This is a genomic window from Bacillus sp. (in: firmicutes), assembly GCA_017656295.1.
Taxonomy (GTDB): Bacteria; Bacillota; Bacilli; order Bacillales; family JACDOC01; genus JACDOC01.
Map to the genome: position 1 here is coordinate 1 of JACDOC010000006.1, position 57,671 is coordinate 57,671.

At 38.4% G+C, this 57,671-nt stretch carries 52 protein-coding genes (1 of these 52 running past the window's edge); 42 read left to right on the top strand and 10 right to left on the bottom strand.

All coding sequences use genetic code 11. The annotated features are described in order from the left end of the window. Positions 1 to 288: 288 nt before the first annotated feature. Positions 289 to 768: a GAF domain-containing protein gene (locus H0Z31_07075; GenBank protein MBO8177198.1), complete on the bottom strand. Its 480-nt coding sequence runs from the start codon at positions 766 to 768 to the stop codon at positions 289 to 291. A gap of 168 nt (positions 769 to 936) precedes the next feature. Here H0Z31_07075 and refZ point away from each other — a divergent pair, with 168 nt between their 5' ends. After that, the gene (gene refZ / locus H0Z31_07080) at positions 937 to 1,590 is read left to right on the top strand and encodes a forespore capture DNA-binding protein RefZ (GenBank protein MBO8177199.1); all 654 of its coding nucleotides are present in this window, start codon (positions 937 to 939) and stop codon (positions 1,588 to 1,590) included. On the opposite strand, the gene hisJ is transcribed toward refZ, so the two are convergent. Then, positions 1,577 to 2,386, bottom strand: coding sequence for a histidinol-phosphatase HisJ (gene hisJ / locus H0Z31_07085; GenBank protein ID MBO8177200.1), 810 nt, complete (start codon positions 2,384 to 2,386; stop codon positions 1,577 to 1,579). The genes refZ and hisJ overlap by 14 nt on opposite strands. Positions 2,387 to 2,555: 169 nt before the next feature. Here hisJ and ezrA point away from each other — a divergent pair, with 169 nt between their 5' ends. Next, positions 2,556 to 4,268, top strand: coding sequence for a septation ring formation regulator EzrA (ezrA, locus tag H0Z31_07090; GenBank protein ID MBO8177201.1), 1,713 nt, complete (start codon positions 2,556 to 2,558; stop codon positions 4,266 to 4,268). A gap of 117 nt (positions 4,269 to 4,385) precedes the next feature. On the opposite strand, the gene brnQ is transcribed toward ezrA, so the two are convergent. Continuing rightward, the gene (gene brnQ, locus H0Z31_07095; protein ID MBO8177202.1) at positions 4,386 to 5,723 is read right to left on the bottom strand and encodes a branched-chain amino acid transport system II carrier protein; all 1,338 of its coding nucleotides are present in this window, start codon (positions 5,721 to 5,723) and stop codon (positions 4,386 to 4,388) included. Positions 5,724 to 6,093: 370 nt separating this feature from the next. Here brnQ and H0Z31_07100 point away from each other — a divergent pair, with 370 nt between their 5' ends. The 6 genes from H0Z31_07100 to rarD all read left to right on the top strand — a co-directional run bounded on the left by H0Z31_07100 (position 6,094) and on the right by rarD (position 13,603). Further along, positions 6,094 to 7,245 (top strand): cysteine desulfurase, encoded by a 1,152-nt coding sequence (locus H0Z31_07100; GenBank protein MBO8177203.1) that lies wholly within the window; start codon positions 6,094 to 6,096, stop codon positions 7,243 to 7,245. Next, the gene (thiI, locus tag H0Z31_07105; GenBank protein ID MBO8177204.1) at positions 7,242 to 8,450 is read left to right on the top strand and encodes a tRNA 4-thiouridine(8) synthase ThiI; all 1,209 of its coding nucleotides are present in this window, start codon (positions 7,242 to 7,244) and stop codon (positions 8,448 to 8,450) included. The genes H0Z31_07100 and thiI overlap by 4 nt, the downstream gene beginning before the upstream one ends. A 91-nt stretch (positions 8,451 to 8,541) precedes the next feature. Then, positions 8,542 to 8,742, top strand: coding sequence for an alpha/beta-type small acid-soluble spore protein (locus tag H0Z31_07110; protein MBO8177205.1), 201 nt, complete (start codon positions 8,542 to 8,544; stop codon positions 8,740 to 8,742). 221 nt (positions 8,743 to 8,963) lie between these two features. Then, a complete protein-coding gene (locus H0Z31_07115) occupies positions 8,964 to 10,547 on the top strand; it encodes an acyl--CoA ligase (GenBank protein MBO8177206.1) in 1,584 nt (527 codons plus the stop codon). A gap of 457 nt (positions 10,548 to 11,004) precedes the next feature. After that, on the top strand, positions 11,005 to 12,600 hold the full coding sequence (locus H0Z31_07120) for an amidohydrolase (protein MBO8177207.1): 1,596 nt from the start codon (positions 11,005 to 11,007) through the stop codon (positions 12,598 to 12,600). A 73-nt stretch (positions 12,601 to 12,673) separates the two neighbouring features. Continuing rightward, a complete protein-coding gene (gene rarD / locus H0Z31_07125; GenBank protein ID MBO8177208.1) occupies positions 12,674 to 13,603 on the top strand; it encodes an EamA family transporter RarD in 930 nt (309 codons plus the stop codon). Positions 13,604 to 13,641: 38 nt separating this feature from the next. Here the strand turns inward: rarD and H0Z31_07130 are convergent, their stop codons facing one another. Further along, positions 13,642 to 14,436 (bottom strand): NAD kinase, encoded by a 795-nt coding sequence (locus tag H0Z31_07130; GenBank protein MBO8177209.1) that lies wholly within the window; start codon positions 14,434 to 14,436, stop codon positions 13,642 to 13,644. A 150-nt stretch (positions 14,437 to 14,586) separates the two neighbouring features. On the opposite strand from H0Z31_07130, the gene sppA reads away from it, so the two are divergent. From sppA to H0Z31_07170, 8 genes are all read left to right on the top strand, one after another. After that, positions 14,587 to 15,600 (top strand): signal peptide peptidase SppA, encoded by a 1,014-nt coding sequence (gene sppA / locus H0Z31_07135; protein ID MBO8177210.1) that lies wholly within the window; start codon positions 14,587 to 14,589, stop codon positions 15,598 to 15,600. A gap of 57 nt (positions 15,601 to 15,657) precedes the next feature. Next, positions 15,658 to 16,170: an RDD family protein gene (locus H0Z31_07140; GenBank protein ID MBO8177211.1), complete on the top strand. Its 513-nt coding sequence runs from the start codon at positions 15,658 to 15,660 to the stop codon at positions 16,168 to 16,170. A gap of 46 nt (positions 16,171 to 16,216) precedes the next feature. After that, positions 16,217 to 16,900, top strand: a complete 684-nt coding sequence (locus H0Z31_07145; GenBank protein ID MBO8177212.1) for a DUF2953 domain-containing protein — start codon at positions 16,217 to 16,219, stop codon at positions 16,898 to 16,900. A gap of 33 nt (positions 16,901 to 16,933) precedes the next feature. After that, positions 16,934 to 17,389, top strand: coding sequence for a GerW family sporulation protein (gene ytfJ, locus H0Z31_07150; protein ID MBO8177213.1), 456 nt, complete (start codon positions 16,934 to 16,936; stop codon positions 17,387 to 17,389). Positions 17,390 to 17,493: 104 nt separating this feature from the next. Continuing rightward, the gene (gene tpx, locus H0Z31_07155) at positions 17,494 to 17,994 is read left to right on the top strand and encodes a thiol peroxidase (protein ID MBO8177214.1); all 501 of its coding nucleotides are present in this window, start codon (positions 17,494 to 17,496) and stop codon (positions 17,992 to 17,994) included. A gap of 107 nt (positions 17,995 to 18,101) precedes the next feature. Next, positions 18,102 to 19,091 (top strand): class I SAM-dependent methyltransferase, encoded by a 990-nt coding sequence (locus tag H0Z31_07160; GenBank protein ID MBO8177215.1) that lies wholly within the window; start codon positions 18,102 to 18,104, stop codon positions 19,089 to 19,091. A gap of 194 nt (positions 19,092 to 19,285) precedes the next feature. After that, positions 19,286 to 20,476, top strand: a complete 1,191-nt coding sequence (locus H0Z31_07165; GenBank protein MBO8177216.1) for an acetate kinase — start codon at positions 19,286 to 19,288, stop codon at positions 20,474 to 20,476. A gap of 165 nt (positions 20,477 to 20,641) precedes the next feature. Continuing rightward, complete coding sequence (locus H0Z31_07170) at positions 20,642 to 21,475, top strand: EcsC family protein (protein MBO8177217.1); 834 nt, start codon at positions 20,642 to 20,644, stop codon at positions 21,473 to 21,475. Positions 21,476 to 21,514: 39 nt separating this feature from the next. On the opposite strand, the gene H0Z31_07175 is transcribed toward H0Z31_07170, so the two are convergent. Beyond that, positions 21,515 to 21,832 carry a hypothetical protein gene (locus tag H0Z31_07175; GenBank protein MBO8177218.1) on the bottom strand — a complete coding sequence of 106 codons (318 nt, stop codon included), beginning with the start codon at positions 21,830 to 21,832 and terminating at the stop codon, positions 21,515 to 21,517. A gap of 199 nt (positions 21,833 to 22,031) precedes the next feature. Between H0Z31_07175 and H0Z31_07180 the strand changes: the two genes are divergently transcribed. The 4 genes from H0Z31_07180 (at position 22,032) to ald (ending at position 26,324) form a co-directional block, all read left to right on the top strand. After that, the gene (locus tag H0Z31_07180; protein ID MBO8177219.1) at positions 22,032 to 23,237 is read left to right on the top strand and encodes an argininosuccinate synthase; all 1,206 of its coding nucleotides are present in this window, start codon (positions 22,032 to 22,034) and stop codon (positions 23,235 to 23,237) included. Beyond that, the gene (gene argH, locus H0Z31_07185) at positions 23,234 to 24,616 is read left to right on the top strand and encodes an argininosuccinate lyase (protein MBO8177220.1); all 1,383 of its coding nucleotides are present in this window, start codon (positions 23,234 to 23,236) and stop codon (positions 24,614 to 24,616) included. Before H0Z31_07180 ends, argH begins: the two co-directional genes overlap by 4 nt. 274 nt (positions 24,617 to 24,890) lie before the next feature. After that, on the top strand, positions 24,891 to 25,043 hold the full coding sequence (locus tag H0Z31_07190) for a hypothetical protein (GenBank protein MBO8177221.1): 153 nt from the start codon (positions 24,891 to 24,893) through the stop codon (positions 25,041 to 25,043). A 159-nt stretch (positions 25,044 to 25,202) separates the two neighbouring features. After that, positions 25,203 to 26,324: an alanine dehydrogenase gene (ald, locus tag H0Z31_07195; GenBank protein ID MBO8177222.1), complete on the top strand. Its 1,122-nt coding sequence runs from the start codon at positions 25,203 to 25,205 to the stop codon at positions 26,322 to 26,324. 65 nt (positions 26,325 to 26,389) lie between these two features. On the opposite strand, the gene H0Z31_07200 is transcribed toward ald, so the two are convergent. After that, complete coding sequence (locus H0Z31_07200) at positions 26,390 to 27,487, bottom strand: aminopeptidase P family protein (GenBank protein ID MBO8177223.1); 1,098 nt, start codon at positions 27,485 to 27,487, stop codon at positions 26,390 to 26,392. Between the two features lie 188 nt (positions 27,488 to 27,675). Here H0Z31_07200 and H0Z31_07205 point away from each other — a divergent pair, with 188 nt between their 5' ends. The 3 genes from H0Z31_07205 to H0Z31_07215 all read left to right on the top strand — a co-directional run bounded on the left by H0Z31_07205 (position 27,676) and on the right by H0Z31_07215 (position 30,116). Beyond that, the gene (locus H0Z31_07205; GenBank protein MBO8177224.1) at positions 27,676 to 28,359 is read left to right on the top strand and encodes a metal-dependent hydrolase; all 684 of its coding nucleotides are present in this window, start codon (positions 27,676 to 27,678) and stop codon (positions 28,357 to 28,359) included. Between the two features lie 129 nt (positions 28,360 to 28,488). Continuing rightward, positions 28,489 to 28,737 carry a hypothetical protein gene (locus H0Z31_07210; protein MBO8177225.1) on the top strand — a complete coding sequence of 83 codons (249 nt, stop codon included), beginning with the start codon at positions 28,489 to 28,491 and terminating at the stop codon, positions 28,735 to 28,737. A 65-nt stretch (positions 28,738 to 28,802) separates the two neighbouring features. After that, positions 28,803 to 30,116, top strand: a complete 1,314-nt coding sequence (locus H0Z31_07215) for a CBS domain-containing protein (protein ID MBO8177226.1) — start codon at positions 28,803 to 28,805, stop codon at positions 30,114 to 30,116. 41 nt (positions 30,117 to 30,157) lie between these two features. Here H0Z31_07215 and H0Z31_07220 read toward each other — a convergent pair whose 3' ends face one another. Then, a complete protein-coding gene (locus H0Z31_07220; protein ID MBO8177227.1) occupies positions 30,158 to 30,451 on the bottom strand; it encodes a YtpI family protein in 294 nt (97 codons plus the stop codon). Between the two features lie 96 nt (positions 30,452 to 30,547). Here H0Z31_07220 and H0Z31_07225 point away from each other — a divergent pair, with 96 nt between their 5' ends. Further along, a complete protein-coding gene (locus H0Z31_07225; protein ID MBO8177228.1) occupies positions 30,548 to 31,489 on the top strand; it encodes a bifunctional oligoribonuclease/PAP phosphatase NrnA in 942 nt (313 codons plus the stop codon). 41 nt (positions 31,490 to 31,530) lie between these two features. Here the strand turns inward: H0Z31_07225 and H0Z31_07230 are convergent, their stop codons facing one another. Next, complete coding sequence (locus H0Z31_07230; GenBank protein ID MBO8177229.1) at positions 31,531 to 32,037, bottom strand: sporulation protein; 507 nt, start codon at positions 32,035 to 32,037, stop codon at positions 31,531 to 31,533. After that, complete coding sequence (locus H0Z31_07235; protein ID MBO8177230.1) at positions 32,034 to 32,378, bottom strand: YtrH family sporulation protein; 345 nt, start codon at positions 32,376 to 32,378, stop codon at positions 32,034 to 32,036. The genes H0Z31_07230 and H0Z31_07235 overlap by 4 nt, the downstream gene beginning before the upstream one ends. A gap of 140 nt (positions 32,379 to 32,518) precedes the next feature. On the opposite strand from H0Z31_07235, the gene dnaE reads away from it, so the two are divergent. The 8 genes from dnaE to fxsA all read left to right on the top strand — a co-directional run bounded on the left by dnaE (position 32,519) and on the right by fxsA (position 43,757). Next, a complete protein-coding gene (gene dnaE, locus H0Z31_07240) occupies positions 32,519 to 35,866 on the top strand; it encodes a DNA polymerase III subunit alpha (GenBank protein ID MBO8177231.1) in 3,348 nt (1,115 codons plus the stop codon). 182 nt (positions 35,867 to 36,048) lie between these two features. Beyond that, positions 36,049 to 37,287 carry an NAD-dependent malic enzyme gene (locus tag H0Z31_07245; protein MBO8177232.1) on the top strand — a complete coding sequence of 413 codons (1,239 nt, stop codon included), beginning with the start codon at positions 36,049 to 36,051 and terminating at the stop codon, positions 37,285 to 37,287. A 5-nt stretch (positions 37,288 to 37,292) separates the two neighbouring features. Next, a complete protein-coding gene (locus H0Z31_07250) occupies positions 37,293 to 37,913 on the top strand; it encodes a FadR family transcriptional regulator (protein MBO8177233.1) in 621 nt (206 codons plus the stop codon). Positions 37,914 to 38,014: 101 nt separating this feature from the next. Further along, positions 38,015 to 38,884, top strand: coding sequence for an acetyl-CoA carboxylase carboxyltransferase subunit beta (locus tag H0Z31_07255; GenBank protein ID MBO8177234.1), 870 nt, complete (start codon positions 38,015 to 38,017; stop codon positions 38,882 to 38,884). After that, positions 38,878 to 39,858 carry an acetyl-CoA carboxylase carboxyl transferase subunit alpha gene (accA, locus tag H0Z31_07260; protein MBO8177235.1) on the top strand — a complete coding sequence of 327 codons (981 nt, stop codon included), beginning with the start codon at positions 38,878 to 38,880 and terminating at the stop codon, positions 39,856 to 39,858. Before H0Z31_07255 ends, accA begins: the two co-directional genes overlap by 7 nt. Positions 39,859 to 40,205: 347 nt before the next feature. Beyond that, entirely contained in the window at positions 40,206 to 41,165 is a 960-nt protein-coding gene (pfkA, locus tag H0Z31_07265) for a 6-phosphofructokinase (GenBank protein ID MBO8177236.1), read from the top strand. 29 nt (positions 41,166 to 41,194) lie between these two features. Beyond that, positions 41,195 to 42,955, top strand: coding sequence for a pyruvate kinase (pyk, locus tag H0Z31_07270; GenBank protein ID MBO8177237.1), 1,761 nt, complete (start codon positions 41,195 to 41,197; stop codon positions 42,953 to 42,955). A gap of 415 nt (positions 42,956 to 43,370) precedes the next feature. After that, a complete protein-coding gene (gene fxsA / locus H0Z31_07275; protein ID MBO8177238.1) occupies positions 43,371 to 43,757 on the top strand; it encodes a membrane protein FxsA in 387 nt (128 codons plus the stop codon). Positions 43,758 to 43,801: 44 nt separating this feature from the next. On the opposite strand, the gene ytvI is transcribed toward fxsA, so the two are convergent. Beyond that, complete coding sequence (ytvI, locus tag H0Z31_07280) at positions 43,802 to 44,920, bottom strand: sporulation integral membrane protein YtvI (GenBank protein MBO8177239.1); 1,119 nt, start codon at positions 44,918 to 44,920, stop codon at positions 43,802 to 43,804. A gap of 402 nt (positions 44,921 to 45,322) precedes the next feature. On the opposite strand from ytvI, the gene citZ reads away from it, so the two are divergent. The 10 genes from citZ to mutM form a co-directional block, all read left to right on the top strand. Next, entirely contained in the window at positions 45,323 to 46,441 is a 1,119-nt protein-coding gene (gene citZ, locus H0Z31_07285; GenBank protein MBO8177240.1) for a citrate synthase, read from the top strand. Positions 46,442 to 46,544: 103 nt separating this feature from the next. Beyond that, positions 46,545 to 47,816, top strand: coding sequence for an NADP-dependent isocitrate dehydrogenase (gene icd / locus H0Z31_07290; GenBank protein ID MBO8177241.1), 1,272 nt, complete (start codon positions 46,545 to 46,547; stop codon positions 47,814 to 47,816). A gap of 72 nt (positions 47,817 to 47,888) precedes the next feature. Continuing rightward, positions 47,889 to 48,827: a malate dehydrogenase gene (gene mdh, locus H0Z31_07295; protein ID MBO8177242.1), complete on the top strand. Its 939-nt coding sequence runs from the start codon at positions 47,889 to 47,891 to the stop codon at positions 48,825 to 48,827. A 200-nt stretch (positions 48,828 to 49,027) separates the two neighbouring features. Continuing rightward, on the top strand, positions 49,028 to 49,504 hold the full coding sequence (locus tag H0Z31_07300) for a MaoC family dehydratase N-terminal domain-containing protein (protein MBO8177243.1): 477 nt from the start codon (positions 49,028 to 49,030) through the stop codon (positions 49,502 to 49,504). Positions 49,505 to 49,701: 197 nt separating this feature from the next. Further along, positions 49,702 to 50,415: a response regulator transcription factor gene (locus tag H0Z31_07305; protein MBO8177244.1), complete on the top strand. Its 714-nt coding sequence runs from the start codon at positions 49,702 to 49,704 to the stop codon at positions 50,413 to 50,415. Then, on the top strand, positions 50,412 to 52,172 hold the full coding sequence (locus H0Z31_07310; protein MBO8177245.1) for a PAS domain-containing protein: 1,761 nt from the start codon (positions 50,412 to 50,414) through the stop codon (positions 52,170 to 52,172). The genes H0Z31_07305 and H0Z31_07310 overlap by 4 nt, the downstream gene beginning before the upstream one ends. Before the next feature lie 207 nt (positions 52,173 to 52,379). After that, positions 52,380 to 53,339, top strand: a complete 960-nt coding sequence (gene hflK, locus H0Z31_07315) for an FtsH protease activity modulator HflK (GenBank protein MBO8177246.1) — start codon at positions 52,380 to 52,382, stop codon at positions 53,337 to 53,339. Next, the gene (locus tag H0Z31_07320; protein ID MBO8177247.1) at positions 53,332 to 54,267 is read left to right on the top strand and encodes a protease modulator HflC; all 936 of its coding nucleotides are present in this window, start codon (positions 53,332 to 53,334) and stop codon (positions 54,265 to 54,267) included. The genes hflK and H0Z31_07320 overlap by 8 nt, the downstream gene beginning before the upstream one ends. A 156-nt stretch (positions 54,268 to 54,423) precedes the next feature. Next, positions 54,424 to 57,048 (top strand): DNA polymerase I, encoded by a 2,625-nt coding sequence (polA, locus tag H0Z31_07325; GenBank protein MBO8177248.1) that lies wholly within the window; start codon positions 54,424 to 54,426, stop codon positions 57,046 to 57,048. Between the two features lie 27 nt (positions 57,049 to 57,075). Beyond that, positions 57,076 to 57,671 carry the 5' portion of a DNA-formamidopyrimidine glycosylase gene (gene mutM, locus H0Z31_07330; GenBank protein MBO8177249.1) on the top strand. The gene runs 226 nt beyond the window's last position, so only the first 596 of its 822 coding nucleotides appear in the window; it begins with the start codon at positions 57,076 to 57,078; its stop codon lies beyond the right edge, outside the window.

Sequence of the window (57,671 nt, forward strand, 5' to 3'; positions counted from 1 at the left end):
GATTGCTCATAAAAAATCGTCCTTTCTGGAATGTTGTGTGGTAACTTCATTTTACTAGAAAGGGCGATTTTTTTGTGCTCTTTTTTGAACGAATCACAGAGAAGATCGGTTGATTGAAGGGAAGGTGGCGGCGACTCCTGCGGGAACAGCACGAGCCGAAGACCCCACAGACGAGCCTGCGAGTCGAGGAGGCTGAGGCCGTGCCCGCGGAAAGCGTCCGCCACCAAATGAAATCAACCGAATTTCAATTTACGAAGAAAGGGGCTGTACTTTTTGGACAGCCCCTTCTTATAGGTATTGAACTAGTACCTCTACAAACTCTTGCAGCTTTTGTTCATCCGTTTCGTCAAAGCGGTCTTTTTCTGGACTATCGATATCTAATACACCGATAACGTTTCCGTCTTTTATCATTGGAATGACGATTTCGGATTGGCTTGCTGCATCACAAGCGATATGCCCTGGAAATTGATGTACATCTGGGACGCGTAATACCCGTTTTTCTTGTGCCGCCGTACCACATACGCCTTTGCCAAGCGGAATACGGACACAAGCAGGAAGTCCTTGGAATGGCCCTAATACAAGCTCATTTCCTTCCATTAAATAAAATCCCACCCAATTGATTCGCTCTAAAAATTGATTTAATAAGGCGGCGGCATTACTTAAGTTAGCAACTTGGTTGGTTTCCCCTTCAATGAGCGCTTTCAATTGTTTTTTTACTAATTCGTAATTTTCTTCTTTTGTTCCGTTGTACATTTCGACATGAAACATTTTTTTCACCCAATTCATGAAAGAATTTGTCGATAGATTTTTAAAGGACACTTCCTATTAAAAACGAACTAAGATAATAATAATATTTTTTGCTAAGTTTGAAATATTTGTAGCATAAAAGATAGTCATTTGCAACTATTTTATACCAATCATAAAGGAGCGATGGCGTTGATGCGGGACAAAGCTCGGACGAAAAGAAAAATTGAGGAAGCAGCCATTATTTTGTTTAATGCCAAAGGATACCATGGTACATCAGTACGCGATATCGCTCAAAAGGCAAAAGTCAACGTGGCAAACATTTCTTATTATTTTCGCCATAAACAGGGGCTATTGGAAGCGTTAATTACGTCATACTTTGAACGGTATTTGGCCATTTTAGAAGAAGAAGTCCGGCAATTAACTCATACTCCCCCCATCGAATGTTTTAAACGCGCCGTAAAAGAAATTTTATTGTTTCATCAAGAAAACTATTTGTTGACACGTCTTGTCATGCGGGAATTAACGGTTGATTCGCAAGTCGTTAGAGAAATCATCGGTACGTATATGATGAAAGAGCGCTTTTTGTTCAAACAGATTGTGGAGCCAGTTTTTTCTACTCATCACCGCGCTCCTATGCTGACCTCAATGATAATCATTCAATTAAAGGGAATGTTAACGACTCCTTTTTTAAACAGTCAATACTTGCGGGAAGTTTGGTATATGCTCCCACAAGAAGGGCATTTTGTCGATACGTATTATCACTTTATCGTTCAATGGATTAACGGCTGGAAACAATCACCTTCAAATGATAGAGGTTTTGTTCCAATGACTATGACGTTGTAATTCCCCACATCAAATCTCTTCCTTGGTGTAAAGCGGAAACAGAATGGGCATCTGAACCATATACGAGCGGAATGTTCCATTCTAAAGCTTGTTGAATAACTGATTTAGGGGGATAAGTTTCTTGACAGAGCGGCTTGTTTAAACCAGCAGCGTTATAGTCGAGTTCATAATTTCGACGCTTAATTTCTAATAATATTTCTTTTTGTTGTGTAGAAAAATCCTTGTTACAAGGATATTTTTTTTGGAATTTTTGAACAAGTGTCATATGTCCAATTCGCTTTGGTTTATAAGGGCCTAAGTCGGCTTGAATCGATTTTAAGACCGTCTCATAGTACTGTTTGTATACATTTTCAACACTACCGAACGAATCGATCATTTGCCGAAACATGTCTGGGTTATAGTCGATGCAAAACCATGTTTCGTCCTTTTTTAAAAAATGTACAGAAAGTATTCCGTCGTCTAAGTACGGCCCATATTCATGTAACATAGAAGCAGTTTGATCTTCAAATCCTTCTAAATAGTCTACTTCTAATCCACATAAAATGTTTATATCCTGAAGATACTCCTCTTTTAATCGCCATACATCTTTTATATATGACTCAAGATGTTCTTTTTTCATTGCGCTATCTTTTTTAGGTGTCGGATCAGTAAACCCATCCGGGAAAGGAGCGTGTTCTGTAAAAGTCATTTGTTGATAGCCAAGAGAAATAGCTTTTTCTACATATTGTTTAAACGAATCAGTTGATCCATGTGGGCAATAAGGGGTGTGGACATGTCCATCAATGAGCACCGTCATTCCTCCCTCCTTAAATTTTTACTCTATTATAATTGAAAAATGCTAGAATGATAGTAAGTAAATGAACTTCTATAAAAAATTTAGAAATTAATAGTCAAAAATTGTCGTTTACATGGTATCATTAAATCATTAAAGGGATTAGTACGTTAATTTGAACAGGAGGCTTACGATGGAGTTCGTCATCGGCGCAATCTTGCTATTGATTGGATTCTTTATAACTGGATTTTTCATCCGGAAAAATTATTATCGTGAAATTGACCAATTAGAGTCGTGGAAAATCCAAATAATGAATCGACCGGTTCTAGAAGAAATGTCTAAAGTAAAGAAGCTAAATATGGTCGGGCAAACAGAAGAAATGTTTGAGCGTTGGCGGAGAACATGGGACGAAATTGTAACCGTTCAGCTTCCTGATGTTGAAGAACTATTATTCGATGCAGAAGAGTTTGTTGATAAATTTCAGTTTCAAAAGGGGAAAGCGGTTTTACAAAAAATCGAACAAATTTTAAAGGAATCTGAACAAAAAATTGAACAACTAATGATGGAAATTAATGAATTGGTCGGTAGTGAAGAGCAGAGTCGGGCAAGCAAAGAAGAAATTGAACGTAGTTTACGTGAAGCTAAAAAACAACTATTAGCACATCGCCATACGTTCGGTGTAGCGATTCAATATCTTGAAAAAGCAGTCGAAGAAATTGTAACGGAACTAAAAGCGTTTGATGAGTTAACAGAGAACGGTAACTATATTGAAGCCCGGGAATTAGTAGAAAAATTAGCACAAGAAATGAATAGGCTACAACATTACATAGAAACAGTTCCGGCGTTATTAACAGAGTGTCTGTCCGTTCTTCCTTCTTCTATTGAAGAGTTAGAGGAAGGGTATGCTGAAATGGAACAACAAGGATACCGATTGGAACACTTGCAAATTCAAGATGATTTAAAGGAAATGAAAGAAGAGATCCAGTCGTTTATTTGTCAATTAGAAGAAGGTGCTATTGAGACTGTTGCAGAAGGTGTCCAACAAATTAAAGATAAAATTAATACCATCTATGATTTATTAGAAAAAGAGGTGTTGGCGAAGCAATACATTGTGCAACATGAAGGTAAGTCGAAACACTTATTGATGGAATTATTAAAAAGCAATGAAGCGTTAAAGCATGAAACAGAGATGGTACGGATGTCTTATCAATTGGACGAAAAAGAATTAAATATACCAAAACGAATTGATCAATCGTTAAAACAACTTTCTAAGCGCTTAGATATGTTAAGCGTAAAAATTAATGGCAACGAAACGTCTTATTCTTTACTACAAGAAGAACTGGGAGATATAAGAGCACAACTTGAAGAATTGCAAAAAGAGCAACAACTGTTTAACGAGCAAATGCAAAATTTAAGAAAAGATGAATTAGAGGCCCGTGAACAGATTAAAGAATTGAAAAAGAAAATTTCTGAATCCATTCGCTTAGTGAAGAAAAGTAATGTTCCTGGTCTGCCCCAAGAATATCAACTTGTGCTTGAGCAAGCGCAATCCTCTATTCAAGAAGTACTCGAAAGTTTAGAGGAAAAGCCGTTAAATATGAACAATGTTAACTATCGTTTAAAAGAAGCACAAGCGGAAGTCGAATATTTACGAGAGAAAACAGAAGAAATGGTCGAACAAGTGATTCTAGCTGAGAAAATTATTCAATACGGAAATCGCTATCGTAGTCGATACGAGCATGTTCGACAAGGATTGCAGGAAGCAGAAGTGGCCTTTCGTACATACAACTATCGAGGAGCTTGTGAACAAGCGGCATCAATCGTAGAAGAGATTGATCCAGGTGCATTAAAACGGATTGAAGAATGGGTAAATGAGGAGCTAATTCATTGGAAAGAAGATTATTGAATGACCAAATGAGTATCGATGTAGTATTACAACTTTTGTAGAATAATGAATAACCGACCAATATTTATAGCTGGTCGGTTATTTATTTTTCCAAATCTTGAAAGAAGTTCATCTTAGTTATTTCGTTATAACCGTCTTTTTGCCATTGATAGAAACAATGAGCCAACCCATGAACGCACCAGTGATGGCTGGAACTAACCATCCAATTCCTTGCTCAAACAATGGTAAAATAGCAAAAATATTAGTAAGCGCAGAAACGTCTAAACCAGCAATTTGTAATCCGTCAATTAAGCTGACAATAAAAGTTGGGATTAAAGCACCAAGATACACAGCCGAATATCCGTTAAACCAATGATGAATAAATGAAAGTAAAATAAGTACGATGGCCAATGGATAAATAATAATTAAAACTGGAAGAGAAATGGTGATTAATTGGGTTAATCCTACATTGGCAACAATCATACTAAATGCTGAAAGGATGATGACAAACGTTCCGTATGATACGTTTGGCAAAAGCTTAGAAAAATACTGGGCACAAGAAGAAACAAGGCCGACAGATGTTGTGATACAGGCAAACGTTATGGCCAATCCTAAAATAATTGCTCCACTTGATCCAAATAAATGAGCAGCAGCTTGTGATAGAATTGATCCACCGTTTTGCTGTACACCAATTGCTTCTGTACTTGTTGCCCCGATATAAGATAAAGATAAGTAAACTAGACTCAAGCCAATAGCTGCAATTACCCCAGCATACATACACACCTTTGCAATAGTTGATTGATCTTCAATTCCTTTATCTTTAATTGCGGAAATTACCACAATTCCAAAAACTAGTGCTGCAATCGTATCCATCGTTAAATAACCTTCGATAAACCCTTTAAAGAACGGACCATCAATATAATCTCCTTGAGGAACTTGAGGCGTTCCCATTGGAGTAATTAAGCTTTTTACAACTAATATGGCTAAAATGATTAAAAGAGCTGGTGTTAATAGTTTTCCGATTCGATCGACCAGCTTCGACGGATTCATTGATAACCATGCTGTGACCGTAAAGAAAATAATCGTATAAATAAATAATGGTACGCCGTACTTGTCCATTGAATCATGTAAAAATGGAGTAACACCAATTTCGTAAGCTACTGTACCTGTACGTGGAATTCCGAAAAATGGCCCTATTGCTAAATACATCACCAAGGTGAAAACGATTCCAAAAAGAGGTGAAACACGGCTTGCTAACGTTTGTAAATCGCCACCAGTTTTCGCAATAGCAATAACTCCCAAAAGTGGTAGACCTACTCCAGTAAATAAAAAGCCAACAATACCGGTCCATACGTTTGTACCTGCTTGCTGCCCTAAAAATGGTGGGAAAATCATATTTCCAGCACCTAGAAAGAGGGCAAATAACATCAAGCCAATAGCAACCATTTCATTTCCTGATAGCGCTTTCTTTCTCATTTCTATGTCCCCCTATTTTATTCTGCTAAAACGCAAGTAACATAATAACATAGTCCGTAAAAAAATTGTTGAATATGACAAAAGTCTTAATTTTTAAAATTGAAAGAAGGGTCGGAATTCTAATACCGGTTACATTATCCATCTTCTACAAATGGTATCAATTCGTTTTCATATAGGAAAGAATATGTTATTATAAACAGTTGGCAAAGGCTTTATCTAGTAAGCCACAATTCAAGATGTCAGTAAAACAAAAAAGGTTAGGGCTGGGGCAACTACCTGAAAAGGTCCGATTAGTTCAACTAAACAATCGTAGGGGAAGACCTCCTACGATTGGAAGTTTCACTTATCTCTCAGCGAAGGGTGTAGCAATATGATTTATTTTGATAATAGTGCAACGACAAAACCTTATTCGGAAGTCATTGATTCATTTGTAAAAGTGTCCACTGAGTTTTTCGGAAATCCATCTTCATTGCACAAATTAGGTGGAAAATCCGAAAAGTTGTTAACGCAAGCACGAGAACAGATTGCCTCTTTACTTGGTGTAAAATGGAATGAAATATTGTTTACTTCTGGGGGGACAGAAGCGAACAACTTAGCCATTAAAGGAACAGCCCTTCAATATCGAGAAAGAGGAAAACATATTATTACTTCAAGCATCGAGCATCCGTCCGTTTATGAAACGTGTCAGCAATTAGCTTCATTAGGGTATGATGTAACGTACCTTCCTGTTGACAACGAAGGTCGAGTAAACCCGAGCGATGTGGAAAAAGCAATTCGTAAAGACACGATATTAGTATCCATTATGCATGTGAATAATGAAGTTGGGACCATTCAGCCTATTGAAGAAATAGGAAGATTACTAAAAAATTATCCAAAAGTCCTTTTTCACGTAGATTACGTTCAAGGCTGTGGTAAAGTACCTTTAGATTTATCTTCTGGCCTCATTGATTTATGTACGATTTCTGCCCATAAAATACATGGGCTTAAAGGTGTAGGGGCATTATATTTAAGAGAAGGTATCCGCATTTCCCCGCTTATGACAGGAGGAAGTCAAGAGCAAAAGGTTCGAAGTGGAACGGAAAATACAGCTGGTATTGTTGCCATGGCTAAAGCGATGCGTTTAACGATGGAAAAACGGAAAACAGAACTCCCCCGCATAATTGAAATCCATCAATTTTTACGTCAAGAGTTGGAGAAAATTGATGGGATTCAAATTAATACACCGACAAGTGGTCATGCACCACACATTTTAAACGTTTCCGCAATTGGCTTACGCGGGGAAGTCATTGTTCATTCCTTAGCGGAACGGGGAATTTATGTATCTACAACAAGTGCTTGCTCTTCCAAATTACAATCACCTAGCAAAACGTTAATGGCGATGGGGGCTTCTAAAGAAGCTGCCATTGGTACGATTCGCATCAGCTTATCGTACGAAAATACGATGGAAGAAGCCCAACAATTTGTTGAATCTTTTAAGCAAGTGGTCGAAAATCTTTGGAAAGTAACGAGGAGTGCAAAATGAAGTACGATCGTATTGTTATTCGATATGGAGAAATGTCAACGAAAAAAAGAAACCGAAACAAATTTGTGGACAAATTAAAAGGAAACGTCCAGTCAGTGTTGAGTGATATCCCTAACTTGTCTATTCAAGCACGCCGTGAACGTATGTATATTGTCTTAAATGGAGCGGACGGGGATGAAGTTGTCTCTCGCCTAACTCACGTATTTGGTATTCAATCGATGAGTCCAGCGGTTAAAACGAGCTGGGACATAGAAGAAATTAAAGATGTGGCCTTAAAGCTTGTTCAAAAATTGCATGTCCTCGGAGGAACGTTTAAAATCTCTTCTAAACGAGCAGACAAAACGTTTCCTCTAGAGACAAATGAACTAAATCATACACTTGGGGCTCATATTTTACGTAATACACCAACCATATCGGTTGATGTGAAAAATCCAGACATTGATTTAAAAGTGGAAGTTCGTAAAGAAGGAGTTTATTTATCGAGTGAAGATATTTTAGGTGCAGGCGGCTTACCAGTCGGTTCAAGTGGTAAGGCGATGCTCATGCTTTCCGGAGGTATCGACAGTCCAGTAGCGGGATATTTATCATTAAAACGTGGGGTGGAGATCGAAGCCGTTCATTTCCATAGTCCACCTTTTACGAGCGAACGCGCGAAAGAAAAAGTACTCGATTTAGCAAAAAAACTAACAAAATATGGTCGGAAAATTAAAGTACATCTTGTTCCGTTTACTGAAATTCAGCAAAAAATTCATGAACAAGTCCCAGAAAATTATACGATGACATCTACAAGACGATTAATGCTTCGCATCACTGATATTCTTCGTGAAAAACATGAAGGTCTGGCGATTATTACAGGAGAAAGTCTTGGACAGGTAGCGAGTCAAACGTTAGAAAGTATGTTCGCTATTAACGATGTCACGAACACACCGATTCTTCGTCCGCTTGTGTCCATGGACAAGACAGAGATTATTCAAATAGCTAAAGAGATCGACACATTGGACATTTCCAATCGTCCGTATGAAGATTGTTGTACGATTTTTACTCCGCCTTCTCCAAAAACGAAACCGAAAAAAGAGAAAGTCCGTTATTATGAGAGCTTTATTGATTTTGAGCCATTAATTGAGCGAGCGGTGGAGGGGACAGAAACCATTATTGTCGATTCGAAAAAAGCCCAAGAAAAGAATTTATTTGACGATTTACTATAATTCTAATATTTTAGGAACTATTACCAATTGTTTTTTTTGTATGATGCCATGTGTTTTCGCAAAACATATACACACAAGGAGGTGAAAACACATGGCAAATAACAATAATAACCAATTAGTAGCTCCTGGCGCTCAACAAGCAATCGATCAAATGAAGTATGAGATTGCTCAAGAGTTCGGTGTACAACTTGGTCCAGATGCAACATCTCGTGCAAACGGTTCAGTTGGTGGGGAAATTACGAAGCGTCTTGTTCAAATGGCTGAGCAACAATTAGGTGGTTACGCAAAGTAAATAAGTGGATGGCTATAGAAGCGGAAGAAATTCCGCTTCTTTTATTTTTCGTAAAAGTTTGATTACTTTAAGAAAAGTGGCGCATTGTCTAGTCACATTATGTTAGTATGAACAAAAAAATGCTATTTATTGAAAAATATTTTATTTTTCAATTTTAAATTTTTTGATTATTTTATATAATTTATATATAACGCTTTCATTAAACAAAGGGGGAGAGAGTGATGAAAACAGGAGATTTGTTGGCACCAGAAAAATACAATTTAATCGAGGAGATTGAACGGTTTGCCAAACAATCAGAAAATATTGCGTTAAAATGGGAGAATGAACACGGGGAGCAAAGGGAAGTTACATATGAAGCCCTTATGAAAAAAGCGAATCAAATTGGACATGTTTTAAAAAATCACGGTCTTAAACAAGGTGAAACGATCTTAATTATGCTACCTCGAATTATCGAGGCCTATGAAGTATACATTGCTGCTTTAAAACTAGGACTCGTCGTCATTCCAAGTTCAGAGCTATTACGAGCAAAAGATTTATCTTATCGTATTAACCATGGTGACGTAAAAGCTATTGTAGCGTACTATAAATACATTGACGAATTAGCGCAATTAGAAGAAGCGAAATCATTACCAAAATTCGTAATCGGTGAAAAGGTAGAAGGGTGGATTCATGTCGATTCATTAAGAGAAAAAGAGTCTGATGAATTGACAATGGCACCTACATCAAAAGATGATATGGCCTTTTTATCATATACTTCCGGTACAACTGGTAATCCAAAAGGAGTTATTCATACGCATTCATGGGCTTATGCTCACTTACGGACTGCTGCAAAAAACTGGTTGTGCATTAATGAAGGTGACACGGTATGGGCTACCGCTGGTCCTGGATGGCAAAAATGGATTTGGAGTCCGTTTTTATCTGTTCTCGGTTCTGGTGCAACAGGTATTGTCTATCATGGGAAATTTGATCCAGAGAAATATTTACAACTTTTAGATAAATATGATGTCAATGTGTTATGTTGTACCCCAACAGAATACCGTTTAATGGCTAAGGTCGATGACTTACACAAATATCATTTAAAAAATTTGCATAGTGCAGTGTCAGCTGGTGAACCGTTAAATCGAAAAGTCATCGATACGTTTAAAGAACATTTTGGCGTAACCGTTCGTGATGGATATGGTCAAACCGAAAATACGTTACTTGTTGGTGTGCTAAAAGGAATGGAAGTTAAACCAGGTTCTATGGGTAAACCAACACCTGGGAATTATGTCGAAATCATCAATGATAAAGGAGAGCCATGTGGTGTTGGAGAAGTAGGAGACATTGCGGTGCATGTTGATACCCCAGCGTTATTTAAGGGATATTATAAAGACCCAGAACGAACAGCTATGCAGTTTAGAGGAGATTGGTATATCACAGGAGACAAAGCGAAAAAAGATAAGGATGGATATTTCTGGTTTGAAGGTCGCGGAGACGATATCATTATTAGTTCTGGATATACGATTGGACCGTTTGAAGTAGAAGATGCGTTAGTGAAACATCCAGCCGTAAAAGAATGTGCGGTTGTCGCTAGTCCAGATGAAGTACGCGGGCATGTCGTTAAAGCATTTATTGTCTTAAAGCAAGGAGTAAATCCGAACGATCCAGATCTAATCCCAGCTTTACAAGAACATGTGAAAAAGCTTACGGCACCATATAAATATCCTCGTAAAATTGAGTTTGTCGATGATTTACCGAAGACAGCGTCCGGAAAAATTCGTCGCGTAGAATTACGTCAACGGGAGTTAAAAACATTACAAAATTAATCTTATTCGTAGTCGAGAGCAAAGATAGCTCTCGATTTTTTATGGAAACATATTTTAAGACTAGTAAAACGGACAATTTCAAATAAATGATGAGATGGGTATGTAAAGTATTAAAAGAGAAAAATAAAATGTCGAGATTTGCTAGTGACAAGTAATTAGCTCAATCCGGTAAGTAAAATCAAATAGTGGCAAGTAGAATTACATAATTTCAAAAAAATCTCTCAATATAGATGGAAATAATAACTATGCAATAAAATCTTAAAATGGATAACAAATATATCCAAAAACTTAAATAGAAAGTTCCAATTTCATCTTGCCGCGTTAAAATGAATTATAAAAAATTAATTTTATTACAAAGCATTTGCTTATTAAAAAAAACAGGAAGTTTCTCCAAACAATACGAAATAGGAAACGTAATATAAGATAATTAGAAAGTCCAAAAAAGGAGAAAGAACGTATGGGAACATTATGGTATGGTGGAACGATTTATACAATGGATAAAGAAAATGAACAAGTAGAAGCTGTTTATACTTCCAATGGTGTTATTCAAGGAGTCGGTCCTTTAACACAACTTGAACAAATGTTTTCTTCCAGTATTGAGCAGCGTATAGATTTAAAAGGGGCGACAATGCTACCAGGGTTAGTTGATAGTCATATGCATTTAATTGGTTTAGGAGAAATGTTGCACCGTCTCGATTTATCAACGTGTCGTTCAAAAAAAGAACTGCTTACGAAAGTGAGAGAAAAAGTGAACGAAACGAAAGACGGTGAATGGATTATCGGAGAAGGATGGAATGAAAATTTGTGGGCAGACGCTGATGAGTTAACTCGCTGGGATTTAGATCCAATCACGAACATCCATCCTATTTTATTGAAGCGAGTGTGCCGGCATGCTCTTGTTGTCAATACTGTTGCACTGAATCTATGTGGAATAACCGAGCAAACAAAAGAGCCGTTCGGAGGAGTGATTGAACGAAAAAATGGAGCACTTTCGGGTGTATTTAAAGACGATGCTCAACAACTGATATTCAATCGAATCCCGAAAGCTTCTATAGCTTATTTAGAGGATGCATTAAAACGAGCGATTGAACATTGTTGGAAGCATGGGATCGTCGGAGGCCACACGGAAGATTTAAGTTATTATAGTGGTTTTAAAACTACGTATCAGGCATTCCACCACGTCATTCACGAATCGGACTATCCGTTTCGGGCCCATTTATTAGTCCATCATCACGTGATTGATGACTGGTACAAGGAAGGACACACGTATTTAAGTGGTACGCCTTTTATCCGTTTTGGTGCGATGAAAATATTTGCTGATGGGTCTTTAGGAGGACGAACGGCTTTGTTGAGCGTCCCTTATGCCGATGACCCGTCAACTCAAGGAGTAGCCATTCACACGTTACCAGAACTAAAAGAGCTTGTCCAAAAAGCGCGAAAAATGGAACTGCCGGTTGCCATTCATACGATTGGAGATTTAGCTTTTGAATATGCGCTGGAAGCAATATCTGCTTGCCTACCAAAAAATGGACAACGAGACCGCCTTATTCATGCACAATTGCTTCGGGAAGAATTAATCAGAAAAGCTCAATCATTACCAGTTGTCCTTGATATTCAACCTTTGTTTGTCGCATCTGACTTCCCTTGGGTACTTGAACGCGTGAATAAAAATAACATACCTTACCTTTATGCTTGGAAAACGTTACTTAACGCATCCATTCCGTGTGCAGGTGGATCGGACGCACCAATCGAACGAGTGAATCCGTTTCATAGTATTTATACGGCGATTACTCGTAAAAAACCGAATGACCCAAGTACCGCCTATCTACCAGAAGAAGCGTTAACTCCATATGAAGCCTTTCGGTTGTATACGGTAGGAAGTGCTTATGCCGCACAAGAAGAGAATAAAAGAGGATGTATTAAAAACGGACATGTTGCAGATTTCACCATCGTTAACCACGATGTTATGAACGTACCACCGGAGCAGTTGTTGAATTCGGAAGTGGTAATGACCGTCGTCAATGAAAAAATCGTCTACTCACGTAAGCAATAATATTGTCAATCATCCTTTTCCCGACTTATAATGAAGATATTTCGAGAACAGAAATGATAGGAGAGCGGATGACATGAAGCAATCAGAGAGAACGGGGATCTTTTATGCAGCGTTCGCTTATTTGTTGTGGGGGTTATTACCGATTTACTGGAAACTGTTAGAGCATGTTCCAGCCAAAGAAATTTTAGCTAGTCGCGTATTTTGGTCATTTTGGTTTATGATCATTGTCTTATGCATCGCCCGACGACAAGCCGAATTTCGCGAGACGTTAACGGAGGTCATCCGTCATCCGAAAAAAGGTTGGGCCCTTGTCATCGCTGGCTTTTTAGTAACAGGTAATTGGTTTATTTATATTTGGGCCGTTAACTCAGAAAAAATGGTAGAAGCGAGTTTAGGTTATTATATTAACCCGCTCGTCAACGTGGTGCTAGGAATTTTTGTATTAAAAGAAGTCGTAAATCGGACTCAAATATTTTCCTTTTTGTTAGCAGGGATCGGGGTCATGATCTTAACCGTTTCATATGGCAAGTTTCCTTGGGTCGCTTTTAGTTTGGCCTTCACGTTTGCCCTTTATGGATTAGCGAAAAAACTTGTCAAAGTCGATTCAGCGATTGGTTTAACTTTAGAAACAATGGTGGTAACACCGATGGCCTTCATTTATATGATTCATTTATTTTTACAAGGAGAGCTTTCTTTTCTTGCACATACGTGGACCACGGATGTCCTATTAATCGGAGCAGGAGCTGCCACGGCGATTCCCTTGCTTTATTTCGGGAAAGGGGCACAATTAATCCCATTTTATATGCTCGGATTTTTACAATATATTGCACCAACACTTACTTTGCTATTAGGAGTATTCGTATATAAAGAAACCTTTTCAAGTACCCATTTATTAGCGTTTACGTTTATTTGGGTAGCCCTCATACTCTTTTCTGTGTCTAAAACAAAAAGGTACGAAGCATTCGGGAACAAATGGAAAAACAAACGGTCGCTCAGTACATAAAAAAGGATCTGCTTTTTTCGCAGATCCTTTTTTGCCCATTATAAAAATATCCGTTTCACTTTTTCCCAGAACGAGTTATCTTTCAGTTTTACGGTTTTAATTTTTTTGTCGCTTAACTTGATTTCTACATGTTCCACATGTTGCAAGCTTAAGGCTTCATTATCCATTCCTATCGTTGGATACGTACTACCTTCTGGTACAATTTTTAATGTTAATTGTCGATCACCACTTAAAATGAACGATGATCCTAGCGTTCGATAACGGTTGTTGTTTAAAGAAGCTAATTCACTCACTTGTAAGCAAGGTAACAGAGGATCGACGACCGCCCCATTCACCGATTTGTTGTAAGCAGTGCTACCAGTTGGTGTGGAAATGATCATTCCATCTCCCCGGAACGTTTCAAAATGCAGTTGATCGATAAATACGTCCATAACAAACGTTTTAATAATACTTGAACGGATCGAAAATTCATTTAAGCAATGAAATGTTGTCCCATGGTCAACCGTCACATCGATGACAGGGTATCTTCTTACTTCGATTTGCTCTTTTGTCATGGCATCAATCATCTTCGAATGGTCATGCAAATCAAAATCGCAGTACATGCTCAGCTTCCCAGTTGTAGAGATGCCGGCATACAAACAATCTTGGCGGAACCCTGTTTTACGGACGGCTTGTAAAAAGGTACCATCTCCCCCAATGCTAACGATGATGTTGGCCTCTTGGGGATGTTCGACGATGTGGAATCCATAACGTTTCGCTAAATCAATTAACGGGGTAATTTGATTTCGTAAATCATCATGATAGAAAAAATATAAATTTCGGCGATCGTTCATAATTAGTCCTCCTTTTTTTAAAAAAATTGTCCAATATTTATTAATTTTGTTAGAATATTGATAAGTATTTTTAGTGTACCATTTATTTGAAACTTATTTAAACGAAATTCGTAGAATTAAATGCAAACATGAAAAAGGAGGCATACATGAATGAATAAAAAAAGGTGGGGAGCCCTCGCTATCGCAGCAGGGATTTTTATTGTTTCCATTGTGGTTAATATGGCGTCCATGGCCTTTTCAAGCGATTTTGAAAAAACGTTTAATTCATTGTTTTTAGAGGAAATGGATCAACCGTTTAAAGAAAATGTAGTCGAAGATGGTGATCCATTTAATAAAATTGCGGTGTTACATGTAGAAGGAGTTATTCAAGACACAGGTGATACAGTATCTTTTTTCGAATCTGTTGGATATAATCATCGGTTATTCATGGAACAACTAAATGCGGTGAAAGAAGATGATTCCATCGCAGGAGTCGTTTTACGGGTAAACTCTCCTGGTGGTGGTGTTGTGGAGAGTGCCGAAATTCATGAAAAATTAGTTGAAATTATAGAAGAGACCAAAAAGCCTGTGTACGTTTCTATGGGTTCCATGGCTGCTTCAGGTGGATATTATATTTCCGCGCCAGCAACGAAAATTTTTGCTAGTCCGGAAACGTTAACTGGCTCATTAGGAGTCATTTTACAATCCATTAATTATTCGGAGCTGGCAGAAAAATACGGTGTCGAATTTGTTACAATAAAAAGTGGTCCGTATAAAGATATTTTGAGTCCAACAAGACCAGTAACGGAAGAAGAAAAGAACATTTTACAAGAATTGATTAACCGTTCGTATGAGGGATTTGTAAAAGTCATCGCTGAAGGACGCGGAATGTCGGAAAGTGAAGTTCGTAAAATTGCAGATGGTCGTATTTATGACGGTCGCCAAGCGAAGCAATTAAATTTAATTGATGAATTTGGTTATTTAGAAGATGTGATCATCGCTATGAAGGAAGATTTAGGAATCGAAGATGCGCAAGTGATTGAATACGAACCAAGCTTTGGGTTTGAATCATTTTTTGCAATGAGCGCACAACGTTTCTTCCATGGAGACGTAGAATTGGCTAACTTAATGCAGCTGTTATCTCGACCAAATTCCCCTCGGCTGATGTATTTATATTCGGAGTAAAGGGGGTTATTGTGTATGACACAAGAAGAAAAACGCGATAATGTGCAGCAAGAGGCGATGGAAGAAACGGCTTTTGAATTAACTGAGCCGACCAAGGTCGAATCCAAACCTTCTGTACATGTTCCGTCGTATGACATTCATTATGCCGGGTTTTGGATGCGCTTTTGGGCTTATTTAATCGATTTAATTGTGATTGGAAGTTTAAAATGGTTGTTCATTCACCCGACGTTTCGCTTCTTTGATTTACCGATAGATAATGACATGTTCTCGCTGTATTGGTTTTCAACGGGTATTGTCTTCTTTAGTTATTTCATCTTTATGACGAAATTTTTCGGTCAAACGATCGGGAAAATGATCTTTGGACTAAAAGTGATTTCATTAAAAAGTGATAAACTTACTTGGGATACGGTTCTGTTCAGAGAATTCATTGGGAGATATATTAGTTCTACCGTTAACGTGCTTTATCTTTTTGTTGCCTTTCTTCCGAAAAAGCAAGGCATTCATGATATATTTTCCGATACGACGGTTGTTCATGAAAAAACGGTTTTACTTCATAAACCCGCTGTTTAAGCGGGTTTATTTTTTTTAATATTGGACCATAATGGGAGGGGAAAGGTTGGGGAAAAGTATGATTGTATTTGGCATCATTATCTTTCTATTTTTTTTACTTGTACTCCTAAGTGTGACGAAACTTTTTATAGACATTGAAATCAAACATGGGTATGACAACGATCATATACGCATTACGTTTTCTATCTGGTTTCGCATCATTCGCTATACAATAGACATTCCGTTTGTAAAGATTGATACGAAAGAGGCCAAAATCGTTTTTCAAGAGCAAACAGTTGAAAAAAGTGGGGAAAAGAAAAATAAGAAAGAGCGTTCTATCACACCGGAAAAACTACTACGCAGCCTTCATAATACAAAAGAAATCATTCGTCATGTCGTCAAATTACATAAAATTGTGCAATCATTTTTACAAAAAGTATCGGTACAGCACTTAGAATGGCATACCGTTATTGGGTTTCATGACGCGGCTCTTACCGGCGTCATTACAGGAGGAATATGGAGCATTAAAGGTTGGTTTCTTCGATTTCTATACCATCACTTGCAAGTCAAATCACACCCATCGTTAACAGTTACGCCTTCGTTTCAACAGGCTGTAACGCAAATCGCATTTTCATGTATGATTTATTTTCGTATCGGGCATGCTATTTTAGTAGCGATAAAAATGATCAAGCATTGGCGTGGAGGAAAAGTTACGTTCAAATCAAAGACTCCTTTTTCTTCGATTAAATGAAAAATACGACCAGTTATGTAAGGAGGCGTTGTCATGTCTGATCATCCCATTGAAGGCTTAATGACGACCGCAATGGAAAATCTAAAAGAAATGATTGATGTCAATACAATCATCGGAGACCCTGTAGAAACGCCAGATGGGAGTGTGATCCTAACCGTTTCTAAGGTTGGGTTTGGATTTGCGGCAGGTGGTAGCGAATTTATGCTTCAAGACCAGGAGCTATCTCAACGTGGTCAGTCAAAACAACCGTTTGGCGGCGGAAGTGGCGGCGGAGTTTCCATTACACCAATTGCTTTTCTAATCGTAAACAGCCAAGGAGTAAAAATGCTCCATTTAGATGAAAGCACCCATTTATTAGAAAAAATTCTTGATTTAGCGCCAAGTGCAATGGAAAAGCTGCAGCATATGTTCAAAAAGAAAAACGATAACAAAGATGAGATTAATCCTAACCAGTATACCGATTCCTATAAACAAGATTTTGATATATAACAATCATAATTCGGAGAAATTCTTTTCTCCGATTATGATTGTTTTTATTTGATAAAAAACAAGATATTTCGGTATGATGAAATGGAAGAAGATCGTTAGGAGGAATCGCAATGGTAACGTTCAAAGGGAAAAAAGTTACATTATTAGGAAATCAGGTGCAGGTAGGGGATAAAGCGCCGAACTTTACAGTATTAGCGAACGACTTATCAGAAGTAACATTAGACGATACAAAAGGTTCCGTTCGCCTCATTAGCGTCGTACCTTCTCTTGATACAGGGGTTTGTGATGCACAAACACGTCGTTTTAATGAAGAAGCGTCTAAATTAGATAATGTAAAGGTATTAACCATTTCAGTTGACCTTCCATTTGCTCAAAAACGTTGGTGCGGGGCAGCTGGTGTTGAAAACGTTCAAACATTATCTGATCATCGTGACCTTTCTTTTGGTAAAGCCTATGGGGTAGCTATTAAAGAATTACGTTTATTAGCACGTGCTATATTTGTTGTCGATTCCTCAGACACAGTAACCTATGTTGAATATGTTGACGAAGTGACGAATCATCCAAATTACGAAGCAGCAATTGAAGCGGCAAAAGCAGCAAAATAATTTTTCATCTTAGACTCCCCGTTTAATTCGGGGAGTTTTTCATTCAACTGTTGTTCTTTTTTAATCCATGATAAAATAGGGCGATAGAATGTAGTCAGGAGGAATGAATGGTGAAAGTTTCGCCAGTAGAACAATTATTTACAGCATTTGATGAAACGGCAACGTTACTTGAAGAAGAACTATCTTGCACTTATTTAGAAGCACTTGCTGAAGCCGGAGAAGACTTTTTTCATTATACTGTACTTCAAGACGAAGTGAGCGAAGTTACAAAAAAGCGTATTCAAAAAAAAATAGAGGAAGTAAATGTCGATCGGTTTTCCAGTGAACAAATTCGAAAAGCGTTTCAACTGTGTATTTTAAAGGGAATGAAAAAACATACGCAGCCTCATCATCAAATGACACCTGATTCCATTGGCTTAATTGTTAGCTATCTTATAGGGAAGTTTATGAACACTTCTTTATCATTCTCTTTACTAGACCCGGCCATTGGAACAGGAAACTTAGTGTATACCATTTTGAACGGGATGCCGGAAAAGCAAATTCAAACATATGGGGTCGATGTGGACGATGTACTCCTAAAGTTAGCATATACAAATGCCAATTTACAAAAGCATTCCATTCAACTATACAATCAAGATTCGATAGCACCACTTCTTGTTCCAAAAGTAGACGCTGTTGTATGCGATTTACCAGTTGGGTACTATCCTGATGATATTAGAGCCCAAGAATATCGCTTAAAAGCAAAAGAAGGACATTCATATGCCCATCATTTATTACTAGAACAAAGTATCAATTATACAAAAGATGGTGGATACTTGTTTTTTGTGATACCTAATCATTTATTTGAGTCTGATCAATCGAAGCAATTACACGAATACATTAAAGAGGTTGCCAACATTCAAGCAGTATTACAGTTGCCTTTATCCATGTTCAAAAGCGAAAAATTAGCTAAGAGTATTTTTATTTTGCAAAAGAAAAAAGACGGCGTGAAACCACCGAAGCAAGTATTACTTGCTCAATTACCAAAACTGTCCGATGGTCAAGCGATGGAGCGATTTTTATGGAAGGTAGACAATTGGTTTGAAGAAAATAATTAATCTTTAGGCTGGAGTTAAATACTTCAGCCTTTTGCTATGAATATTTTTCAAAACAATTCGAAAATAATTACATTAAGATGAAAACGATAACAATCATGAGAGGTTCTTGCAATCTTTAAGAGTGAGTGATTAAATGGAGAAATGGATATGTTTTTTTCGGACACCGAATTTTTCACATAGAAGGAGCGGTATAAATGACTAAAATTATTGCAATTAACGCGGGAAGTTCATCGCTTAAATTTCAGCTTTTTGACATGCCGAAAGAAACGGTCATTACGAAAGGAATTATTGAGCGAATTGGTTTAAATGATTCTATTTTTAACATTACATTAAACGGAGAAAAGAAGAAGGAAGTTTTAGATATTCCAAATCATGAAGTAGCAGTAAAATTGCTTTTAGATAAATTAACTTCGTATGGCATTATTAATTCCCTTGACGAAATTGAAGGAATTGGACATCGGGTGGTCCATGGAGGAGAAGAATTTACAGATTCTGCATTAATTACGGACGAAGTGTTAGCAAAAATCGAAAAGCTATTTGATTTAGCTCCGCTTCATAACCCAGCGAACGTAACGGGAATTAAAGCGTTCCAAGCAGTGCTACCAAATGTTCCAGCGGTTGCGGTATTTGATACAGCATTCCATCAAACAATGCCAGAAAGCTCCTACCTTTATAGTTTACCATACGAATATTATGAGAAATTTGGAATTCGTAAATATGGGTTCCATGGAACGAGCCATAAGTATGTTTCCCAGCGGGCAGCTGAACTATTAGGTCGTCCAATTGAGCAATTACGTCTCATCTCTTGTCACTTAGGTAATGGGGCAAGTATTGCCGCAATTGAAGGTGGAAAATCGATTGATACGTCGATGGGCTTCACACCGTTAGCAGGTGTCACCATGGGAACTCGCTCAGGTAACATTGACCCCGCATTAATCCCATACATTATGGACAAAACCGGTAAATCCGCTGATGAAGTGTTAGAGATTTTAAATAAGAAAAGCGGAATGCTTGGAGTGTCTGGTTTCTCTAGTGATTTACGTGACATTGAAGACGAAGCAGCAAAAGGTAACGAACGTGCTGAACTAGCCCTTGAAGTGTTTGCTAACCGTATTCATAAATATATTGGTTCATACGCAGCTCGTATGTGTGGTGTAGATGCGATTATCTTTACGGCTGGAATTGGGGAAAATAGTGATGTGATCCGGGCAAAAGTATTACGCGGACTTGAATTTATGGGAGTATATTGGGATCCATCTTTAAACAAAGTGCGTGGAAAAGAAGCGTTCATTAGCTATCCACATTCTCCAGTAAAAGTATTAGTGATCCCAACGAACGAAGAAGTGATGATTGCGCGTGACGTTGTGCGTGTGGCAGGATTATAAATTTTTTATGGATCAGCTAAGAGAAATTCTCTTAGCTGTTTTTTTGTCTTTGCAAATGGTACTTCCTCTTAGGATAATATCTTAAGTACATTTTAAGCCATCGTTTGAAAAGAGAAAAATATGGTATACTAAACGTAATATGGATGAATGTGGAGGTTAAAATAAATGGTTTGGTCTGAAAGGGAGCAAGCATATTGGAATGAAATTCTTGACTTTGAAAGGAACCTCCTGCAATACGAACCGAACGACTTTGAGCTTACATATGAAAAATGGTTAGAAAAAGGGTTGACGCTTGTCCCAGCGGAAACGCGAGAACTATTTTTTGAGCAATTTGATCAACTGTTTTTTCATATTCATTCCCTTCTTCAAGGTTCTCAATTTCAAATGGATGCCCGTGATCGAATTTTAACCGCTGCCCGAGCGTTTGATGATACAGTAGAATCTATTTCTGATTTGAAGCGATTGTCGATCGACCAGCTTCATTATATTGCTCAACAGCAAAGCTCCAGGCATCGAATTTATTCTCTTCTTCAAGGCGCAGCTGTTGGGATAGGTGGAACTTTAGCTTTAAGCAGTGATTATTTGGCGATGACTATCATCAATTTACGGGCAGTACAATTGATTTCCATGTCGTACGGTTACGAGGTAAATTCACCGTATGAAATGATGACATCGTTAAAAGTGTATCATACATCGACGTTACCTTTACGTTTACGTGCTGCCGGATGGATGAAATTGAAAGAGGAGATTGGAGACGAGCACTACTTTTATTTTGGTTCAGAAAAGTTGACGAATGAAACTTGGTTGCAAGGACCGTTGAAACAAGTATTAAAAACAATGTTGATTCTAACTTTTAAGAGAAAGCAATTTTCAGGAGTTCCTTTCATCAGTATGGCTATTGGAGCTGGGGCCAACTATCAACTGACGCGCAATGTCACGAACATGTCCGAAAAATTTTATCAAATGCGCTTGTTAATGGAAAAACAAGCCCAAACCTAATGAAAAGGCAAAAGGCATCATGCTTTTTGCCTTTTTTGATTATGTATCCGCTTTTTTCACTGTGATGTGCCCTTGTACTCGATACCAAATCCATAAATCGTTAATAATGGACGCAAGTTCTGCTATCTGTTGATTGATTTGACATGATCGTTCAAATTGTTCTTCTTCCCCTAATTGGTGTTGCAGCATGTCAATTTGTTGCTCTACCTCTCGAATCCGATCAGGAATTTGCCCACGAATATGCTCCCATTCTAATAAAATCCTCATCTGTTCTTCTTTTAAATACTGCTCCCACTCTTTGGACAAGTGAGGGAGGTAAATACCAAGGCGTTGATCCCAACAAAAGTAATTTGTCATTTTTATCATCCTTTTTACGTGTGAATTCCTATGTCTATTGTAAGGGACTTTCATTATTTTTACTAACTGCTAATATTTATTCAATTATATAAATAAATATTGAAATAGTACTTAATAAGTGCTATCCTTTTACCATAGAAAATAAGAATAAATTATTATTTGTTTGTATTTTTATTCAATTAAGGAGGAGGACAATCCAGTGGCGGAAAAGGTAGTATTAGCGTATTCTGGGGGACTTGATACATCTGTTGCAATACAATGGCTAAAAGATCTAGGGTATGAAGTGATTGCTGTTTGTTTAGATGTTGGAGAAGGAAAAGATTTAGAGTTTATTCAAAAGAAAGCTCTTCAAGTAGGGGCGTTAAAAAGTTATGTGATCGATGCGAAAGAAGAATTCGCCAACGAGTATGCGTTAGTAGCCCTTCAAGCTCATACGTTATATGAAGGAAAATATCCACTCGTGTCCGCTTTATCACGTCCGTTGATTGCGAAAAAATTGGTGGAAATAGCAGAACTCGAAGGGGCAACAGCGGTTGGGCACGGTTGTACGGGGAAAGGAAATGACCAAGTTCGTTTTGAAGTTTCTATTAAAGCTTTAAATCCTTCGTTAAAAGTGGTGGCGCCTGTTCGTGAGTGGAGCTGGTCGCGTGAAGAAGAAATCGAATATGCAAAACAAAGAGGAATTCCGATTCCAGTCGACATAGATAGCCCATATTCTATCGATCAAAATTTATGGGGAAGAAGTAACGAATGCGGCATATTGGAAGATCCGTGGGCTGCACCACCTGAAGAGGCGTACGATTTAACATCTTCAATTGAAGACGCTCCCGATAAGCCTGAATGGATAGAAATTGAATTTGAAAAAGGAGTACCTTTAGCGATAAATGGACAGACTTATCCTCTTTACGAACTGATTTTAACGCTCAATCAGTTAGCAGGTAAGCACGGAGTTGGGCGTATTGACCATGTAGAAAATCGATTAGTCGGTATTAAATCACGTGAAGTATATGAATGTCCAGCTGCGATAACTCTTATCAAGGCGCATAAAGAACTAGAAGATTTGACACTTGTTAAAGAGGTTGCCCATTTTAAACCGTTCATTGAACAAAAATTAGCGGAGCTCATTTATAACGGATTATGGTTTTCCCCATTGAAAAATGCGCTTGTGTCATTTTTAAAAGAAACGCAACAAGTGGTGACAGGTACGGTACGAGTGAAATTGTTTAAAGGTCATGCAATCGTAGAAGGTCGAAAATCACCGTTTTCGTTGTATAATGAAAAGCTTGCTACGTATACGGCTGAAGATGAATTTGATCATTCTGCAGCTGTCGGGTTCATTCAATTATGGGGACTTCCAACAACGGTTCATCGTATGGTGCATCAATCGGAGAAGGTGACAAAATGAAAAAATTGTGGGGAGGCCGCTTTACGAAAACGGCGGCTGAATGGGTAGATGCTTTTGGTGCTTCCATTCCTTTTGACCAAGAACTTGTCTTTGAAGATATCGAAGGAAGCAAGGCGCACGCCCGTATGTTAGGAACATGCGGCATTCTAACAGAAGAAGAAACGAATAAAATTCTTCAAGGGTTGCAATCAATTCAGAAAAAAGTCGAAAAAGGGGAAGTCGAGTTTTCGATTGCACTGGAAGATATTCATATGAACATCGAAAAATTGTTAATCGATGAAATCGGACCGATTGGAGGAAAATTGCATACAGCACGAAGTCGGAACGATCAAGTGGCTACCGATATGCACCTTTATTTGAAAAAGAAAGTGAAAATGATTATCGAGGCCATTGAAGAAATGCAACAAGCACTCCTTCATCAAGCGGAACAACATGTAGAGACAATTATGCCTGGATATACCCATTTACAACGTGCACAACCGATCTCATTTGCTCATCATTTAATGGCGTATTTTTGGATGCTTGAACGTGATAAAGGACGGTTGAAGGATTCGTTAAAACGAATCGACTACTCTCCTTTAGGTGCAGGAGCGTTAGCCGGAACTACTTTTCCGATCGATCGTTCGTTCACAGCGGCCGAACTGGGGTTTACTAACATCTACGAAAACAGTATGGATGCTGTAAGCGATCGTGATTTTATCGTCGAATTTTTAAGCCATGCATCGTTGTTGATGATGCACTTATCACGCTTAGCGGAGGAATTCATTTTATGGTCGAGCCAGGAGTACCATTTTATCGAACTAGATGATACGTTTGCTACGGGCAGTAGCATCATGCCGCAAAAGAAAAACCCGGATATGGCTGAGCTCATTCGTGGAAAAACAGGACGAGTGTACGGTCATCTTTTCAGTTTGCTAACTGTTTTAAAAGGATTACCACTTGCGTATAACAAAGACATGCAAGAAGACAAAGAGGGGATGTTTGATACGGTTGCTACCGTTACTGGTTGTTTAAAGATTTTTACGGGTATGATTGAGACAATGAAGGTAAATCACATGAATATGGAACAAGCAACAAAACAAGATTTTTCAAATGCAACTGAGCTAGCCGATTATTTAGCGAGTAAAGGCATTCCGTTTCGAAAAGCTCATGAATTGGTTGGAAAGTTAGTATTATTATGCCTGCAAAAAGGATGTTATTTAACGGATTTAACGTTAGCTGAGTTTCAGAAAGCATCTCCATTAATTGATGAAGATATTTACAATATCTTATCTCCTTACGAAGCAGTAAAAAGACGTAATTCCGATGGTGGAACAGGCTTTCAACAAGTAAGGAAACAAATTGAAAAAGCAAAAAAATTGCTTCATCCAAACTTATAGTTCTGCTCCCTCTTTATTTCGAAGAAGAGAATTACTTAATTGATGGAAGGCCTAAGGACGACTAACACAACATACGGGGCATGGCGAGTGAAATATTCGGAAACGCTACCTAATTGGAAGTCCATTTTTGGAGAAGGAGAACCAGCTGGCAATCATGATGTGCTGATACAGGTTAACACTCCTTTCCTGTTTATAATTGACATTTTTAAAAATGGATAATGCACCCCTTTTCTCAAATACTAATGCTGTATTAAAAAGAGGAAAGGGGTATTTTATGAAAAAACGTGAGCCAAAAGAATCACTCACATACGACGAAAATGGGACTGAACAAGTGAGTCAACAAATTATGAATGCCTATTTTTCAGGCAGTATGGACGAACAAGAGGAATTTTTTCCTTCAAATAACGAGGATCCAAATGAACGATAAGGCACTTTCATAGTGCCTTTACATATTCTTGCTCCTGTTTGTTGAATTAGGTAATACCATTAAATTTGTTTAGCATTTTTTTTGTGAAAATGTTATATTAATTATGATTTGTCCCTATTGTACTAATTTTTTTATGAATTTTAACAGGAGGTTGGCATTATGCGAATCGGGGTACCTAAGGAAATAAAAAACAACGAAAACCGTGTTGCCATGACACCTGCAGGGGTCGTCAACCTTGTCAATAATGGACATGAAGTGTATATCGAAACAGGTGCTGGACTTGGCTCTGGTTTTACAGATGACGATTATAAACAAGCTGGGGCTGTCATTGTTAACACAGCAGAAGAAGCTTGGTCGATGGAGATGGTAATGAAAGTAAAAGAGCCATTACCAAGCGAATATCAATACTTCCGTGAAGGATTAATTTTATTTACCTATTTGCATCTTGCGCCAGAACCAGAATTAACGAAAGCGTTAATCGATAACAAAGTTGTTGGAATCGCTTACGAAACCGTACAATTACCGAACGGTTCGTTACCACTATTAACACCGATGAGTGAAGTGGCAGGTCGAATGGCTACGCAAATTGGTGCGCAATTCCTAGAAAAAATTTACGGAGGAAAAGGAATCCTTCTATCTGGAGTTCCTGGTGTTCAACGTGGAAAAGTTACCATCATCGGCGGTGGTGTAGCTGGTACGAACGCTGCAAAAATGGCAGTCGGACTAGGTGCCCAAGTGACGATCATCGACTTAAATCCAGATCGTTTACGTCAATTAGACGATATTTTTGGAAGCGATGTCACAACATTAATGTCAAACCCTTACAACATTGCCCAAGCGGTAAAAGATTCTGACCTAGTTATTGGGGCTGTGTTAATTCCAGGGGCAAAAGCTCCTAAGCTTGTGACAGAAGAGATGATTAAATCAATGAAACCTGGTTCTGTTGTAGTTGATATTGCGATTGACCAAGGTGGTATCTTTGAAACGACGGACCGCATTACGACTCATGATAACCCAACCTATGAAAAACATGGCATTGTACACTATGCCGTGGCGAACATGCCAGGTGCCGTTCCACGTACTTCAACAATTGCTTTAACAAATGTGACTGTACCGTATGCGTTACAAATTGCGAATAAGGGTTACAAACAAGCGTGTTTAGACAATGAAGCGTTATTAAAAGGAATTAATACATTAAATGGATATGTCACATACGCAGCAGTAGCGGAAGCTCATGGACTAGAATACGCTGATGCACGTAAGTTATTGGAGCAAATGTAATATATAATAATTAGGGACTGGCCAAACGTCAGTCCCTTTACTTTGATGAAAACATGTAATCCATTTTATTCAATGATTTTTAGTTCTTTCGGATATTTTGTTAACACTTCTACACCATCTTCTGTCACATAAACATCGTCTTCAATGCGTACACCCGCTACATTTGGAACATAAATTCCTGGTTCAATAGTAAAAACCATCCCTTTTTGAATCGTTAATTCATTGGTAGATGTAATTGACGGATATTCGTGAACACTAATTCCAAGCCCATGGCCTAATCGGTGAGGGAAAAAGTCTCCATAACCGGCCTCGTGAATGATTTGACGAGCAATTTGGTCTAGGTGTGATGCAGTTACCCCCGGCTTTGTGGCAACGACAGCTGTTTCTTCCGCTTTTCTTACCGTTTCGTAAATCGCTTTTTGTTCTTCGGAAATATCTCCAAACGCTACTGTCCGCGTAATGTCCGAGCAATATCCATCGTAAACGACACCTAAGTCAAAAAGGACGAGATCGCCTTTTTTAATTTTCGTTAAACCTGGCGTACCGTGCGGAGAAGCGGCATTAGCCCCAGTAAGAACCATAGTAGAAAATGACATTTCAGTAACGCCTTTTTTCTTCAATTCATATTCAATCGTCGCAATAATCTCTAACTCTGTTGCTCCTTCATAAATGGCATTTACACCCGTTTCGATGGCAAAATCCGCGAGTGCTGCCGCTTTACGAATTGCCGCCAATTCTTGGTCATCTTTAATCATGCGTAGCTCTCGTAATTTTTCTTCAGCGGAAACAAATTGGACGTTTGGGAAGCGTTTCATGATTTCTTCATAGCGCTCGACATTTAAATGTACTTTTTCAATTCCCCACGTCGGTTGTTTTGGTAAGCGCTGATGAATTTTTTGTTGAATGATGTCCCAAGGGTTTTCGGTGTCTTGATACCCGATGATTTCATATTCCCACCCGGCATTTTTGACATCATTTTGTTCCATAGCAGGGCAGATTAAAATTGGTTCACTTTGTTGGAAGACTAGAAGGCCGAGTAAACGTTCATGAGGCTCGCTTCGGAATCCACTAAAATAAAAAACATTTTCTTTCGATGAGACGAAGCAAACGTCCATCTCTTTTTCTTGCATCCAGTTTATCAGTTGTTGTAAACGTTGTTTCATTCATCCAGTCCCCTTTTTTTTATTATGTATACCTTGAGATTATCAGTAACCATCCCATTTGTAAACTTTTACTCACTGTTCATCTTGGTAAACATAGCGAATGATATATTTAAAATATTAATTTAGAAGGAAAATGTCATTCTAAAGAGAATAGTATCGATGGAGGACAAATTAGAAAGGGGATTTGTATGAAAGTTTCATTCCATGGCCATGCGGTTGTAAAAATTGAAACAAACGGTACGCAAATTTTAATCGACCCATTTATTAATGGAAATGAAATAACGGATTTAATTGTAGAAGAACAACGCCCAGATGTGATTATTTTAACGCACGGTCATAATGACCATGTAGGAGATACGATTGAAATTGCTAAAAAAAATGATGCCCTTGTTGTTGCCAATTATGAATTAGCTACATACCTAAGTTGGAAGGGACTGCGTACCCATCCAATGCATATTGGTGGTGCCCATCACTTTGATTTTGGAAAAGTAAAATTAACTCCAGCCCTTCATGGTTCAGGATATGTAACGGAAAATAATGAACTTGTATATATGGGGATGCCGACAGGTGTATTGCTTACAGCTGAAGGGAAAACAATCTATCATGCAGGAGATACGGGATTGTTCTCAGATATGAAACTAATTGGAGAGATGAACGACATCGACCTCGCGTTTTTACCGATTGGAGATAACTTTACGATGGGACCAGAAGATGCAGCGGTCGCCGCGAAGTTTTTACAAGCGAAAACAGTTGTACCAATTCATTTCGATACCTTCCCGAAAATTAAACAAGACCCAGAGAAATTTGTTCAGCTTCTTGGGGAAGGCATTCAAGCAAGAGTTATGAAAGCTGGAGATGTTATCGAGTTATAAGAAATGCAGGACTGACCTGACTTTATGATAAAGTTGGGCCAGTCCTTTTTTATAGGTATGATATGGTTTACCTTTTGCATAAAATGAGAAAAACGAGAGAGTCGATGCATAATGGAAGGGGAGATTTTCGTGAAAGCCAAATATATTTTATGTATTCTTGTCACTTGTTTATTATTGTATATCGCATTACCATATTTCTCGTTTTCTGGGACTACATTACGAATTTTGTTTGAAGGAACATGGTTAGCTTTTGCTTTTGTTGTCATATCAGGAAATGTTGTCGCCCTTCTCTTTTCTGTTGAACGAAGTATACGGCCAGTACGAAAAAAGGAACAAAAGCAAGAAGGCAAGCGAATGTATCATTCATCAAGCCGTTGAATACCCTTCCTTTTCTCTTTATAATGAAAGTAAGTTGATATATGGGCGAGAAAAGGGTGAATGGCTTGGCGACAAAGCACGAACAAATTTTACAATATATTGACCAACTGCCAGTTGGAGAGAAAATCTCGGTCAGACAAATTGCAAAAGCGCTAAACGTAAGTGAAGGAACTGCTTATCGCGCGATCAAAGATGCCGAGAATAAAGGATATGTGAGCACAATTGAACGTGTCGGTACGATTCGAATCGAACGAAAGAAAAAAGAAAATATTGAAAAGTTAACCTTTGCCGAGGTAGTTAATATCATCGATGGACAAGTACTTGGCGGAAAAGCGGGACTACATAAAACATTAACGAAATTTGTTATTGGCGCCATGAAGCTGGAAGCGATGATGCGATATACCGGAGCGGGAAACTTACTCATTGTCGGAAATCGGACAAAAGCCCATGAACATGCACTCAAAGCAGGAGCAGCTGTATTAATTACCGGTGGTTTCGATACAGAAGATCATGTGAAAAAGCTGGCCGACGAATTAGAATTGCCGATTATTTCGACAAGCTACGATACGTTTACGGTTGCGACAATGATTAATCGGGCGATTTATGACCAGTTAATTAAAAAAGAAATTGTGTTAGTTGAAGATATTTTAACCCCATTAGAAAAAACGGTTTACTTGTCCGTAAAAGATACGGTAGGCAGCTGGTACGAAAAAAAACGAGAAACGCTTCATAGCCGTTTCCCAGTAGTAGACCAAGGTCTAAAAGTGCTCGGTATGGTCACCTCAAAAGATGTGATGGGTCAAAACGAGGACACCCCTATTGAGAAAGTTATGACGAAATCGCCAATTACCGTACATGGCAAAACGAGCGTAGCTTCTGCCGCTCATATGATGATTTGGGAAGGGATCGAACTGCTCCCGGTGGTTGATCAACAAAACAGACTAATGGGGATCATTAGTCGACAAGATGTTTTAAAAGCGTTGCAAATGATACAACGGCAACCCCAAATTGGCGAAACGATTGACGACATCGTTGCTGCACAATTAACGACTCTTGAAGATGAACAAGAAGAAGATGTTTTCCAATTTGAAGTAACCCCGCAAATGACAAACCAATTAGGAGCAATTTCCTATGGAGTATTTACCTCATTAGTGACCGAAGCAACTAACAGAGTATTACGGAATCATAAAAAAGGAGATTTAGTCGTAGAGAATATGACTATCTATTTTATTAAACCGGTTCAAATTGAGAGTAAAATCACGATTCATCCTAAGGTACTAGAAGTCGGCCGAAAGTTTGGAAAGGTCGATGTAGAAGTTTTCAATGAAGGGGTATTAGTCGGTAAGGCATTAATGATGTGTCAGCTTATTGACCGATAGAAAAGGGACGCCTAATGAGACGTCCCTTCTTTTTCAATCGATTATTCGTTTATTTGTTTTAAAATGTATGGCAAATAATGACGATACGCTCGATATCCGGACCAAGCGCTTAAGCTTCCGATAAGAATAAACAGTCCGCCAACAATGTATGTAACGGTTGTATGGTATAAGAAAAATTGATTTAAGCCAAAAAGGGCAACAAACAGTCCGAGAGCGATACTTGATTTACTAGAGATCCATTTCTTTTCTAAATCGTTTTTGCTTCGAAAGTAACGCGCTTTATAATAGACGTAAAAGGATAACGAACTAATAATCAAGATAACTAATACTGGCATTGTTGTATCCCCCATTTTCTACTGTCATTCCCCTTTATTGTAACGGCATTAGAAGAAAAATGCCAATAAAGATATATAGAAAAGGAGTCAACCAATATGAAAGAGACGATTTTACAATTAATTCAATCCTATGAAACCATCATCGTTCATCGCCACGTCCGCCCTGACCCGGATGCATACGGTTCGCAAGGAGGACTAGTGGAAATTTTACAAGCATCGTTTCCGGAAAAACAAATTTTTGCCGTAGGCGAAGATGACCCATCATTACAATTTCTCCGGAAGGTAGACCAAGTTGATGATCAACAATTTGAAAATGCCTTAATAATTATTTGCGATACGGCGAATAAAGAACGAATCGACGATGAGCGATATCGATTAGGTAAACAGGTGATAAAAATCGACCACCATCCAAATGAAGATCCATATGGGGATGTTAATTGGGTAGAGACGTCGGCTAGTTCAACGAGTGAAATGATTTATGAATTTTATTTGTTTGGAAAAGATAAAGGATTGAAAATAACAGACGAGGCAGCACGCCTGTTATACGCTGGGATTGTTGGGGATACAGGGCGTTTCTTATATCCAAGTACGACAGAAAAAACGTTTCGGTATGCCGGTGAATTAGTGAACTATTCCTTTGACCGAAATGAATTGTATAACCAACTATATGAATTAGAAGAAAAAGTCGTTAAATTACAAGGATACGTACTGCAAAATTTCCAAATGTACGAAAATGGAGCTGCTTTTGTTACGATGAAAAAAGATTTGCTCGAGGAGTTTCAAGTCACTCCTTCTGAGGCCTCCCAAATTGTTAGTATTTTAGGAAACGTAAAAGGAATTAAAGCATGGTGTTTCTTCGTGGAGGAGGAAGACCAAATTCGCGTCCGCTTACGTTCCAAAGGTCCAATTATTAATGAAATTGCCAAAAAATATCATGGTGGGGGACATCCTTTAGCAGCTGGTGCCTCCGTTTATTCTTGGGAGGAAGTTGAAAGCGTTAAAAAAGATATTTTAGATGTTTGCGACCCACATCAATAACTGAAGTACAAAAGAGGGATATTTTTTGGATCCCTCTTTTTTTACTCCGCAAGCCTGAGTTCTAAATACACATAAATAGTTGTAAAAAAATACAATTCCTTAACGACAAAACGGTATCGTTTTTCGTTTATTTTGATTGTTTTATTTTCAATCGTCTTCTTTAACAATTCACGGTTTTTAAACACCGCTTCTAAATCTTTAGCTAGTAACACTTGTAAATCTTTTTTAACCGCCTCTTCTGTTAAGAAAATGCTATGCTTATCTTCAATTTCGTACCTTTGGAAGTTCGTAATTTTTACTTTAATATCTTGTACTTTTAATAGTTCTTTATTTTTTTTGTTCACCGCGATAAACTCTTCCTGCCAAATGGAGATACTATGTTTTAATTCTTTAATTTCTTCTTGTTGCTGATCAATTAACTTCGTTTGTTTTTCTTGGAGCGAACCGAAGATAAATAAAAAAATGAGCCAACTAATCATCCCTCCTAAGGCAACGCCGGCAAGAAAACGTTGCATGTGCGGTTGGTGATGGTAAGACGATACCCTCATGAGGTAATGTACTCCTGTGTAAACCATTTGATGATAAGGGCTCCGGTTTGGGCACCACCTAGTGCCGAAAGAATAAGTAAAAATTGTTTAAATAAGTCTTTCGTTTCTCCCTCGATTAACCCTCGTTCCATATGATAAACCGTATCGAACGTTCCACCGATAGCTGCGACAATCGCCCAGATGCGAAGTAACTTTGATAAACGATAAATGTGAGTAAATGGAGGTTCTCCCGTTAAAAAGGCCGCTAGCCCACCGATAATCGATCCTCCGAGAATAACGCCTAATGCAATAAAATAACTATTAAAAAACGTCGGAAAAAACGCTTCATTCAAACTGATCATCCTCTCATGATCAAATTACGCTTTAATACACTATATGGGACAAACATAGAAAATATGTGACGGTACAAAAAGCGAACATAATTTCTTTTTTATAAAAAGGAATCTATAATGAAAGTAGCATAAAAAAGGAAGTGAAGAGAGTGTCGTTCGTTCATTTACAAGTAATGAGCGCTTACAGTTTATTATCAAGTACAATTTCGATTTCCTCTCTTGTAAAACAAGCGCTAAAGCTAAACTATTCAGCTTTAGCGCTTACGGACCGAAATGTTTTGTATGGGGCCATTCCTTTTTACAAGGAATGTATGGCCCATGGAATTAAGCCGATTATCGGTTTAATGATTGATGTGGAAAGTGTACTCGAAGAAGACAAAGCATTTCCTCTCGTATTATTAGCACAAAATAACGAAGGATATAAAAACTTAATTAAACTATCAAGTGCTTACGGAACTAAAGGGGTCTCCGGCGTCCGATTAAAGTGGTTGCAAGCGTATCGGGATGGAATCATTGCTATCACTCCAGGAATGGAAGGAGAGATTGAGCAATGTCTTCTCCAAGGAGATCAGGAAGGGGCTATAAAAGTCGCTGCAACGTTTCGAAGAATTTTTCCACAGTTTTATTTAGCACTCCAACATTTAAACAAAAAAGAAGAACGGACGTTAGTTCCTCAAATAAAAGAGTTAGCCCATTCGTTAACCATTCCACTTGTAGCTACAAATGATGTTCGTTATTTAACAAAGGAGGACGCGTTTACGTATGAATGTCTTGTGGCGATAAAAGAAGGACGTATGATAAAAGAAGATGAACGACTAGAAGATACCAACCATTACCTTAAGTCAAAAAAGGAAATGGTCGAACTCTTTCAAGATGAGGTGGATGCTCTAGAACAATCAGTTTTAATTGCCCAAAAGTGCCATGTGGAACTTTCGTTTGATCAACCCCACTTGCCGAAATATCCATTGCCATCAAATCAAACAGCTAGTACATTTTTGCGTACCCTTTGTGAACAAGGATTGAACGATCGTTATTCGGAAGTCACCGAAAAACATCGAGCACGGCTAAACTATGAACTACAAGTTATTGAGCAAATGGGGTTTGCTGATTATTTTTTAATCGTCTGGGACTTTATGAAATTTGCACGCAAAAAAGGTATTTTAACTGGTCCCGGGCGGGGATCGGCAGCTGGTTCGCTCGTCGCTTATGTACTACATATTACCGATGTCGATCCATTAAAGTATGGTTTGCTTTTTGAACGGTTTTTAAATCCGGAACGTATTACGATGCCAGATATCGATATTGACTTTCCAGATCATCGTCGGGAAGAAATCATCAATTATGTTGTCCAAAAATACGGAAGCATGCATGTCGCCCAAATTATTACATTTGGTACGTTCGGGGCAAAAGCGGTCATTCGAGATTTAGGAAAGGTGTTCGGTTTTCAAAATAGAGAAATTGATCAATTGTCTAAGATGATTCCGTCCAGAACGGGTATTACTTTAAAGGAGGCGTATCAAGAATCTGTTCCCCTCCAACAATTTGTTCAATCATCTCCCGTTCATCAAACCTTTTTCCAAACGGCCGTCAAGCTTGAAGGATTGCCGCGCCATACGTCAACCCATGCAGCGGGAGTGGTCATTACCGATGAACCATTAACAGACATTGTACCGATTCAACGAGGGCAACAAGATTTTTATTTAACGCAATACTCAATGGATGTGTTAGAAACGCTCGGAGTATTAAAAATGGATTTTTTAGGCCTGCGGAATTTGTCAATCATTGAACATATTTTGCACATGATTCAAAAAGAACAAGGAGTACGTATCGATATTCGGTCGATTCCACTCGATGATGAAAAAACGTACCAATTGTTAAGCCGTGGAGATACGTTAGGAATTTTCCAATTAGAATCAGAAGGGATGAGACGCGTATTACGTGAGTTGCGACCAACGCATTTTGAAGATATTGTGGCGGTCAATTCGTTGTATCGTCCTGGACCGATGGAGCAAATTCCTCTCTACATCCAACGGAAACACGGCCGTCAAGCCGTTCCGTCCATTCATCCAGATATTGATCAGATTTTACATACAACGTACGGTGTGATAGTGTACCAAGAGCAAATTATGGAAATCGCAGCCGAAATGGCCGGTTTTTCATTAGGAGAAGCAGATTTACTTCGGCGTGCGGTCAGCAAAAAAAAGAAAGACGTGCTTGACCGTGAACGGAGTCACTTTGTGGAAGGGGCCTTAGCAAAAGGGTATGATCAAGCAACAGCAACCTCTGTTTATGACTTGATTGTACGTTTTGCCAATTACGGATTTAATCGCAGTCATGCCGTTGCCTACAGTTTGATTGCCTATCAAATGGCGTACTTAAAAACACACTATCCACTCGCTTTTTATGCGGCGTTATTGTCATCGGTGATTGGACATGACCAAAAGATTAGTCAATACGTGATAGAGGCGAAACAGAAAGGTTTAACCATTTTGCCACCTTCTGTCAACAACAGTCATTATGTCTTTCAAGTGGAGAATAACGGAATTCGGTTTAGTTTAGCTGCCATCAAAGGAATCGGCGGAGCCGTATGGAAAGAAATTGCACGTAGTAGGCAGCAAAGACCATTTGAAGATTTATTTGATTTTTGCTTACGCGTGTCATTAAAAACGATTAATCGCTCTGTTTTAGAATCCCTCGTGTTATCAGGTAGCTTTGATGATTTTGGAAAAGATCGGGCAACGTTATTGGCTACCATCGATGTTGCCCTCGAACATGCTGAATTAGTAAAACCAGATGATCATTTTACTTTATTTCAAGATGACGAGTCGCTCTTTTTAAAACCTAAATACGTTGAAGTAGAGCCCATGTCGCTTGATGATAAGCTAAAGGCGGAAAAGGAAGTATTGGGTATTTATTTAACTGCTCATCCCGTATCTCCATATATTTCTTTGTTCCAGCGGTTAGGTGCGACAACTATTTTTCATGTTTCGGAAGGGTCAGATGTTCGTCTAGGTGTTTATATTTCAGATCAGAAAACGATTCGCACAAAAAAAGGAGACGTGATGGCGTTTGTCCAATTAAGTGATGAAACGGGCGAAATCGAGGGGGTTCTGTTTCCGAATGTGTATCGTCAATATGCCTCATTATGTCAAAAGGGAAAGGTTGTATTCGTAAAAGGGAAAGTCGAGGACCGGCAACGGAAAAAGCAATTGATTATCCAGCAAATGTACAACCTGGAAGAAGCGAAACAAATGGAGAGTGATTTGAAAAAAGGATTGTATATCAAAATAGAGAAACAGCGGAATGAGCAGGCGGACTGGTTACAAATAAAAAACATCATTGAAAATTATCCTGGCACTTTCCCGGTATATATATATCACGAAAAAAATGGGAAAATAATACAATTATCAAGAAAAGAATGGGTCTCTTATTCGAACGACTGCCTTCTCCAATTAAAAAATCTTTTAGGAGAGAAAAATGTTGTGTTTCGAAAGTAGAGAGGCTGGAATTACAACACTGATCAAAAGAAAAAAGGAATAAGATGCTCATTAAGTGAATGTAAGAATCAAAGAAGAAATTCTTTACATTTGTTAGAATTATGTTATATTTGTAAGAGATTCATGTGGTCAGACCACTATGTAGGGAAAAGAAGTCTGAACTGTTGAAGGAGTGTATACCCATGACATTACGTGAAGAAGCATTACATATGCATCGTGTTCATAGAGGAAAACTTGAATCAAAATCAAAGGTGGAAGTTCGTAATGCGAAAGATTTGAGTTTAGCATATTCTCCTGGAGTGGCTGAACCTTGTAAAGTGATTTACGATAAGCCGGAGACGGTTTATGACTATACGATGAAAGGAAATATGGTTGCTGTCGTATCTGACGGGACTGCCGTATTAGGATTAGGAAATATCGGTCCTGAAGCCGCTCTGCCAGTTATGGAAGGAAAAGCGGTATTATTTAAAAGCTTTGCGGGAGTAGATGCGTTCCCGATTTGTTTGAATACGACTGATGTTGATAAAATTGTCGAAACGGTAAAATTATTAGAACCAACTTTCGGTGGAGTAAACTTAGAAGATATTGCCGCGCCAAACTGTTTCATTATTGAGGAACGTTTAAAGAAAGAAACAAACATTCCAATTTTCCATGATGACCAGCATGGTACAGCGATTGTAACAGTTGCGGGGCTTGTGAATGCTTTGAAACTTGTTGGCAAAAAAATGTCCGAAATTAAAGTTGTTGCTAACGGGGCTGGCGCAGCAGGAATTGCCATTATAAAGCTTTTATATAGTTATGGTGTTCGAGACATTATTATGTGCGATTCGAAAGGTGCTATTTATGAAGGGCGTCCTTATGGGATGAACGAAGTAAAAGCAGAAGTAGCTAAGTTTACAAATAGAGATAGATTGTCAGGTAGTTTAGCAGATGTTATTAAAGGAGCAGATGTCTTTATTGGTGTGTCTGTAGCGGGTGCTTTAACGGAAGAAATGGTTCGTTCAATGAATAGGGACCCAATTATTTTTGCGATGGCAAACCCGGTTCCTGAAATTATGCCAGAACAAGCAAAGGCAGCAGGAGCTAAAGTAGTCGGGACAGGTCGATCTGACTTCCCAAACCAAGTAAATAACGTACTTGCATTCCCTGGAATTTTCCGCGGGGCATTAGATGTTCGTGCGACGCACATTAATGAAAAAATGAAGGTAGCGGCAGTAGAAGCCATTGCCGGACTTATTGAAGAGCATGAATTAAGCCCTGATTACGTCATTCCAGCTCCGTTTGATCCACGAGTGGCACCAGCTGTTGCTGCTGCGGTGGCTAAAGCAGCTATGGAAACTGGTGTTGCGCGCTTAAAAGCTGATCCAGAAGAAATTCGAAAACGGACGATGGAAATGGCGGTCATTGGAAAAAGTGAGTGATGAAAATGAATACATCGCGCTCACAATCAAAGGTATATATTGAAATTGTGGAAAGTATCCGTGAAATGATTCAAAAAGATGGTCTGCAACCAGGAGACCGTCTTCCTTCTGAACGAGAATTGAGTGAGTCTTTAGGGGTTGGACGTTCATCTGTACGAGAAGCGCTTCGTTCCCTTGAATTGCTCGGATTAATTGAAACAAGAAGAGGAGAAGGTACGTTCATTCGGGATTTTAAAGATCATCGACTCGTTGAGCTGTTAAGTACGTTTATTTTAACCGACGGAAAAGTGCAAGAAGACATTTTACAAACACTCTTTTCCGTTGAACAAGCATGTTTATTGCTTATGAAGCGTCAAGCTACTTTCCATACCGACGTTTTTAATGAACTTTTGCATGCTGACAAAAATGAAAACGGTGAACATTTATGGTGTAAACTGTTTTCAGTACTAGACAACCGTTTACTAATGAAAATTTGGTCAATACTTTATGAATACGCACATCCTTTAAATCGAGAAACAAACATATCGGTTGAATCTTTTCAACATTTAATTCAAGCACTTGTAAACGGGACGGAAGAGGATGTCATTTTGCAATATAGACGTATTCGCAATTTGTCGGATGCTTAACGACACCGTATTACAAACAATTAACGCATTTTAAAGTACATTGGTTAAGACAAACATCTTTAACAGGAAAGTCGAATGCCTTACGTAAGGGAGGGTCATCATTGTTAAAGGAATTATTTGCGAAGAATAAGAAAAAGAAATACGCCACCATCCCTTCAGAAGCAGCCAAACAAGATGTGCCTGAAGGAATTATGACAAAATGTCCACAATGTAAAAAAATTATGTATACAAAAGAGCTTGAAAAAAATTTAAAAGTATGCTCGCATTGTGGGTATCATCACCAAATGAATGCCCATGAACGTATTCAAAGCTTACTTGACGAAGGATCATTTCAAGAATTTGATCAAAACATGGTTTCTACAAACCCGCTCCAGTTCCCTGACTACTTAGAAAAACTAGAAAAGGACCGTCAAAAATCTAAATTAAATGAAGCTGTTGTCACTGGAATCGGAAAAATTAATGGCTTTGAAGTGGTCATTGCGATTATGGATTCAAGTTTCCGAATGGGAAGTATGGGTTCGGTCGTAGGCGAAAAGATCACAAGAGCAATTGAATTAGCGATGGAACGATCATTACCTTTCATTATTTTTACTGCTTCCGGTGGCGCACGGATGCAAGAAGGAGTTTTATCCTTAATGCAAATGGCTAAAACGAGCGCTGCATTAAAAGCGTTTAGTGAAAAAGGTGGACTCATTATTTCCGTGATGACTCATCCGACAACTGGTGGGGTATCAGCAAGTTTTGCGTCCCTAGGAGATTATAACTTTGCTGAGCCCGGTGCATTGATTGGCTTTGCTGGACGTCGAATCATTGAACAAACGATTCGCGAGGAGCTTCCTGAAGATTTCCAAACGGCCGAGTTTTTATTAAAACACGGTCAATTAGATGCGGTGATTTCCCGTCTAGAATTAAAGGACAAGTTAACAACAGTCTTAGACATCCACCATGCTGGAGGTGAGGGCGGATGGTAAACACGTTAGAATTTGAACGTCCGGTCGTTGAACTGCGCCAAAAAATTGCCGAACTAAAAGAATTCACGAAAACCTCTGACGTGGATTTGTCATCTGAAATTGAAAAATTAGAGGCAAGACTTGAAAATTTAGAAAAAGAAATATACGAAAATATGAAGCCGTGGGATCGAGTACAAATTGCTCGACATCCACAACGACCTACAACGTTAGATTATATTTCTTATTTATTTACTGATTTTATGGAATTGCATGGGGATCGTTTATACGGTGATGATGAAGCCATTGTCGGTGGAATTGCGAAATACCACGGGTTACCGGTTACGGTCATCGGACATCAACGCGGAAAAGATACGAAAGAAAACATTCGTCGAAATTTCGGTATGCCTCATCCAGAAGGCTATCGAAAAGCGTTACGCCTCATGAAACAAGCTGAAAAGTTTTCACGTCCGATTATTTGTTTTATAGATACAAAAGGGGCGTATCCTGGGAAGGCTGCTGAAGAGCGTGGCCAAAGTGAAGCTATTGCTAGAAATCTGTTTGAAATGGCTGGTTTGAAAGTACCGATTGTATGTATTGTCATCGGTGAAGGTGGAAGTGGTGGAGCGCTGGCATTAGGAGTTGGAAACCATATTCACATGCTTGAAAACTCAACTTACTCTGTTATTTCTCCTGAAGGTGCAGCAGCGCTTCTTTGGAAGGATTCCTCTTTAGCAAAACGGGCGGCAGAAACGATGAAAATTACGGCTCCAGACTTAAAAGAACTTGGCATTATTGATGAAATCATTCCAGAAGTACGTGGAGGAGCTCATCAAGATGTGAAAGCTCAAGCGGAAGAAATCGACAAAGTCTTAAAAACATCGCTTCAACAATTGATGCAGTTAAGCGAAGACGAATTAGTTGCTCATCGATACGATAAGTATAAACAAATTGGTGAATATACAACAATCCAAACATTGGAAGAAGTGAAATCATAATGAAACCACAGCTGACTCAACACCTCATTGGGTCAGCTGTTCCTTTTTTGAAAAAATTTAGACAAATTTAAAACGCTTTCAGTTACCTAATAATTTCGTCTTTTTTTAACTCAGTTGAGATACATTTCTCTTCATGTTATGTTAGAAATGCTTGAAGTGTATATAAAAAAAGGGGCATGAATTCCTGATAGATACTGTTAAATTTAGGAAATGACGTACATAGTAATACTAGAACTTTTTTACATCTGATACGTCTTCCTTCAAATGTCTCATATTTGTCATACGCTTAAATAAGTTTAAGCACAATACATGTGAAAGAGTTAACAAATTGTTGGAGGGATCTTCAAATGAAACGAATTGGTGTTTTAACGAGCGGTGGCGACGCACCTGGTATGAATGCAGCTGTTCGAGCAGTTGTTCGAAAAGCGATTTACCATGGATTAGAAGTATACGGTGTGTATCAAGGGTATAATGGATTAATTAATGGAAATATTAAGAAATTGGAACTCGGTTCAGTAGGAGATATTATTCATCGTGGCGGCACGATTTTACGTTCAGCACGTTGTGAAGAATTTAAAACAAAAGAAGGACAAGCAAAAGGGATTGAACAATTGAAAAAATTTGGAATCGAAGGGCTTGTTGTTATTGGCGGAGACGGTTCATACCGTGGAGCTCAAAAACTAACAGAACAAGGCTTCCCATGTGTCGGTATTCCAGGAACTATCGATAATGACATCCCAGGAACAGATTTTACGATTGGTTTTGACACAGCGTTAAATACCGTGATTGAAGCGATTGACAAAATTCGCGATACAGCAACGAGTCATGAGCGGACGTTCGTCATTGAAGTAATGGGACGGGACGCTGGTGATATTGCGCTATGGTCTGGGCTTGCCGGTGGAGCAGAAACGATTTTAATTCCAGAAGATCCATTCAACATCGACGAAATTGTCGAACGCCTTCGAAAAGGACAAGAACGTGGCAAGAAACATAGTATTATTGTTGTTGCTGAAGGAGTTATGAGCGGTACTGAGTTTGCTCAAAAATTAAAAGATGCGACAAATATGGAAACGCGTGTCTCTGTATTAGGGCATATTCAACGTGGGGGTTCTCCAACTGCCTTCGACCGAGTATTAGCTAGCCGTTTAGGAGCACGTGCAGTAGAATTGTTATTGGAAGGAAAAGGTGGCCGGGCTGTTGGAATCGTCAACAATAAGCTTGTTGATTACGATATTCTTGAATTATTTGACATGCCACATCAATTGGATCTCAAAATGTATGAATTATCAAAAGAACTTTCGATCTAATCGTATATAACAATGGAGGTTTTATACGCATGAGAAAAACAAAAATTGTTTGTACCATTGGTCCTGCAAGTGAAAGTGTTGAGAAGTTAGTACAACTAATGGAAGCGGGTATGAACGTCGCTCGTCTTAACTTCTCTCACGGAGACTATGAAGAACATGGACAACGGATTAAAAACATTCGCGAAGCAGCAAAAATCACTGGGAAAACAGTAGGGATTTTACTTGATACAAAAGGTCCAGAAATTCGTACACATACGATGGAAAACGGAGCGATTGAATTAAAAGAAGGTACTAATGTCATCGTCTCCATGAAAGAAGTTGTTGGAACACCAGAAAAATTCTCGATCACCTATCCAGGTTTAATTGATGATGTAGAAGTTGGTTCTAAAATATTATTAGACGACGGATTAATCGGGTTAGAAGTCACTCAAATTGATAAAGAAAACGGTGAAATTCATACGAAAGTATTAAATAGCGGAACATTAAAAAATAAAAAAGGTGTGAATGTACCTGGAGTTTCCGTCAAACTTCCTGGTATTACAGAAAAAGATGCGAACGATATTGTGTTCGGTATCGAACAAGGTATTGATTTTATCGCTGCATCTTTTGTTCGTCGAGCATCTGACGTATTAGAAATTCGTGAATTACTTGAAAAACATCATGCAACACACATTCAAATTATTCCAAAGATTGAGAATCAAGAAGGCGTTGACAACATCGACGAAATTTTAGAAGTGTCAGACGGCTTAATGGTTGCGCGTGGGGACTTGGGAGTAGAAATTCCGGCTGAGGAAGTACCGCTTGTGCAAAAAGCATTGATTAAAAAATGTAATGAACTTGGAAAACCTGTTATAACGGCTACACAAATGCTTGATTCAATGCAACGCAATCCACGTCCGACTCGTGCCGAAGCAAGTGACGTTGCCAATGCAATTTTTGACGGAACTGATGCTATTATGCTTTCTGGAGAAACTGCAGCTGGTTTATATCCAGTAGAAGCAGTACAAACAATGCATAATATTGCTTCTCGTGCAGAACAAGCGTTAGATTACCGAAAAGAACTTTCTAATCGTACAAAAAAATGTAACCACACCATGACAGATGCGATTGGACAATCGGTTGCACATACAGCTTTAAACTTAGATGTGAATGCGATTGTGACACCGACGGAAAGCGGCCATACTGCTAAAGTCATTTCTAAATATCGTCCGAAAGCCCCGATTGTTGCAGTTACATCTGACGAATCAGTTTCACGTCGTCTTGCCCTTGTATGGGGAGTGTATCCACAATTAGGTAAGCGAGTAGATACCACAGACGAAATGCTTGAGATGGCTGTTCATGAAAGCTTAAATAGCGGTATCGTTTCTCACGGAGACATTGTCGTTATTACAGCAGGTGTTCCTGTTGGTGAAACTGGTACAACGAACTTAATGAAAATTCACGTCGTTGGCGATATTTTAGCTAAAGGTCAAGGAATTGGTCGCCGTTCCGCATACGGGAAAGTAGTTATTGCTAAAACGGCTGAAGAAGCATTACAAAAAGTGACAGAAGGATCTGTTCTTGTCACTTTAGGAACAGATAAAGAAATGATTCCTGCGATCGAAAAATGTAGTGCAGTAATTACTGAAGAAGGCGGATTAACAAGTCATGCCGCTGTGGTCGGTATTAACTTAGGCATTCCTGTCATCGTTGGTGTAGAAAATGCGGTTGGTATGTTAAAAGACGGACAAGAAATTACCGTCGATGCTGCTCAAGGTGTTATTTACAATGGACATGCCAGCGTGCTTTAATTGATGGTAAGACTGACTTTTCCTGTTTTTTAGGGAGAGTTGGTCTTTTTTTATTAAAAGGCTATGTTATGTTTCATTGTTGATTTTTAGCAAGTTGTTCACACGGCGGCGACTCCAGCGGGAACAATAAGACAAGCAAGACCCTTACTTGAGCGTAGCGAGGGATGCGGCTTGCGGCTTGCCCGCGGAAAGCGTCCGCCACAAGCGTAATGTATACATATCAACAATATCATTTAACTGAGCCACTTAAAAATATTGTGTACTCATATGATAAGAAATGGATAGAAACCGATAATAGTAGAAAGTATAAGGGAAAGGTGTCAAGTAAAATGTTGTATAACCTTTGGTACATACTTTTAGATAAAAATATGATATACTTTCACATAATAAAAAAGATGGGGGATCGATTTTTCGAATGAGATACTTGATTTTATTATTAATTGTTATGCCTGCCTTAGAAATTGGGCTGCTTCTATATTCAGGAAAAGTGTTAGGAGTATTACCAACGGTGTTTCTCATTATTTTCACAGGGGTATTAGGCGCCTATTTAGCTAAAAAACAAGGATTAGATATTTTGAACCAAGCGAAAAAAGAACTACAATACGGTCGAGTACCAAGTGAAGCAATCATCGACGGATTATTTGTTCTTGTTGGAGGTACGGTGTTACTTACGCCCGGGTTTATTACTGATACACTCGGATTTTTATTCCTTTTCCCATACACACGTCGATGGTTCAAACCTCTCGTTTATCGCTTGTTTCGAAAATGGATTGACAAAGGGAATATCATTATACTGCGGTAACTAAAAAGAGCTGACTGCTTAACCGGGTCAGCTCTTTTTAGTTGTTAGTTTGTTTTTGGTCCCATAATAAAATTCCATACATCACGAAACACATTCGCTCGATTTAGTGCGCATAGTACCACTAAAGCGACAGGCCCTAAAATGAGTCCTAAAAATCCAACAAGCTTAAAGCCAACAAATAAGGCGACCAGCGTAGCGAGTGGATCGAGCCCGATGCTTGATGATAAAATTTTAGGTTCCATAAATTGACGCTGAACAACGACGACCAAATAAAGAACTCCTAATCCGATTCCTAAACCAATATTACCTGTTACGATTTCATAAATAATCCAAGGGACAAAAATGGCCCCTGTTCCTAAATAAGGTAGAATATCGACCACTCCGATAATTAAGGAAATGGTAATCGCATAATCTACTCGCAAAATTAACAAACCGATCAATACGATGACAGTTGTGATTGAAATCAATGTCAATTGAGCACGGATGAAACCAACTAACGCTTTCTTTAAATCATTAAATACGGTCCGCCCACTCAATTGAGCTTTTTCTGGTAACCAACGGACGAATAGATTTTTCAAGCGGTCCCAATCTTTGCTAATAAAGAATGTAGCCAACATGGAGAAGACTAGGACGGTCGCCACGTTTGGAATCCATGAAATTAAAATAGGTAACTTTTGAAAAAAGGATTGAATAAACGTTCCAACGCTTGAGGCGATTTTTTCACCTGTGTTTTGGATATTCTCTATAATCGTTTCTTGCTGGCTAGCGTCTAAATTATTAAAAAAGCTTGAAGCGTAATTATAAAACGGAATGACTTGAGCGGTAATTAACTGCTCTCCATATTCAATCAATGTGGCAAAATGTTTTGGGACGATTTGTGCTAAATAGTCAGCTCCTGACACAATTTCAGCGATTAGAAGCGTAATTAGCCCTATCAACAGCCCGATAATAATGACCAATGCAATAAAAACAGCAATTCCTCTTGGCATTTTTGCTTTTTTCTCTAATAAGTTCACGAGTGGATTAATCATTAATGCAATTAAAATAGCAATAATAAATGGATATGTCAGCTTTGACAATTCAATCAATGTCCATCCGCCAAAAAAGACGATGCCGACAACGAGTAAAAATCGAATGGTGCGATTTATGTAGACAATGTTCAATCATTTTCCCTCCTATATCAAGGTTATACTTTAATTTTAAGTGTCCTCTCTTCTAAAAAAAAGTACTAATCTACTCTACGAATCAAACGAATTGGAGATTCAATTATCAAGATATTTTTTCACTTCCTCAACATGATTTCCAGCCTCCACTGTTTTTATATGTTTTTCTAAAAAAATATTTTTTAAATATTTTAAGTTGTTTGGATTCACAAAAGTCTGATAATTGTTTATAATAAGAATGTAAGCGCATCCCAATTTTATCCTTCATTTGTAAAACGATTTGGACAAGCAAACTGTAGCAGTGTTGAACAAGCGCTCGCTTGTCGTTTGGAAAAGCTTTTAACACCCACTCATAGTTTCATGAGTGATAGGGAAATTATAAAGGCAAAGGAGAGATGGTTTATGACAGCTACTCGCGGTCTTGAAGGCATTGTAGCGACAACATCTTCAATTAGCTCCATTATTGATGACACCCTTACATATGTTGGGTACAACATTGATGATTTAGCAGAACACGCAAGCTTTGAAGAGGTTATTTATTTGCTTTGGCATCGTCGTCTACCAACAAAAGCTGAATTGGATGAGATTAAAAAAGATTTGGCAGAAAATGCGGAATTACCGAAAGAAGTTCTAGACCACTTTAAAACATATCCAATTAAACAAGTTCACCCAATGGCAGCTCTTCGCACAGCGGTTTCTTTATTAGGATTATTTGACCCTGAAGCGGACGAAATGACAGAAGAAGCGAACTATCGTAAAGCGATTCGTTTACAAGCAAAAATACCAACAATTGTTACTGCGTTTTCTCGTATTCGCAAAGGGTTAGAACCGGTTGCTCCACGAAAAGATTTAAGTTTTGCGGCTAATTTCTTGTATATGCTTACTGGAAACGAACCTGATGAAATTGCGGTGGAAGCGTTTAACAAAGCGCTTGTTTTACATGCCGATCATGAATTAAATGCGTCTACATTTACGGCTCGTGTTTGTGTTGCGACCCTTTCCGACGTGTATTCAGGTATTACATCGGCCATCGGTGCTCTAAAAGGACCTTTACATGGTGGTGCTAACGAGCAAGTAATGAAAATGTTAACAGAAATTGGATCTATCGAAAATGTAGAACCATATATTCACAACAAGTTGAACAATAAAGAAAAAATTATGGGCTTTGGCCATCGCGTTTATCGTAAAGGTGATCCTCGTGCAAAACATTTACGTAAAATGTCTGAAAAACTGACGAAACTTACAGGTGAACCTCATTGGTATGACATGTCTACAAAAATTGAAGAAATTGTTACATCTGAAAAAGGCTTACCACCTAACGTCGATTTCTATTCTGCGTCTGTGTACCATAGCCTAGGAATCGATCATGATCTATTTACCCCAATTTTTGCCGTAAGCCGCGTATCCGGATGGTTAGCTCATATTTTAGAGCAATATGCAAACAATCGTCTCATCCGTCCGCGTGCTGAATACACAGGTCCTGGTAAGCAACAATACGTACCAATTGAACAGCGTGGATAATCCTCTATTTACAAATATTAAAAATATTGATTCAATAGTTATTGAATAAAGGTTAGAGGCGTCATGCTTTCTAACCTTTGATATTGAAATTGGAGGGAATAGCATGTCACAAGGTCAAAAAATCACTGTAGAAAATGGAGTATTAAACGTACCAAATGATCCGATTATTCCATTTATTGAAGGAGACGGAACAGGTCCTGACATTTGGGCAGCAGCTTCCCGTGTTCTTGACGCTGCAGTAGAAAAAGCGTACAATGGCGAACGCAAAATTGTTTGGAAAGAAGTCTACGCAGGTGAAAAAGCATATAAAAAAACAGGTGAATGGCTACCACAAGAAACATTAGATACGATTCGTGAATATTTACTTGCGATTAAAGGTCCACTTACTACACCAGTTGGTGGAGGTATTCGTTCATTAAACGTTGCGCTTCGTCAAGAACTTGACTTGTTTGTGTGCTTACGTCCAGTTCGTTACTTTGAAGGTGTTCCTTCTCCTGTGAAACGTCCACAAGATACAGATATGGTCATTTTCCGTGAAAATACAGAAGATATTTATGCCGGTATTGAATATGCGAAAGGAACGGAAGAAGTAAAGAAAGTTATTGATTTTTTACAAAATGAAATGGGCGTGAAGAAAATTCGCTTCCCAGAAACATCTGGTATTGGTATTAAGCCAATTTCTGAAGAGGGTACAAAACGTCTCGTTCGTGCCGCTATAAACTATGCGATTAAGGAAGGACGTAAATCAGTCACCCTTGTACATAAAGGGAACATCATGAAATTTACTGAAGGTGCGTTTAAAAATTGGGGTTACGAATTAGCTGAAGAAGAATTTGGAGATAAAGTATTTACATGGGCACAATACGACCGTATTAAAGAAGCGGAAGGTGTCGAAGCGGCAAACAAGGCTCAAGCAGAAGCAGAAGCACAAGGAAAAATTATCGTAAAAGATGCTATTGCAGATATTTTCTTACAGCAAGTGTTAACACGTCCACGTGAGTTTGACGTTGTTGCCACAATGAACTTAAATGGTGACTATATTTCTGACGCATTAGCGGCCCAAGTTGGTGGTATCGGTATCGCACCAGGAGCAAACATTAACTATGAAACTGGACATGCTATTTTCGAAGCAACACACGGTACCGCTCCAAAATATGCTGGTTTAGATAAAGTCAACCCATCTTCTGTGATCCTTTCTGGCGTGCTTATGCTTGAACATTTAGGATGGAATGAAGCTGCTCAACTGATTATTGAAGCGATGGAAAAAACAATTGCTTCTAAAGTGGTTACTTATGACTTTGCTCGTTTAATGGAAGGCGCTACGGAAGTAAAATGTTCCGAATTTGCCACAGCTTTAATTGAAAATATGGGTTAATATTAATAAGAGAGCTTACCGATTTGGAAAGCCTCTTACATAAGTTGAAAAGAATAAAGGGGGACGTAACAGATGGCAATGAAGCGTAAAAAAATCTCAGTCATTGGTGCAGGATTTACTGGAGCAACAACGGCCTTTTTACTTGCTCAAAAAGAACTAGGGGATGTTGTGCTTGTGGATATTCCTCAATTGGAAAATCCTACAAAAGGTAAAGCCCTTGACATGCTTGAAGCTGGACCAGTACTAGGGTTCGATGCGAGTATTATCGGAACTTCTAACTACGAAGATACGAAAGACTCCGATATTGTCGTCATTACAGCAGGTATTGCGCGTAAGCCAGGTATGAGCCGGGATGACTTAGTCCAAACAAACCAAAAAATTATGAAAGAAGTTACAAAACAAGTAGTTAAATATTCTCCTAATTGTTATATTATCGTTTTAACAAACCCTGTTGATGCGATGACATACACTGTATATAAAGAATCTGGATTCCCGAAAAACCGTGTTATCGGACAATCTGGTGTTCTTGATACAGCTCGTTTCCGCACATTTGTTGCGCAAGAACTAAATCTTTCTGTAAAAGATATCACTGGTTTCGTCTTAGGTGGACACGGTGACGATATGGTACCGCTTGTACGTTACTCTTATGCTGGTGGTATCCCGTTAGAAAAGTTAATTCCGAAAGATCGCCTCGATGCGATTGTTGAACGGACACGTAAAGGTGGCGGAGAAATCGTTAATTTATTAGGTAACGGGAGTGCGTACTACGCTCCAGCAGCGTCCCTCGTTGAAATGGTAGAAGCCATTGTGAAAGATCAACGTCGGGTTCTTCCTGCTATTGCTTACTTAGAAGGAGAATACGGATTTGAAGGTATTTATTTAGGAGTTCCAACCATTTTAGGTGGAAACGGACTAGAACAAGTGATCGAACTTGAATTAACAGAAGAAGAAAAAGCAGCTCTAGAAAAATCAGCTCAGTCTGTTCGAAATGTTATGGCGGTATTAGTTTAATCAATGATTTAGTGTCGAGTGGAGAAAACTCCCTCGGCACTTTTTTATTGAATAGTATTGATGAAATAATTTTTCTTTGAATGGGGATGCTAAAAATGATATAATTATAAATAACAGAACATAATGATTATTCTATATTTTATATACAATTATTTTTATTATAAATTGTAACCGTTTTCAAAATAATGGAGGTGCTAGGCATGTTGTTAGGAAGAAAAATTAAGCTAGGTCGAAAAATTGGAGAAATTAGCGTTGGAGAAAAGCTATCGTTAACAGAGAAAATTGAAGACAAAGACCTTTTACTCTATTTGGGATTAACAAATGATGCCAATCCACTATACATTCAACACGATTACGCGTCACAAACTCCGTTTAAAAAACCAATCGTGCCAACTGTAATGATTAATGGAATTATTACATCTGCTATCTCGAAATACTTGCCAGGTCCTGGATCACATGTTGTTGGTCAACAACTGGAATTTCCAAAACCAGTGTATCATTACGCAACAGTGGAATTCTTATTCGAAATCATTGACATCGATTCGGAAAATCATACAATCATCGTAAAAGTACAAGGAACAAACGAAGAGGGAGAAACGGTTGTTCAAGGAACGGTATCTGTATGCCCTCCGCATAAATTAGAGCAAATGACAGGAAGAGCATTAGAAAACTTCTAATAACATCCCACTACATTTCATAATTTTTTTAGAGTGCTCCAAGCGAGCGCTTTTTTTATTAATCATTTTTCAGTAATTCCATCGATTTTTTAGTAAAAAATACAAAGGAGAAACATTGGGTTTTTTCACGTCATTTTATATAATAAAGAAAGAACGGCTTGCTTATATGAAGGGGAATAAAATTTTTGGAGGAGCTTATGAGTATAAAAGTACTTGTTGTTGATGATGAACAATCAATCAGTACACTTCTTGAGTACAATTTAAAACAAGCAGGCTTTGATGTAATAACCGCCTCTGATGGAGAAGAGGGGAAAGAAAAAGCTATATCTGAAAAGCCAGATTTTATTATTTTAGATTTAATGATGCCCAAATTAGATGGCATGGAAGTATGTAAACAATTACGACAACTAAAAATATCTACGCCGATTTTAATGTTAACGGCAAAAGATGATGAATTTGATAAAGTATTAGGGCTTGAATTAGGGGCAGACGATTACATGACCAAGCCGTTTTCCCCTCGGGAAGTCGTCGCTCGAGTAAAGGCAATTTTACGCCGGACGCAGCATGAAGTCAAATCTTCTCTGTCTGCGGAACCAAAAGATTTTATTCAAGTTGGAGACGTCAAAGTGTTTCCTGAACAGTATGAAGCATATTTTCAAGATCGCTTGTTGGAACTGACTCCGAAAGAGTTCGAACTACTCCATTACTTAATGAAAAATAAAGGTCGCGTCATGACTCGAGATCAGTTGTTAAGCTCTGTTTGGAATTATGATTTTGCCGGTGATACGCGAATCGTTGACGTCCATATCAGTCATTTGCGCGAAAAAATTGAACAAAATACGAAAAAACCAACGTATATTAAAACCATTCGGGGCTTAGGGTATAAGTTTGAGGAGCCAAAACGTTCATGACCCGCTTTAAAACGAGATTATTATTTGCACTTATTACATTAATTTTTACTGTTTTTATTGGTCTCGGGTTACTCCTTGGTCAATTGTTTCAAAACTATTATTTACACGGATTTAATGAACGAATGAAGAAAGAAACCGAATGGATTACGCATTTCATCGAAAAAAGCGGTGGAATCGATGAACTCAATGAAGAACAACTGCATCGCTTTAGTGACCTGATGGATTTACGTTTAACCATCATTCGGATAGATGGGACGGTTATATTTGATAGTGGTTCTAAAAAAGAAACGGTACCTGGCCATCAGGAAATGATAACGAAAATAGGCAAAGTATCGAAAGAAAAAGGTTATGAATCGCTGAATGGCGATATTCAATATTATTGGCAGTCCATTAAAGACGATGCACAAGAACGAGAAGCGTATACGGTCGTTAGCACTCAAATAAATGTATTAGAAAAAGTGAATCGGCAAATTTGGATTTTGTTAGCCGTCACTCTCGGCATTGCTTTAGTGGTCATTATTCTGCTTGGTGCTAAAATTACCGATCGCTATACAAAGCCTATTGAGTCGGCTACGAAAGTCGCTATTGAACTTGCAAAAGGGAATTACCGGGCCCGGACGTATGAAGACCATGTAGATGAAACAGGGATGTTAAGCACATCCATTAATATATTGGCACGTAATCTTCAGGATATGGTAAAAGCCCATTCTATGCAAAAAGATCGGCTGACTACCTTAATTGAAAACATGGGAAGCGCCCTTATTTTAATTGATGGTCGAGGTTACGTCAGCTTAATCAACCGGGCGTATAAAGAAATTTTTCAAGTACAGCCATCGAAATTTTTATTTAAACGATACCATGAGGTTATTGAGCAAGAAGAAATAAAAAAATTAATCGAAGAAGTGTTTATGACAGAAAAGGGGATTCGTCGCCAAATTCTCCTCCCATTAAAAATTGAACGAAAGCACTTTGAAGTTTATGGCGCTCCGATTATTGGGACAAACGATGAGTGGAAAGGAATTGTCCTTGTTTTCCATGATATTACCGAGCTGAAAAAGTTGGAACAAATGCGCAAAGACTTTGTTGCTAACGTTTCCCATGAATTAAAAACACCGGTCACCTCTATCAAAGGGTTTACAGAAACATTGTTAGATGGAGCGATGCATGACCCTGAAACGCTAAAACAATTTTTAACGATTATTTTAAAAGAAAGCGATCGTTTACAAAACTTAATTCATGATTTACTTGATTTATCGAAAATTGAACGGCAAGGATTTACGTTGTCTATCGAACAGGTCCATTTAGATAAACTATTAAAAGAAGTAGTGGCCGTTCTAGAAGGAAAAGCAAAGGAAAAGCAAATCCAACTGTTGTATGAAGAAAACGGGGCTCCTGTTATTGAAGGGGATAACGCAAGATTAAAACAAGTGTTTATGAACATTATTAGCAATGGAATCAACTATACTCCTTCTGGGGGAATAGTGAAAGTCTCTATTCATGAAAATGAATCAACAGTTACCGTCAACGTTAAAGATACAGGTATTGGAATTGCGGAGGAAGAAATTCCGAGAATTTTTGAACGTTTCTACCGTGTAAGTAAAGATCGAAGTCGCAATTCTGGAGGGACTGGGCTTGGTTTGGCAATCGTAAAACATTTAGTAGAAGCTCATAAGGGAAAAATAATGGTAACAAGTCAATTAGGGGTAGGAACGACATTTTCGATTGTTTTACGAAAAAAACTTTCTCAAAATGGATGATTATTTACAGTCTCTTTACATTCCTTTTAATTGGAATTAATATACCGTTGCTACAATTGTTTACGAAAACCCCTTCATCCAAGGAGCCGAAAAAGAGAAGGTGAGAACTGACCCCGTTCTCACCTTCTCTTTTTCTATTTTTATGGAACTTTTGTCACAAATTATTCGTATATAAAGTAAAACATCCATCATGAAAGGAAGAGATGTATGAATTTAAGGAAACTTTATTTGATGACGGGATTATTTATTTCTGCACTCATTATTTTTGCTGTTGTCCTTACTACTTGGTATACCGTCGATGAGTCAGAGCAAGCGGTCATTTTAACGTTTGGTAAAGCAGACCAGACGATACAAGAACCGGGACTTCATTTTAAACTACCATGGCCTATTCAAACAGTCGAAAAACTATCAAAAGAAACGTTTAGCCTTCAGTTTGGCTATGAAGAAGAAAATGGGAAAATTAGGGATTTTCCAGAAGAAACAAAAATGATTACGGGTGATGAAAATATCGTTCTAGCTGACCTTGTTGTGCAATGGAAAATTACGAATCCGAAAAACTATTTATTTAATGCCGAAGACCCAGAAGAAATTTTACATGATGCGACTTCTGCCGCGCTACGGAGCATTATCGGCAGTTCAAAAATTGATGATGCCTTAACATCAGGAAAAGCGGAAATTGAAGCAGAAGTGCGAGAATTATTAACATCGTTAATTGACAAATATGATATTGGGATTTCCGTTTTAGCCGTGAAATTGCAAGACGTTGAACTACCGAACGATGAAGTTCGCCGGGCATTTACAGCTGTTACCGATGCACGTGAGACGATGAACACAAAGATTAATGAAGCGAAAAAATATCGCAACAAACAATTAAATGAAGCATTAGGAGAAAAAGACGCCATTATCTCTAAAGCAGAAGGGGATAAAGCAGCTCGAATTGAACGTGCCCGTGGGGATGTTGCGGTCTTTAATAAGCTGTATGAAGAATATAAAAACAATCCAAACATTACGCGTGAACGATTAGTATTAGAAACGTTGGAGCAAGTGCTACCAAATGCTGAAATTTATATTATGAATGACGATGGAAGTACGCTTAAATATTTCCCCATTCGACCGTTAGAGAAGCAAGAACCTCCGAAAGTAGAAGGAAGTGATTCGAATGAGTGATCAAAATGTGATTAATATGAATGAAAGACAAAGAACGGGTTTTGAATGGCGAAAATATTCTCGCTTTGGTATTTTCTTATTAGTCCTTCTTGCGTTGTTCCTTCTTGTGATTTCTAATGTGTTTATCGTTAAAGAAGGAGAGTACAAAGTCGTTCGTCAATTTGGGGAAGTCGTTCGAATCGTGAAAGAACCAGGATTAAACTATAAAATTCCATTTATTCAAAGCGTTAGCACACTCCCTAAATATCAGCTCATGTACGATGTATCAGAAGCAGAAATTAATACAAAAGATAAAAAGCGAATGCTTGTTGATAATTATGCAGTATGGAAAATTATCGACCCGAAAAAAATGATTACAAATGCTCGAACATTAACCAATGCGGAATCAAGAATGGAAGAATTTATTTATTCTGTTGTTCGTGCTGAATTAGGGCAACTGAACTACGATGAAATTATCAATGATGAAAAATCGTCCCGCGGTAGTTTAAATGACCGTGTCACAGCGAAAGTCAATGAACTATTAGCCAAAGACGAATACGGGATTGTCGTTGTTGACGTCCGAATGAAACGTACGGATTTACCGGAAGAAAACGAAAATTCCGTTTATACGCGAATGATTTCTGAACGGGAATCAAAAGCTCAGGAGTATTTATCTAAAGGGGACGCAGAAAAGAATCGAATTACCGCTCAAACGGATCGTGAAGTAAAAGAAATTATATCGAAAGCTGAAGCTGACGCAGAAGTGATTCGGGCGGAAGGAGAAGCGCAGGCTGCAAAAATTTATAACGAATCATTTTCCAAAGATCCAGAGTTTTATTCGTTGTACCGGACATTACAAACGTATAAACGTACCATTAATGAAGATACCGTAATAATCATTCCATCCGATTCACCATATGCGAAAATATTATCCGGTTATTTTGAATAACGAATAAACGATCTTTATAAGCTAGACCAATTAAAATAAGGAAACTCCATACCTCTCTGTTTTTTTCCTTTCTGAATCAAACATGATAAAATAAAGGAAAAAATGGAGAGGTTTTTATACGCAAGAAAACCTACGATTGGTAGGAAGGAGTAGGGTATGAAAAAGAAAATTGTATTAATTGATGGAAATAGTATTGCATACCGGGCTTTTTTTGCCTTGCCATTATTAAATAACGATAAAGGTGTACATACAAATGCCGTTTATGGGTTTTCCATGATGTTAAGAAAAATTATTGAGGAAGAACAACCAACCCATATGTTAGTCGCGTTTGATGCAGGAAAAACAACGTTCCGGCATGAAACGTATAAAGAATATAAAGGCGGCCGTCAAAAGACACCTCCTGAATTATCCGAGCAATTCCCTTTTATTCGTGAATTGTTAGATGCATACGGTATTCCACGGTATGAACTGGAAAATTACGAAGCAGATGACATCATTGGAACTCTTTCTTTACAGGCAGAAAAAGAAGGATTTGAAGTTATCGTTATTTCTGGTGATAAAGACTTAACACAACTTGCATCTGATTACACAACCGTTTCCATTACGAAAAAAGGGATTACGGATTTAGAAAAGTATACACCTGCTCATATACAAGAAAAATACGGTATCTCCCCAGAACAAATCATTGATATGAAGGGGTTAATGGGAGATTCGTCAGACAATATTCCAGGTGTACCAGGGGTTGGCGAAAAAACAGCCTTAAAATTATTGCATCAGTTTCATTCGATCGAAAATATTTTCGAATCATTGGATGAAGTAAACGGGAAAAAGTTAAAAGAAAAATTAGCAGCAAATAAAGATATGGCATTAATGAGTAAAAAACTAGCAACAATTACACGCAAAGCGCCTGTAAACATATCTTTAGGTGATTTAGAATATCGGGGATCGAATGAAAGCCAATTAATTTCCCTATATAAAGAGCTTGGTTTTCAATCTTTGCTAGAAAAAATGAATACGGTAACGGATCAGGGGTCTACCAGTCAATTAGAAACAGTAAACTGGGAAATCGTACAAGAAGTGTCGGAAGAAATGTTTGCCAATGAAAACGCTCTGTATGTAGAAATGCTAGGTGAAAATTATCACACAGAAGAAATTGTAGGGATTGGAATAGCAAACGAAAAAGGGAATTTCTTCATCTCTCCAGATGTAGCGTTTCAATCGGATGTGTTTAAACATTGGGTGGAAAATCCCAACCAGAAAAAATGGGTGTTTGATGCGAAACGAACAAAAGTGGCTCTACGGAGAAATGGGGTAGAGCTTGACGGAATTGAATTTGACCTATTGCTAGCGGCTTATTTAATTAATCCAGCCCATTCTTCCGAAGAAGTAGCTGCCGTTGTTTCTGGGCAACTTGTCCAATGTGATGAAGCCGTTTATGGAAAAGGGGCCAAACGCCAACTTCCTGATTTAGAGGTATATGCAGAACACATTGTTCGCAAAGCGGTAGCTATTGCCCAAGAAAAAGAGAAGGCGCTCGAGCAATTACGGGAAAATGAACAATTCGAGCTATTTTATGATTTAGAGATGCCGTTATCGCTAATTTTAGCAGATATGGAATCAAGAGGTGTTCAAGTGGATGTGGAACGACTTCATCAAATGGGAGAAGAATTAAAACAACAATTATCGGCCATCGAAGAACGTATTTATGAACTAGCTGGCGAAACATTTAACATTAATTCTCCGAAACAGCTTGGAGTCATTTTGTTTGAAAAACTCGGTCTCCCTGTAATCAAAAAGACGAAAACAGGGTATTCCACTTCTGCGGACGTCTTAGAAAAGCTTGCTCCAGAGCATGAAATTATTCAAGAAATTTTACATTATCGCCAATTAGGGAAGCTGCAATCAACGTATATTGAAGGGCTATTGAAAGTAGTTCATCCAGATACAAATAAAGTGCATACCCGCTTTAATCAAGCGCTCACACAAACCGGCCGACTCAGTTCAACGGACCCTAACCTACAAAACATTCCGATTCGATTGGAAGAAGGCCGAAAAATTCGTCAGGCGTTTGTCCCATCTGAGGAAGGATGGGTGATTTTCGCTGCTGATTATTCCCAAATTGAATTACGGGTTCTTGCCCATATTGCTGGAGACGAAAAACTGATCGACGCATTTAAGCAAGATATGGACATTCATACGAAAACTGCGATGGATGTGTTCCATGTGTCTCAAGAAGAAGTGACTTCTAATATGCGTCGTCAAGCAAAAGCGGTGAACTTTGGCATCGTGTATGGAATTAGTGATTACGGATTGTCTCAAAACTTAGGTATTACAAGAAAAGAAGCAGGAGAATTTATTAAGCGTTATTTCGAAAGTTACCCAGGAGTAAAAGCATATATGGAGGACATCGTTCAAGAAGCAAAACAAAAAGGATATGTATCCACTTTACTACATCGCCGTCGGTATATCCCTGAGATTACAAGTCGTAATTTTAATGTGCGGAGCTTTGCAGAACGGACGGCCATGAATACGCCGATTCAAGGAAGTGCCGCTGATATCATTAAAAAAGCGATGGTTGAGATGGATGCTGCTTTAAAAGAGCATGGCTTACAAGCTCGGATGTTGCTTCAAGTACATGATGAACTCATTTTTGAAGCACCGAAAGAAGAAATAGAAACCCTTAAAAAAATCGTCCCTGAAGTGATGGAAAACGCCATTGAGTTACGCGTTCCATTAAAAGTAGATTATGCGTACGGGGATACATGGTACGATGCGAAATAACCATCACCCTATGGAAGGTGAATGAACTTGCCAGAACTGCCTGAAGTCGAAACTGTCAGAAAAACATTAGCTGATTTAGCGATTGGTCGAACCATTCGTCACGTATCCGTTTATTGGCCAAATATAATCAAATATCCAACCGTAGAACAATTCCAGCGTTCCTTACAAAATGAACGAATCGAACAAGTTGGCCGGCGTGGGAAGTTTTTAATCATTTACACGAATCGTTGGGCACTTGTCTCCCATTTACGGATGGAAGGAAAATATCGACTTCTTCCTTCCGACTCACCGCTTGAGAAACATATGCATGTCGTCTTTCATTTTACTGATGGAACGGAATTGAGATATCACGATGTTCGTAAATTTGGAACGATGCACTTGTATCGTAAAGGTGACGAATGGAAAAATCCACCGTTAAACCGATTAGGTGTAGAACCACTCTCCGATGATTTTACCTTTCAACAAATTCGTTCCATTTGCTTATCGACAAGTCGGAAAATAAAAGTGGTTCTTTTAGATCAACAAAAAATAGCGGGTTTAGGGAATATTTATGTAGATGAAGTGTTATACCAATCATCCATTCATCCTGAGCGGGCGGCTAATACGTTATCGGAAGAAGAAAT

Coding starts and splice junctions, on each gene's coding strand:
- H0Z31_07075 (MBO8177198.1), bottom strand. CDS start 768: ATGTTTCATGTCGAAATGTACAACGGAACAAAAGAAGAAAATTACGAA.
- hisJ (MBO8177200.1), bottom strand. CDS start 2,386: ATGACGGTGCTCATTGATGGACATGTCCACACCCCTTATTGCCCACAT.
- ezrA (MBO8177201.1), top strand. CDS start 2,556: ATGGAGTTCGTCATCGGCGCAATCTTGCTATTGATTGGATTCTTTATA.
- brnQ (MBO8177202.1), bottom strand. CDS start 5,723: ATGAGAAAGAAAGCGCTATCAGGAAATGAAATGGTTGCTATTGGCTTG.
- H0Z31_07100 (MBO8177203.1), top strand. CDS start 6,094: ATGATTTATTTTGATAATAGTGCAACGACAAAACCTTATTCGGAAGTC.
- thiI (MBO8177204.1), top strand. CDS start 7,242: ATGAAGTACGATCGTATTGTTATTCGATATGGAGAAATGTCAACGAAA.
- H0Z31_07110 (MBO8177205.1), top strand. CDS start 8,542: ATGGCAAATAACAATAATAACCAATTAGTAGCTCCTGGCGCTCAACAA.
- H0Z31_07115 (MBO8177206.1), top strand. CDS start 8,964: ATGAAAACAGGAGATTTGTTGGCACCAGAAAAATACAATTTAATCGAG.
- H0Z31_07120 (MBO8177207.1), top strand. CDS start 11,005: ATGGGAACATTATGGTATGGTGGAACGATTTATACAATGGATAAAGAA.
- rarD (MBO8177208.1), top strand. CDS start 12,674: ATGAAGCAATCAGAGAGAACGGGGATCTTTTATGCAGCGTTCGCTTAT.
- H0Z31_07130 (MBO8177209.1), bottom strand. CDS start 14,436: ATGAACGATCGCCGAAATTTATATTTTTTCTATCATGATGATTTACGA.
- sppA (MBO8177210.1), top strand. CDS start 14,587: ATGAATAAAAAAAGGTGGGGAGCCCTCGCTATCGCAGCAGGGATTTTT.
- H0Z31_07140 (MBO8177211.1), top strand. CDS start 15,658: ATGGAAGAAACGGCTTTTGAATTAACTGAGCCGACCAAGGTCGAATCC.
- ytfJ (MBO8177213.1), top strand. CDS start 16,934: ATGTCTGATCATCCCATTGAAGGCTTAATGACGACCGCAATGGAAAAT.
- H0Z31_07160 (MBO8177215.1), top strand. CDS start 18,102: ATGGTGAAAGTTTCGCCAGTAGAACAATTATTTACAGCATTTGATGAA.
- H0Z31_07165 (MBO8177216.1), top strand. CDS start 19,286: ATGACTAAAATTATTGCAATTAACGCGGGAAGTTCATCGCTTAAATTT.
- H0Z31_07170 (MBO8177217.1), top strand. CDS start 20,642: ATGGTTTGGTCTGAAAGGGAGCAAGCATATTGGAATGAAATTCTTGAC.
- H0Z31_07175 (MBO8177218.1), bottom strand. CDS start 21,832: ATGACAAATTACTTTTGTTGGGATCAACGCCTTGGTATTTACCTCCCT.
- argH (MBO8177220.1), top strand. CDS start 23,234: ATGAAAAAATTGTGGGGAGGCCGCTTTACGAAAACGGCGGCTGAATGG.
- H0Z31_07190 (MBO8177221.1), top strand. CDS start 24,891: ATGAAAAAACGTGAGCCAAAAGAATCACTCACATACGACGAAAATGGG.
- ald (MBO8177222.1), top strand. CDS start 25,203: ATGCGAATCGGGGTACCTAAGGAAATAAAAAACAACGAAAACCGTGTT.
- H0Z31_07200 (MBO8177223.1), bottom strand. CDS start 27,487: ATGAAACAACGTTTACAACAACTGATAAACTGGATGCAAGAAAAAGAG.
- H0Z31_07205 (MBO8177224.1), top strand. CDS start 27,676: ATGAAAGTTTCATTCCATGGCCATGCGGTTGTAAAAATTGAAACAAAC.
- H0Z31_07220 (MBO8177227.1), bottom strand. CDS start 30,451: ATGCCAGTATTAGTTATCTTGATTATTAGTTCGTTATCCTTTTACGTC.
- H0Z31_07225 (MBO8177228.1), top strand. CDS start 30,548: ATGAAAGAGACGATTTTACAATTAATTCAATCCTATGAAACCATCATC.
- H0Z31_07230 (MBO8177229.1), bottom strand. CDS start 32,037: ATGAGGGTATCGTCTTACCATCACCAACCGCACATGCAACGTTTTCTT.
- H0Z31_07235 (MBO8177230.1), bottom strand. CDS start 32,378: ATGATCAGTTTGAATGAAGCGTTTTTTCCGACGTTTTTTAATAGTTAT.
- H0Z31_07245 (MBO8177232.1), top strand. CDS start 36,049: ATGACATTACGTGAAGAAGCATTACATATGCATCGTGTTCATAGAGGA.
- H0Z31_07250 (MBO8177233.1), top strand. CDS start 37,293: ATGAATACATCGCGCTCACAATCAAAGGTATATATTGAAATTGTGGAA.
- accA (MBO8177235.1), top strand. CDS start 38,878: ATGGTAAACACGTTAGAATTTGAACGTCCGGTCGTTGAACTGCGCCAA.
- pfkA (MBO8177236.1), top strand. CDS start 40,206: ATGAAACGAATTGGTGTTTTAACGAGCGGTGGCGACGCACCTGGTATG.
- pyk (MBO8177237.1), top strand. CDS start 41,195: ATGAGAAAAACAAAAATTGTTTGTACCATTGGTCCTGCAAGTGAAAGT.
- fxsA (MBO8177238.1), top strand. CDS start 43,371: ATGAGATACTTGATTTTATTATTAATTGTTATGCCTGCCTTAGAAATT.
- citZ (MBO8177240.1), top strand. CDS start 45,323: ATGACAGCTACTCGCGGTCTTGAAGGCATTGTAGCGACAACATCTTCA.
- icd (MBO8177241.1), top strand. CDS start 46,545: ATGTCACAAGGTCAAAAAATCACTGTAGAAAATGGAGTATTAAACGTA.
- mdh (MBO8177242.1), top strand. CDS start 47,889: ATGGCAATGAAGCGTAAAAAAATCTCAGTCATTGGTGCAGGATTTACT.
- H0Z31_07300 (MBO8177243.1), top strand. CDS start 49,028: ATGTTGTTAGGAAGAAAAATTAAGCTAGGTCGAAAAATTGGAGAAATT.
- H0Z31_07305 (MBO8177244.1), top strand. CDS start 49,702: ATGAGTATAAAAGTACTTGTTGTTGATGATGAACAATCAATCAGTACA.
- H0Z31_07310 (MBO8177245.1), top strand. CDS start 50,412: ATGACCCGCTTTAAAACGAGATTATTATTTGCACTTATTACATTAATT.
- hflK (MBO8177246.1), top strand. CDS start 52,380: ATGAATTTAAGGAAACTTTATTTGATGACGGGATTATTTATTTCTGCA.
- H0Z31_07320 (MBO8177247.1), top strand. CDS start 53,332: ATGAGTGATCAAAATGTGATTAATATGAATGAAAGACAAAGAACGGGT.
- polA (MBO8177248.1), top strand. CDS start 54,424: ATGAAAAAGAAAATTGTATTAATTGATGGAAATAGTATTGCATACCGG.